Consider the following 44,352-nt stretch of genomic DNA (forward strand, 5'->3'; position numbering starts at 1 on the left):
TCGCCAGCTGATCACCCGCGTGCAGATCACCTCGATCAACGCCTAATCGCGACCGAGCTCACCCCACCCCAGTTCACGAGAGAAAGGAACCGATATGGCTCATAAAAAAGGTCAAGGTAGTGTTAAGAACGGACGCGACAGCCAGAGCAAGCGTCTCGGCATCAAGAAATTTGGTGGTGAAGCCGTCATTGCCGGCAACATCATCTGCCGCCAGCGCGGCACCAAGTGGAAGCCCGGTTTGGGCGTTGGCCTTGGCAAAGACTTCACCATCTTCTCCCTTGTGGACGGTAAGGTGCGCTTTGACCAGGATGGCCGCCGCGTGAACGTGGACGCCGTTGCGGTATCCGCGTAAGCGAAGCGAATCAGCTTCCCTGAAAAGTTTGAACCCTGCGTGTGCTAATGCCACGCAGGGTTTTTTTGTGCCTGCGCGGAGTCCACGCAGGGGAGTGACTCAGGGATGACGCGACTGAGGTTGAGGGAGGCAAGGGTTTGCTGAGGGGGTTGAGGCGCTTTTCCTCCGCTCCCCAGTCGGCTGGGGACAACCGGACTACGCCCTCCGGTCCGCTGCAGGGTTGGAGTTCCGCTTTTAAACGGTCAGGACGCGGTACCCCTACGTTGCATTCCGCAGTGGCGGCTCAGCCATCGCGCGAACTGAAACCGCCTGACCAAAGAGTGACACAGCCGTCCCACCGGCTCAGTTGTCAGTCGGGCGGTGGACTCGCTGTCTGGATTTAATCGACACCCCTTCATTGAACGCCCATCCGTTGCGTGAATCTGATGTGGGCAGCCCTATGATCACACTCCCCCTTTCCGCGACATCGGTCTTGAATTGGTTCCGCCTCCTGACGTTGGCAGCGCTTCTCTGCTTGTCACTCACCGCAGAGCTGGGGGCCGCCGAGACGGCCAAATGGGACTGGAGTGCGCCGATCCCAGTCGAGTACACGACGAAGCCTTCTCCGCGCGCGCATCGGACCGTGGCGGAAGTCGAGGCGTACTTCAAAGCAAACCCTGGGCAGCCCAAGCTCCAGTCTCTCATGGATCACTTCGGTCCGCCGGATGCGGTGAGCCGTCAGTTCATGAACTCCCAAACCAAAGGCTCTGCTGGACTTTCGAAGGATGGATACACCCTCCGCTTTCTGCTCGATGACGGTGGTGAAGTGCACGTCTGGGCACCGGAGAAGTTCTCGCCGAACCTCGTTATCCGGTACGAGAAAGGCGGCAAAGGACACTTGTTGTGGAAGTAGGCGGGCGCTGGCGGGAGGGGTAGGCACATCGAACTGAGGCCGACTTTAGTCGGCTTAGTACGCACTATGCATGGCTCATGGCGTAGCGGTGATTTTTCCATCAGGAGTCGTATGGCCTGACCGCCTAAAGGCGGAACTCCAACCCTGATTGAAATGCTTGGGGGCGTTTGGTTGATTCTTGACCTGAAAAACGTGCGACTGAGATCAGAGCGGTAAAGACGTGACAGGAAGTTGAGCGCCGTCCCCTCCGCTCCCACACCGGCTGGGGACAGCCGGACTACATCCTCCGCGCCGCTGCTGCGTTGGAGTTCCGCTTTTAAGCGGTCAGGACGCAGTACTCAAGACGTGGCATTCCCTTGACAGCACTCCTCCCCTTCTCCCTTACCCCTCTCTCGCCTCACTGCTCCACCTTCTCCAACAGGCTTACATCGTACCCAAGCTCCCTCGCCCGGTTCACGAGCATCTCATAAACCCCTCTGTCCATCTGTGGCGTCCGGCTGAGGATCCAGAGGTATTTCCGGCTGCCCTCGCCCACCATGGCCCAGTGGTAGTTCTTGTCGTCCAGGGCGAGGACCCAATAGTTTCCTGAGGGCAGGAGGGTGAAGAACTTGACCTTCAGCTTCGCGCCGTTGCTTCCTGCAACCGGGGTGGCCACGCCTTCGATGCTGTCGGGTTTGCCGTCCTTCATGGAGCGGTTCACCACCTTGATGGTGCCATCGGGCTGGGAGAGATAGTTCGCGGTCACATGACTGGCCCCCTTCTCAAAGGAGTGTGGGAACCGGGCGATCTCATACCAGGTTCCGGTGTAGCGCTTCAGATCCACGGCAAGCACGGTGGGTGGGGCACCGGCGTTTGATTTGGATTTGGCACCAGAGACGCAGCCAGCCAGGGCCAGCAGGCCCAGACTGCCAAAGATCAACGTGGAGGTTTTCATCGGAGGGAGAAAATGAGGTGTCTTCGTTTGCCCCCGATTCGGCCATCCTCAGCCCCCCGGTTGTGACGCGCTTGAGCGCCACCATCACGACGAACCCCCGCCCACGTGATACCGTGGGCGGGGCGCAGGTACTTGGGCTGCGGATGCGGCCAGACTAGAACCGGATGCCGATTCCAAGCCCCCCCTCCCAGGAGGAAGGGTCGATGCTCACTGAGGCAGCCGAGCCCCCGACGTCGGCGGAGTCCACCCAGCGATAGCTGCCGTGGGCTTCCAGAAACAGCTTTTCCGTCAGATCAAACACCACGTTCACCTGCCCCATGACCCCCACTTTCACGTCTGTGGAGGACTCATGCCTCCGCTCGACTGCCACCGGTGTGCTGCGGCCGTTCGCATACCAGGCGAGCTTCGCGTCGAAGTCGGAATCAATGACATTCAGCGTGGGACCGACGGCCAGTCCGATGTGAAGGCGATCTCCCAGCTTGCGCCGGTACTCGACGGAGAAGACGACCTCATTGAGCGTCACATCCAGTTTGGATGTGGCCACTGGGACAAAAGCAGCCGCCACTTTGGAAGATGCACGTGAGCTTTTGCGAGGCGAACGGGTCCCTGTGGGACTCGGAACAGCCAAAGCGTCATAGAGCGCAGCGTCATAGACCAGCGCGCTGTTGGGGAGGCCCACCGTGTGAGGATAGCTTGCCGGAGCAACGCCCGCGGCCGTGAAAAAATCGTAGTTGTAGGTGTAAGCCGTGTCCTTCCGGAACACATGCTGATAACCCAGCGCGGTGGGGCCGGTGCCATGCTCGGTCCGCACGTAGCTCCACCCCAAATTCAAGGCCACGCTGCTCTCTGATCCCGAAAACACGGCGTAGGAAAGATTGACGTAAGGCCCGACTCCCACGTCGCTGTCAGACGCGTCCAGGCTGTGCAGATGGGTGTCTACGGAATAGCTCGTCGTCGAACTGTGGAAGGCCGCATTGTAGATCGGTTGCCCGGTGGCGAGAGTGCGCCCCGTCCCACTGAGCTGGGAACCGGAATTGATCATACCTTGGGAGAGACCAAAGTTTTCGACCCCGCCGAAATTGATCGACGGTCCGACAATCCCGTCATCGTACCGCACGACGGAATTCCCATTGGAGAAGCCCACATCACCCCGCCCCCTGGATGCCCGACCTATGAGCGGCTGCCAGGACAGGGGGGTCGGCTGGGCAAAATGGAAGTCCGCATCGATGGAGCGCACCGTGGCCCCGGCGCTGAAGGTCCAGGGTGAAACGTCTGCCGCAAACTGAACGGGAGGGTTTTTCGCATCCACCGCTGGCGGCGGCAAAGTCGGCCCTGCATGGAGGCTCGCCGTGCTGATCACGGTCCCGGCGACCAAGATTAAGGAATGGGGGGAGGATGGTTTGGACTTCATGTTGTCGGTGTGTGAGATGACCTTCACTGAAAAAGACGCGGGGGCGCGATGGGCACGGGAAACCGGCAAAGCCAGCAGCCTTGGAGCATGGACCCGTTCGAGGATGGATATTGGGGCCTCGGGTTTTTTGGGGAGTCGGAAGGCTGGGGAGACGTCGCCATTCAAGCAGATTAAAAGCCAGCGCATAGAGAAATCTTTTCTCCGACGACTCAGAGAAACGCGCCATTGGCGGCTCCGCACCGGGTGTCGCCCAGCCCGCCCACCGCCAGGAAACAAGAGCCGCGCTCGCTCCTCTCGCGCATTTTCTCCCACAGAAAAGTTTTCCTATGCAACAAAGAGCCTATATGCACAGTTTAGCATATTAACTTCGACCCAGATCATGTCCACGGACTCGGGCTCCCGCTCGTTTGGCGATCTGTACTCCGTGCGCGGTTTGACGAACACGGTCTTCTTCGGCAGCCCTGCGACCACCCTCTATGTGGACGATGTGCCGTTTGGCGAGACGTTTACCTACGCCCAGCTGCTCTCGGCGGTGAACAGCGTGGAGGCGCTCCGCGGCCCCCGGCCCATGGTGGTGGGTCGCAACACCGTCACGGGCCAGTCGCTGGATGGGAACACGCCCCCGTTCGTGCCGGAGTTCGACGCGACCGTGGCGCTGGACTTGCATCTGGATGCGGGGTTCTTCGCCCGGGTGGAGTACCTCGCGCTGGGGAATACGAAGTACGACGACTTCAACCGGGAGGAGTTCCAGCAGGACAGCTTCGGCCTGCTGAACGCTGCTGTGGGCTGGTGCGCCCGGAACTGGAGCATCTGCCTCTACGGCACCAATCTGGCTGGGGAGGAGTACTACACCACCATGAACACGGACGTCCGCACCGGAGCCCCTGGGGCTCCGCGGGAGTTCGGCGTGAGGGTGGGCGTGCGGTTCTAGCTCCCGACCGGAGGCCCTGGGAGCCGATGGTTCGAGCCCGCTCCCAGGCACCTCCAGTCAATTTTCGGATTCGTTGTAACTGGCCGCTGCGTCTGGTCAGAGTTCCCACTGCGGAGGCGTGGCCCCGGCCTGCCTTCCGCCAGTCTACCAGTGAGTTGAGTCGTCTGTCAGTTGTTCATTCAGTTCTTTGGTTGGTTGGTCAGATAGTTGAATTGCCCGTGGGTTGGGCACTGTGGCCGGTTGCGTCCTGGGTCAGGGACGCAACCGGCCCTTTCTTTTTGTAGGTCTGCCCTGATTTTGTCGTTCCATTCCGGCCAGCCTGTGCCTAGGTGTGCCGCCGTTTTCCTTTCCCAGCTCTCCCTTTTCCATGTCCCGGCTTTCCTCCCTCCTGCTCGCCGCCACCCTGCTCCTTTCCCTGGCCAGTTGCGCGGACCCCATGATCCAGCAGCAGATGGACGCCCGGAAACTGCAGATCAACAACGAGCCACGCGGCGACTACTTCATTGGCCGCCGCTACTACATTGAGCGCACCCAGTTCTGGGGCTACATCCGCCGGCCCGGCCAGAGCTGGGACAGCTCCCGCCTGGTTGTGATCAACGAGAACCAGAAGAGCGCCCCCGACCGCCTGCCAGAGATGCCCGCAGACGGCGGCAATGCCCACGGCTACGATCACAATCGCGAGTACCGCATGTGGGGCCGCTTCACCGGCCAGACCATCTACGACCCGAACAGCGACCTCTTCCTGCCTGAGTTCCAGCTCACGAACTACGAGCTGATCTCCCCCGCCCCCGGCTGGCTCTTCCACCCGAAGGAGAAGTCTGATGGGAAGCGCCTGCTCCGCTTTGAGAAGCAGGAGTACCCGTAAGGCCAGTGCGCCAGTGGGCAGTGCGCCAGTGCGTCAAGGTGTTGGACCGGGGTTCGTTTAAGAACGGACTTGAGCCGATGGTTTTCTCGGGTGACACAGGCGTCCCGCCTGTGCGTGGTACCGGCATCTTGCCGGTGGGTATAGGTGTAGCCAGACGCAGAGCGGCACCAGAAAAATGCCACCGCCAAGGGGTTATCCGGGGCAGTCGGGTGAGGCGCTCGCCCCACAGGTCAATACCATCTGGGAAAAGTGATGGTGCCGCTGTTTGGACTGCCAAGGGGTTCCAGAATTGGATCGTCGTGAGGCTGGCGTCGTTAGTTTCCAGTTGGTGAGATCAGAGATTCAAAAGGACCGAAGGCCCGGCCTCATCAAGCCTGCCCACCACAAACATCCCTGAGTGAACCGGGCCGACAGCCCTGAGCATCTCAAATCCCAGATAACCTTGGGCGCGGCCCAAGGCTGCAATTATTCCGGGCTTTCAGCCCTCAGCTCGCTCACACAGGGCTACCAGTGGCCACTTCTTCTCCCTGATGGCATAGCCCTACGGGTGGGAGACAGGGCGATATGACGCGCTTCATGTTTAAGGCCGATCAACTCTACGAGGAGCATTGACGCCTTGCCGCCGGGACTGGCATACTCCGGTATCACCCCCTGCCCAAGCCTCCCATGAGAACCTTCCTCTTCGTTCTTGGATCCGCACTGCTTTTCGCCTTGTTAGGCTCGCTGCTTATCCCGCTGGTTTCCGCGGGAAATCCGAGCGCGGATTCCCGACAACTAGGACAGATTCTGGGACTGCCGCTGCTGTTTGCCGGTGCGGTGGTGGGGTATGTGGTCGCGCGATCGACGCGAAAGAGGGGGTGAGGGCGGGATGATCACCGTTTCAGTTCTATCCCTTCACATTGTCACCTTGCTCATCAACCCGTCCCAGTGTGCCTGGGTTAGATGAAACATGGCGCGCCTGCCAAGCTTCCTCATGAGGCTCCCCCACGCCACATTCTTGGATAGCGCCACGCCGACCAGGCGGCAGAGGGGCCCAGCTCGAGTTGCGTCCGTTGGGATGGACCTTCTCCTGCTGGCGCTCTTACCCCTTCTATGGGTCCTCACCGCCCTCCCCTCAGCCAAAGCCGGAGCCCCGGACTTTGCCAAGGGCTTTGACCTTCTCTTCGAGCTCGGGCTGCCAGATGCCTCTGGCCCGGACTGGCGCTACACCCCATTGAGCGGGCCCTCGCTGCAAAGGCAGAATTTTATTGATCCCTTTGGTTCGTTCAACGTTCGCATCGGGCTCGGTGACGTGTTCGAACACGGGTGGGTGCAGACCACCCGTTCCAACGTGGTTGCGACGCCCCCAGGCACCGCGGCTTCTACTCCGATTCCGGAACCTCACTTTCCAACAGGCACCAAGGTGTTGATCGATGGCTGGCAGCTCCAAACCGCCGTTCCACCCGGGGCGGAATCAATCCACCTGGAAAAGTTAGGCCTCTCACCCGCCAACATTCACCCTGGAGAGGGAACAGCAGACGAGAAGGCAGACGCCCAACTCCTCGTCCAATACCTGCAGCGCGTGGCCAAGAACAAGGAGGAGGACGACAACTCCCTCTGGCAAGGTGCCCTGGAGGATCGGGATTTCATCGCCACCTGCTTCTTCCGCGCTGCCCAGCATCATCGGCGCGGCTACCGGGAGGAGGCCGCCGCCGCGGTGCAGGCCCTGCTGACGATCGTCCCACGCCAGGATCGCCTCATGGATCTCGCCGTGCAGTGGTTGGCCGAGACCTCCTATGCCAACGCGATGAATCAATTCCGAGGCTCCGGCGATTGGCAGGCGCTGCATGCGAGCCTCACTCATGCCCTGCGCACCTACACCCGCGGCTGGGAGCGACGCCCCCTAGTGGAAAAGCTCCACGCCCAGATCACACAACGCCTCGCCACACCGACTGCGCCTCCCCTTCCCCTGGCTCAAGCCCGCCTGCTCACCCCGGAACAACGGACCTGGTGGGAGCAGGTGGCGGACGATCCTCCCGTGCCCTACAAGGAGAAGATCTCAGCGCCAGCAGACAACCCTACAGACGAAAGGGAAGCCACCATCGTCAACATCTTCGTCAAGGCCAGACTCGACCGGATCGCCGTCACCTGGCTCTACGATTTCAAGATGCAAGTTGATCCATCGAACCTCGCGCTCTGGCGGAAACACAGCGCCACGGGACCGGCCTGGACGCAGGCGATCCTGCATCAAGACTGGGACTGGATGACCATTGCTGCCGCCGCTGTGGACGATGAGACGCTCATTCCGGTCGTCAGTTCATACTGGAATGTGCCGAATCCCAATCCCTTCGACTTTGAAAATAGCCCGCCAGATTTTGAGTCACAGGAGCTGGAACGAAGCTGGCAACACATGTACCGGCCACAGACACGGGGAGAGCTCGCCCGGGAATTCCTCTTGCACACGTTGCCCTTGACCAATGAGCAGCGGGCAGACCTAGCCACCGATCCCGTGGAACTGCGACGACTCGGCCTGGAATGCGGTCGAGTCCTCAAGGGAAGCACTCCATCCCAAGCAGCTCGTTATTTCCTTAAATTCGGCGACCTGGCTCAAAAAGGCAAGGCCCTCATGGCCCTGATCAACACCGGTGCTGCCGAGGACCTCAAACTGGCTGAGGACTTGATCATCCAGCAATCCAGCATCCGCTTTGACGAAGCCTCCCACCTCGTCCGCACTCGCGGAAAGGCCAGTCGCCCCTTCCTTCAGCGGTATCGGAGGGCGCTCTTCGCGGCCTTTGAGATTGAGGCTTCCGGGGATTCCCCATCGGAAGATCACAAACTGCCTTCCCCATGGGCTCTGAACCTCGCGACTCTGGAGCATCTTGCCGCCGGCCGCGGCCCTACAGACATCCTTGCCGCCTACGTCAGGGGAGAGCTCGCGTTTGATACGCTCTATGCACAGACTCAAGCGCTGTTGACCGATGATTCTCATCGTGAGGGTTTCGTGGACCCCATTCTGGATGCCGTCCTCCGCATGCCCAAGGGGCAGGGTGAAATCAAAATGGGCCTGCTTACTCTATGCGCATGGTTCGGGAGGAAACTGACTCCAGCGCGCAAAGACAAGCTGCGGCAGATCCTGAGGGAAGATCCTGATACGTTGGTCGTCACCCATGACTACACCGTCTCGCCGCTCTCGCAGGTCGTGTCCTGGCTGACTCTGCAATTCCCTGACGACAAAGAAGGCGTACCCGAAAAGATCCATCCCCTTTTCCGCGATTTGGATACCTCTGATATCTGGCCTGTTTGGCTCGCTTTTGGGCGGGCCATTCTGGACGGCAGGTCTCTGCCCCCGCTCCCCTCAGCGACCAACGTCACCACCGAACGTCGTCGCGAGATGATGGAGGCGATTCCACAGCGCCTGGAAAAGGGCGAATGGTCTGAGTACGTGCAGGCCCTCTCACTCGATGAGAAACTCGCACTGGGCGAGGATCTCGCCACGGTACCGTTCACGCCGATTGGGATTGAAGCCGCCTTGCGCTTTAGGAGGATCGACTCCTATCCCCCGGATCTTGCCGCACGCGTGGGATTGCACGCATTCGTTGGCCAGAGCGCCAGCGCCTCTACGTTGGCCAAGCTCGGAGAGATCTGCCGCACCCAGTTGCCTGAGCTGAAGGAAGGCGAGGGCGACGGCCTCTGGATCGCTGTGAAGCCCATGCCCCTGCGCCAGGGCCTGCGCATCTTCATCACCACCGGCTCTACCAGCCACAGCACGGACTTCGGCAAGACCACCTTCACCTACGTGGGCCATTGGATGAAACAGCTTCCTCAGACACCTGCCCGTTCACCTGAGCTTCTGGGTTATGGATGGATGGTGTGGAAGATCGCTTCTGATGGGTATCAAAGTGCCGACTGGTATCAGGAAAAAGGCCAGCCCTGGCAACACTGGCCCGACGCTGGGCACCCCACACTCGGCGCCTCTCCCATAGGAGACACCAATGTCTCCGAGACTGATCTTCTTCCCGCACTCGAAGCCCGGAGCAACACCTGGGATAAGCCGTCCGAGACGATCTGGTTTGAGACAGGAGCACGGAGACCCGGAGGTAGTGCGCGAGAGGTCGGAGATTAGAGGGCAAATGGGAGAGGATGAGGAGAGAGGTTGGGTACGGATTACGTGGCCAGTGCAACGGAGGCGGAAGTCTCCACACGCAGCAATCATTTCCCCTTCGGGCTCCAAAAGCGTCTTCGAAGGCAGTGATCTGGCGGATGACTACCAGGCGTGGCGCACGCGTGCACACCCCCTGCTGAAACGCTACGGCTCGAGTTTGTCACCAGGGCCGCCAAAAAGCGGTGTCGAGCCACCAGCACTCCAAGACGCTTCGCGACTTTGGATGCGCCGGAGCTATTGGAGGTCAGGTCCCGATTGGCGGTCGGCTCACGAAACACTGGCGCAGCGCGGTGTGGGTCTGATGCTCTCTGTGATGAAAGACTCCTGGCAGGAAAAGCCGGGCTTCGGCATTTGAATGATGAGCCAGAACTGGCAGATATTTTTGATCGAAGCGCTCAACTGGTTCATCCAGGCGGTGCTGCTCTGTCTCGCGTTCGTCCGCCCTTGGCTCGTCAAGCGGTGGCATCTCAGCGACCTCTTTGGCTACCCGATGATACTGTCAGTCTTCTGGTGCATCTGGCGCATGGTCATCTTTGATCCAGCCACCGACAACGACGTCCCTGGCATGGGGTATCTGGCGGTGGGGTTTGTCCTCGGATTTATCGCCGTCTTCCTGCACCTGTTGCGGTGTGCTTTCACGCGACGCCCCGTCACTGCGCCCCCCGCAAATTCACTTGCTGAAAAGAGCGCGCGCACCGTTTGTGATCCATGATTTGGCAATGCCCGGACTGTGGAAGGACTCACGACGATCTGCCCGTCTGCTTTGGCATTGAAGCACCCTGGCGGGCTCTGGTGCCGGAGGAGGAGTTCGATTCGCGGGTGGAACTGACACCTGACCAGTGTGTGGTGGATGAATCTCAGTTCTTTGTTCGTGGCCACATAGAAGTCCCCATTCACGGTCATGATGAACCGTTGTCTTTCTCGGTCTGGTCCTCTCTTAGCGAGCAAAGCTTCTTGCACATGTGTGATCGCTGGGAGGAGCCGGATCGGGGGCTTGACCCGCCGTACTTTGGCTGGTTGTGCAATTCCATTTACGTGTATCCCAGCACCCTCCATCTCAAGCTCTCTGTGCAGTCACGAGCCCAGGGTCTGACGCCGCTCTTCACGGTTGAGCCCACGGATCATCCGCTTGCGATCGACCAGCATCATGGCATCACGATTGCACGCTGGCATGAACTCGCCCATCAGCTGTTGCATGCGTAGTTGAGAGTGATGCGACGACCCCAATGCAGGAGGAAATCAGGGGCAATGCGCGGCAAGCGGAGCGCTTGCCCTACAGTGGACTTTGGACGCGGGGCGGCTTGACGAGTGCACAAAGGATTCAGCCCGTCATTCGACCGCACACCCCGGGTTGTAGGGCGACCGCACCGGTTGCCGTTCGAGAATGTGAATGAGATTCAAGCGACATGCGATGCCGCTGGGGAGTAAAGGAGGCGGGGGCTCCGGCCCCGCGAGCACGTTGCCGGAGGAGCAACCGGCACGCGCTGGGGATCATCGAACGCTGTTGAAGTGCTTCGGTTCGAGTTCGTCACAAGAGCCGCCAAAGCGGTGTCGAGCCACCAGCACTCCATGACGCTTCGCGACGGTGCACACACTGGGGAGGTTGGCCGACTTGTCCCGGCAGGCTGTCATTCGTCGCCCTGCGCCAAACGAAGCACCAGGCGCCCAGAACCTCCCTCCTTTACATCCTCCCCCTCCCGCCTACTTCTTCCCTTGTACATGAGCACGCAAAGTCCATATCATCGCAAAGGAACGCCGGGCGGTCCCGGATGCCGGGTCAATCTCCTCCCTGTGCAGGGCCCGACGGCCCAGGGAACGACCGCGAACTTCGCCCTGCTGGATGCGGGCAAGGAAGCCTCTGAGGTCGAGCTGCTGCGCACCATCGTGAAAGGCCTGGGTGTGAAATGGGGCAACGATGACTTCGGCTGGTGGGCGGCGGTGCCGGAGAAGCCGATCAGCGCCTTTGCTGCGGCGCTCTACAAGGCCGCCACGGATCCTACCGTAGCGAACAGCCCACACTCTCTCTATCGTGAGGACGACAACGGGGGTCGCTTCCATGTCGGCGATTTCGAGACCCGCCGCGCGGCAGAGGAACGCGCCAAGGAGCTCGCCTCTGGCGGACACAAACAGTACTTCTTTGTGGAACCGATCGTGCAGCCTCCGAGCAAGGCGTGACCGATCACAATAGGATGGCCCGGAGAGGCTTCAGGAATCCTCCGGGCCCATCTCACCTCGCAACCCGCGATCATCGTGTCCCGCTGCGCCTTGATCACCGGCGCACCACAGCCTTGGGCGAAAACGAATGGAGAAGCTGTGCCCCGAACAGACTTCCCACCACGGATACAAGAAGCGCCATGCAAGACATGACGAGAAACCAGACCTCTGGCGCCTCACCGACCACGTGTTTCACGACAACAAGCCTGGCACCATTCACCTCCCAATAGTAGCCTTGAAGTTCCTCGTATTTTTGGGCGAGGTTTTCATAGGTAGGTAATTCGCCGATTCGGCGCAAGTTCCCCTCCTCATTCCTCAGCGCGCGAATATACTGCCAGGACTCTGCCGCTGCCTTCTTCATCTCAGGCGGATCCAAGTAAGCCTCCCGGGGATCAAGGGCGATCATCCCCGCAGCCATCCCAATGATCTGCACGGAGAACAGAAAGATCACAATGAACAACCCACCCCACATGGGCCAGTCAGAAAGTGCAAACCGCGTGTGCTTCATGGGCAGAAGGGTTAGGGCGAAATGGGAACCACAATTTTTGCGATGCTGCCACCCTACAATGTTCGCCGGGCCAAAAGCCAGTAAAAAATAAACACAGGGAAGGAAGGCTTGCGCGAGCGCCCGCAGGGTCGTTGCCTGCCGTTGCGGCTTCGCTCGCCCTTTCGTGTCGCAATCACCTACCGAGGAGAGACCTTGAACACGAAGTTGCCATTCGGAATCAGGCTGCGATCAAGCGGCGGATTCTTGTTCAACACCTCCTCCATGGCAACTGGGTCCGTGCTGGACAGTGCCGTCCGGTGGTTGAGCATCATCAGCTCGAACAGAGGCCGGGCTGACTCTGGCACCAGATAGATGGTCTTGATGGGAGCATCGTCCTCCACGATCCGGAATTCCGATGGGGCGCGGTCTTTCGTCTTGGGCAGGGTTTTCGCCACCAGCAAATAGTCCCAGAAATGAGGGAACTTGATTTGCGCGGTGAAATCCCCGTCCCCCACCTGCTTGGTGATCATAGCGCGCGAGCCATCCGCCGAGTCCAGCGTCAGCGTCCACCCGTTTATCTTCGCGATCAGACGCTCTCCACCACGCTTGTCCATAGAACAAACAGGAAGGCAAGCACGCCGATCATGGTGAGATAGGGCTTATTGATTGAGCATGATGAATCCTCATACCGAGGTTGTTTTGGCAAAGTCTAAAGAGAGGCATACGGATCACGCCCCAGCAGCAGCTTCAGCTCCGCCCGGCTGAACTTACGCTGCTTGATGGCAAATTGACTCGCCAGGTGTTGCATCAGTTTGTCAGCATGACCGTGGTTGGCATACTCGATAGCGCCGGACGGCCCCTCAGCCTTGACATAGAGAGCGACAATGTCCCAGCCCCCACGCGGCATTTCATCGCGGATCGCCTCGAAATCCTCCTCGGTTTTGGCCTTTTCATACTTCTTCAAGTAGGCGGCAAAGGCCTCCGATTTGGTGATTTCTTTTTCGACATCGGCAGCAGACTCCTGCAGGACCTTTGCCAGGGCTTTGTATTCATCGGCAGACAACGCACGAAACACACCTCCGGATTCTTGGATCGACCGACACTTCATGGCGGCACCAGGCTTGTCCCGCACGATCTCCATCGCGGCAGCATAACCCTGTCCGTAGTCGGTCAACAGCACCGAGCCAAGAGTCAGCTTTGTCCAAGGCGCAGTGAGAGGTTCCTGCACAGACTTGGCTTGCGCCGCCACTTTGTCCTCTGCGTTTGCCAATGACAGGAGATTGACTTGAACCGACAAGATCAGCAGGAGGAGCAATGGCCGGTTCATGGTGGCGAACTAAAGGGTGACGCTACTCCAATAGCGCATCGCGCAGCAAGGCGACATCTTCGATGGGAGAGTTTTCCGGGAACGCGATTCCAACGAAGCGTTTCCACTCAGCGTGAAGCTGGTCGAAGTTGGTGCCGCTCCAGAGGAAGTCAGATGAAACATAGTGCTCCGCGATGGAGCCCATTTTGACAAGCTTGGCTGCCAGCGCCGGCACATCGTTTGGGTCAGCGTATCCCATCAACGCCAGCATGAGCTGGCCCAGAAGAAGGAGCGGAGCCTCTTTATCAAACCAACCATCATGCTTCAGCCGGGCATGCAAATCTGCGAAGACGGGATAGAGTAGTCTTAGCAGCTGTGCGTCCTGAAGTGCGTGGGAATCTTCCAAGAGACGGATGACCAGATAGTTAGGCACCATCGTGCCTGGAGGACCGGCAGGTCCGGCACACAGCGCGACTCCCACGGAATTCGTAAACACACGGAACCGGCGGAAGCGAACAGGATCCTTTTCGGTTTCCGCGTCGCCCCACATGGTCAATCCAATCGTCTCCGTGATGTCGAAATCTGCGTCTTGGGGAAGTTTTCGCGATTTGAGTATCGCGGTGAATTCTCGCACGTAGCCCGGAAACCCCGGATCATTCGGACTGAAATCCCACACATCACGCGGTGTTACTTCGTTGACAGCATAAGCAAAGAGCTTGTAACAGGCGGGGGTCATGGGGGCAGGTGTGGAAAGGATGCCCGGAAATCAAAAAAGGCAAGCGGGGCTCGTCAAGGTAGCCTCGTTCATCGATGGTGCATCAGCGTCAGGTTAACTTGCATACCGCCTCCTGCCCTGGAAGCCTCAATGTCTGTCGAGATTTGGCGACATCGGCGAGAAGGCGAAGCTTGCAGACGCTTCAGCTAGTGCCTCCTCACGTCGACAACTACAGGGGCGCTGGGTAGTTGGTGATCAAACACCAGTGGGTGGGCATAGCGACGCGAGCCGTCGGGGTGTGTGCGGATACGAAGGATATTTGAAGATGCCTTCTTCATTGTGGTCACGATTGCCGGTCGTAGTTGACGACGTAAGGAGAACAGACCAATCGCGCGCGTTTGGGGTGGCCGCCAAGGAACCATCTGGAAATACCCGACTCAGACCGAAGTTGATCCCAGTATGGGATCTGTAGCACAGCCCAAGGTTGGACGAGCCCTAAGCGAGTCTACCTTGGGTACCGCCGCAGGAGAAGATCAGGTGGGAAAGCCGACAGCATTCGCTTCCTCCCCTCCGTCTTCAACACCTCCATGTCGGCGCCTCAGGTTCCTTGGCAGGCACTAACTTAACCGTATGCGATGTCTCAATCGTGGCGCGCGACCGCATTCCCAAGGGGTGCTTCATGGCCGCGAGGTGAACCGGTATCAAACTCCCCTATCAACCCGGCTTACACGTTAGCCTCCCGATGAGGGATCAACTTCGGACTGAGTCGGGCTGGGCAGGCGCGGTTTCTTGGTAACCACAACATCGAAGGCGGGAAGTGCGGGAGTGCTGGTTGCGGAAGATGGGAATCGACGAATTGAACGCACGTCCCTGCGGCGACTGAGCCGGACGGCACGTCCGGACTACACCCTAGGCGCTGCTGCGGAGTAGTTCGACGGTCCCCATCGGTTCAGGAGCAGAGGGTTTGGCGGAAGAAGTGGCGGACGCTCTGGCCACTCATCACGTTCTTCAGCAGGTGCGTCCCCTCACGCTCACCCTCATGGATAAACTTTTCGTCAGAAAGAAGCACCAACCCGGAATATTTTCCCTTCCCTTTTGAACGGCATCTGGGTTAAACCAGTCAGCGGAAAAACGAATCTTCATCACCCCCAATGAGTTCGGCCTACCAACAGTCCAACGGACGCACCATGCCCTTGTGGCGAAATCTTGCTTTCACCGCAGCGCTGGTGGGGCCGGCACCTGGGGTGCTGCCTCTGTTTTTCACCCTGGCCCTGCCTGCCCCCCGGGTGCAAGCGGCAGGGGTGGACTATGGGAAGGGCCTGGAGATCCTCTTTGAACTGGGCCTGCCAGATGTCTCAGGACCCGACTGGCAGTACCTCACACTGGAAGGCCGTCAGGGTTCTGAGATGGAGGACCCGTTCGGGGGCAGGTCCCGTAGCGGCAACAGTTCGCCGGAGATCGAGGCGCTTCAAAAGACGCTCGCCCACGGTTGGGTGGAAAAGCCGACCGTCTCCGATCCGACCAAACCCAATCTCACGTATCGACGTGTCCTCGGTGACGGCTGGCGGATCCTGGGCACGACCAACGAGCAAGCCGCGGCGCGTCTCATGCAGCAGGCCGGCCTGCAGTGGAGCCCACTCACGCCTACGAAGGACGCCAAAGCAGCAGATGAGAAGGCGGATGCCAAGGCACTGGCGCTGGGCCTCCAGGGTCTGGCCAACTCGGACGAAAGCATCAAACGCTCGCTCTTCTACTCGCCAGATCTCATTGTGACCTACCTCTTCCGTGCAGCGCAGTATCATCGGCGCGGGCACAAGGAGGAAGCGGCTGCGGCAGCCCAGGCCCTGTTTAGCCTGATTGATCGCAAGGACCGGTTGGTGGATCTGGCCGTGGAAAAACTGGCCGGCACCCGTTACGATGAGGTGATGCGGCGCTTCCGGCAGAACCGCGATTGGAAGGAGTTGGACGCCGGATTGGCCAAGCTCCTCTCCACCTACACCCGGGGCTGGACAGAGCGGGCCGTCGTGGAGCGTCTGGGCCAGCTCGTGCAACAGCGTCTGGCCACACCCGCCGGGCAATCCCCCCCGTTGCTCCATGCTGCCAGCCTCACACCGGAGCAGCAATCGTGGTGGCTGGAGCTGGATGCCCCGCCCAAGGTCAAGGAGACAGCGAAACCAACCGAGGCAGCGCCTGCTCAAAAGGCGGGCGAGGAGGAGACGAACGAGGTCGACTTGAATTCGGACGAAGCAGTGCTCGGGGACGAGGAAAGCACGGCCAACTTCGACTTCTCCAGCTTCTCCCAGATCTGGTTGTTCGGCGTGAAGATGCAGGCCGATCCGGACAATCTGGCGATGTGGAAGGAGCAATCCGCCGCCGCCCCTGCCTGGATGCGGGCCCCCATCGAGAAAGATTGGGACTGGATCACGGTCATGGCCGCGGGGTTGGGCGACGAGACGCTGGTCGCGCTGCCGGGTCGTGAATCGTACCGCTCCTCGCGGAGCTTCGATTTCGAGTCGGATACTCCCGAGATGACGGAGGAGGAACTGACCGAGCTCTGGGACAACCTCAGCCGCCCCCGCACACGCAGTGATCTTGCCCGGGAGTTCCTTCAGGTCGTGCTTCCCATCAATGACGAGGAAGACGACGAACTCCCGACCGATGCGATCGAGCTCCGGCAGTTGGCTCTGGATCTGGCCAAAGCGCTGAACGGCAAGACTTCGCAGGAGATTGCCAGATTCTACCTGAAAGGCGGCAGCAGTGAGCAGAAGAGCCAGGCCATGTCTGCAGTGATTCATGCGGGCAATGAGGCCGATGTGAAGCAGGTGGAGGCTCTCATTCTGGAAAACCCTGGTCAGCACTTCGAACAAGCTGCCACGCTGGTGCGGAAGCAAAAGTCGGCCAGCAAGCCCTTCCTCGACAAGTTCCGCAAGGCGCTGCTGGACGAACAAGTGCGCCAGGGCAGCAGTGATGCAGAAGTGGCCAAGGGAGAGTTGCCCGCCTACTTGAAGGAGCAGATGACCATGCTGGAAGGGCTGGCTTCCGGCAAGGGGGCCACGGAGCTGCTGGATGACTACGTGACCGGCAAGCTCAACCTCGGCCAGCTGAGCCGGCAGCTCAACGCCATGAGCCGCTCCTCAGAGAACAACGACAAAACAGTGGACGCCATCCTGGCGGCCGTACCCCGCCTGCCCAAGGGTGAGGGTGATCGCAAGTGGCGGCTGCTGGTGCAGTGCATGAACTTCGCCCAGGGCATGACGGACTCCCGCAAGGAGGCCCTGCGCAAAATCCTGCAGGAGGATCCCGATGCGCCGGTGAAGTCCAACGAGGGCACGACGGCCCCCCTGTCGCAGTACGTGTACTGGACGGCAGACTTCCTGGCCAATGACGACCTCCAGAACATCAGGCGTCAGGTTCAAGGACTTGACCACAGCGAGCTGTGGCCGCTGTGGATCGCCCGGGGCCGGGCCACGCTTGAGGGCACCCCCATGCCTCCCACTCCCTCTGGAGCGGATGTGCCTGCGGATCGCCGCAAAGCCATGGTGCAGGCACTGGACACCCCTCCAGACAAAGGCTGGGCCGAGTATGTGAACACCCTCTCACTGAATGAGAAGATCGCCCTGAGCGAAGAACTGCGGAAGGCGGAGTTCAAGCCCGCATGGCGGGAGCAGGCGCTGGTGGTGGTCCAGATGGACGGCAATCCCAAATCCCTGCTGGAACTGGACGCGATCAAGGCGCTCACCGGACAGAAGATCACTCCAGAGGCCACGGTCAAACTGGCCGAGGCGTGCCGCAATCACCTGCCCAAGCTGGGCGAAGGCCAGGGCATCCGAGTCTTCATCATGCAGAAGCCTTTCTACCAGGGCTTGCGTGTCCAGGTGGAGGTGACGGACGCCTTGGAAGAGAATGAGGAAGGCGAGTACGACCGCTCCCTGGTCTCCCAAGGTGCCCGCTGGATGAAGGAGCTCCGCTCCGCCAGCCCGGAGGCCGTCCCCGTGAATGGCTATGCCTCACTGCGCTGGATGCAGGGGCCCCGGGAGGCTGCCATCGTCAACTGGCACCTCGACAAGGACGCCAAGTGGCAGAACTGGGCCTCAACTGAACACGAGGAACTGGGCCGGGCCCCCGGCTATGGGACTGCCGTGCCCGAGGCCGACATCGCCAAGGCCCTGGAGGAACGCATCAAAACCTGGAACCCCGCCACCGACCCCTTCTGGATTGAGACCGGGGCGGTGAGGCCGCCTGCGGCGGAGACACCAGACAAGAAGACTCCAGACGCCAGACCTGAATGACTTCGCCGCGGGAGACTGCATGTGAGTTCTCGAACCCTTCAACTATTTGATGAACTGATGCCGCCTAAAGGCGGAACTCCAACCCTCTCCGCTGCCCCGATTGGGACAAATCGCCCGCCGCCATGAATTCTGTCGATCACAGCATCAGCCCCTGGAGGCAGGCCCGTGGGCCTGCCCGCCGGATGATGATGATCGCGTGGTTCTCTGCATCTGCCAGCCTCTGTGTGCCGGGGATTATTCCCTTTATCCCTGGCATGGGTGGCACGGCCTGCGCTGTGACACCGGATTTCGGGAAGGGCTTTGACCTCTTGTTTGAGCTGGGCCTTCAGGAGCTTCCTGCCGACCGCTGGGAGTATCGTGAGATCGAGGGCGTGGGCAGCCGGGAGATTCTCCCCAGTTCAGGCATGGATAACATCCGGGCCGTCGTCACTGAATTGGAGAACACGTACACCCGGGGCTGGGCAGATAAGACGACCGGAGAGCCCGGCAAACCAGAGCTGTTGGTGTGGGATGGCTGGCAGATCCATGACAGCACCCAACTGGTGCACTCATGGGGTGAACCCAGGCGGATCAGTCTGCTGCCGGCAGATGAGAGGGCCGACGCCCAGGCTCTGGCGAAAGGGCTGCAAGCCATCGCGACCTCCAAGCCAGTCAGAGAAAACCTCCTGTACAGCTCGGATACGATTGTTTCCTTCTTGTTCCGGGCCGCCCAATATCACCGACGGGGATACAAGGCCGAGGCCGAAGCGGCCGCACAGGCCTTGTTTGCCATCGTGCCCCGTCAAGACCGACTGCTCGATCTGGCCGTGCAGACTCTCGCGGGTCAGCAATACCAGAAGGCATTGGACAAGTTTTCCGGAACCCGGGACTGGCAGACGCTGGACACCGATCTCAAACGGCTCCTGCAAACCTACAGCCGGGGCTGGCCCAGTCGTCCCTTGGTGGAGAGGTTGCAACAGTCCGTCCAAAAGCGCCTGTCCTCGCCGCAGATACCAGCCCTCGTTCACGCTTCATCTCTCACTCCTGAACAACAGGCGTGGTGGGTCTCCGTGACAGACGGGCCACCTCCAAAGAAGCAAGGCGCCACGGAGCCGGAACCTGAAGAGTACCCTTACGGTATGAACTACCTGGGCGAGCAATGGCTGACTGGAGTGAGAATGGCGGCCAATCCCGAGGGTTTTAATGATCTCGAAAAGCAAAAGGACTCCCTGCCCGCTTGGCAACGCGCCGTCCTGGATAAGGACTGGGACTGGATCACCGTGATTGCAGCCGGCCTGGGGGATGACGTCTTGGTGGGACAACGCCTTCCCTCTTACGATCCCTATGAGCCCGGCTTCGAATTCAAAGCCGATCCTCCGGAGCTGACCGAAGAGGAAATCAATGACCAATGGAACATCTTCTTTCGTCCGCAAACGAGAGGTGAACTGGCACGTGCTTTCATCGAGACCATCGTTCCTTTCCATGAAGAGGAAGGCGAGAGTTTACCAACGGATCTGGCAGAGCTTCGTGAGCTGGCGCTCAATACGGCCAAAGACATCCACGGTAAGACTCCAGTGGAAGTGGCCAAATACTATCTAGAGGTTGGCACCATCGATCAAAAATCTGAGGCATTGTCAGGCATCATCCGGAATGGGAACGATGCGGACCTTGATCTTGCTACCACGATCATTCTCTCGCAGCCGACTCGGTATTTTCAACATTTTTCGGACCTTGTGCACCGCCGAAAGTCCGCTGCGCGGCCAGCAATTGCCCAGTTCCGCAAGGCGCTGACAGCAGAGGAGCTTGATCACGATCCTGATGGCAACGCAAAAACTAGCTCTGGTCGCCATCGCGAACACTTTGAAGCTCTCGAAATTGTGGCTTCGGGACGAACGATTGCCACGGTGATCGAAGATTACGTGATGGGCAAAGTACCTGACGCAAGACTCTCGCAAGAGCTCCGCACCGTGGTCGTCTCAGTAAGAGAGAAGGAGTCGTTGCCGGACCTGGGTCTGGAGGCAGTTACCCGTCTCCCGAAGGGCGATGGCACACGTAAGTGGCATCTGATTCAGAATACCATAGAGTATTCGCGGGAACTCACTGAGGCCCGATGCCGGGACCTTCTCCGAATCATCCAGGAGGATGGCAATGCCCCGGTGATCCATGAGAATGGAGGCTCACGTCCGCTTTCCGATCAAATCTACTGGCTGGCGAATCTCTTTGAAGACTATGGGCGGACAAGTTTTGTCGCGGAGGTCTATCGGTTCGATCCTGACGATCTCTGGCCATTGTGGATTGAGCACGGCAAGGCCTCTCTCGAAGGCAGGCCCCTGCCCCCTCTCCCTTCTGCCGGGGATGTGCCCGCCCCTCGTCTCCAGGAAATTCTCCAGGCCATCCCGAGCCGGATCACGAAGGGGTGGCCTGAGTACCTGCACACGCTCTCGCTGGCGGAGAAACTGGCTCTTCAAAAGGAGCTTCGCCAGTCGGGAGTCCCGCCAGAGTGGTGCCCCTTGGCACTCCGCGTCACCAAGGTGACTGGTTCGTCGCCCGAGTTGGAGAAGTGGGCTCCGATTCAGTCCGCCTTGGGCAAGCCTCTTGACGGAGCTATCATGGCCTCCCTGGCCGAGGCCACTCGTACTCGCATGCTTCAACGAGAGGGACAGGAAATCGGCGTCACCCTTCACCTCAGCCCACTGCCACTGCTACAGGGCTGGCAGATCGAGGTTGAGACCTATTCCCCAACTGATCTGGATAGACCCAACCTGAATCTCCCTCGTACAATGGAGTGGATTCAGAAATTCGAGGGCCAGTTTGGCGCTCCTTCTGGCATCCAAGGTTGCGCCTGGCTCCGCTGGCCTCAGAACCGTCGGGAACAAACCCTCTTCCACTGGCATCTCGATGCCGACCGCCGATGGCAAAACTGGACCTCGGCTGAATATCCCGGGCTGGGTGGCCCAGCGCAGGAGGGCAATGTGATTCCCGAAACTCAAATGAATGCCGCTCTCGACGAACGTCTTCGTACCTGGAACCCCACCGAATTGAATTTTTGGATGGAAGCCAGTGCGCTCAGGCCCGCTGCGCGGGAGACAGAAGACTCGAAGACGAAAGACAAAAGACCTGAGGAACACCCCTGACCATGAACGCCGCGTCCATCTCTCCTGAGCCGCCTAAAGGCGGAACTCCAACCCTCTCCGCTGCCCCTTCATGGTTGGAGCACCGACTTTAGGCGGCTCAGGAAACCATCACCCTTTTCCCTCTTCCCTTAACCCTTTCCCCTCTCCTTACCAATGTCTGAAACAACCGACGCGGCCTTTGCCGCACAATGGGAACGCGCCAAAGACGCCGCTGCACGGGTGCGCCGTGAACTTGCCCGTGTCATCGTGGGGCAGGACGAGATCCAGGAGCAGATGCTGGTCTCCCTGCTCTGCCGTGGGCACTGTCTGATCGTGGGCGTGCCTGGCCTGGCCAAGACGCTGCTGGTCAGCACGCTGGCGCAGGCACTGGGGCTGAAGTTTCATCGAATCCAGTTCACGCCAGATCTCATGCCCACCGACATCGTGGGCAGTGAGGTGCTGCAGAGCGATGCGGGCGGGGTGCGCAAATTCGAGTTCACCCCTGGTCCCGTGTTTGCCAATCTGCTCCTGGCAGATGAGATCAACCGCACCCCTCCCAAGACGCAGGCCGCGCTGCTGGAGGCCATGCAGGAGAAACAGGTCACAGTGGCCGGGGTGACCCGTCGGCTGGAGGAACCGTTCCTGGTGTTCGCCACGCAGAACCCAGTGGAGCATGAGGGCACCTATCCGCTGCCGGAGGCGCAACTCGACCGCTTCTTCTTCAATCTCAAGATCGGCTACCCCACTCTGGAGCAGGAGGCAGATGTGGTGCGCCGCACCACAGGCCGCAACCAGGATGTCGCCGAGAAGGTGCTGGATGCCGCCGGCGTGCTGGACCTGCAAAAGGTGGCGGTGGAAGTGCCTCTGCCCGACTCCGTACTGCAAGCCATCCTGAAACTCACGCACAGCACCCGCCCTGAATCCCCTCTGGCCGATGAATACGTGAAACGCTACGTCGAATGGGGCGCCGGCCCGCGTGCCTCACAGAACCTCGCCCGCGCCGCCCGCGCCCTGGCCCTGCTGCGTGGCCAGGCCACCGCCTCCATCGAGGAAGTTCGCGAGGTTGCCCTGCCCGTGCTGCGGCATCGCATCATCCCGAACTATCAGGCCACGGGAGATGGGGTGAGTACGGAGGACATTGTGAAGAACCTGTTGGCGAAGATTTGAGGGGGGGAGGAAGGATGCAGTGAAAAGTTGAGAGTAAAAAGTGATAAGCGGAACTCCTGCCATTCACGATTCCTCGAACCCAGAAAATCCAAAATCCAAAATCCAAAATCCAAAATCCAAAATCAAGCTTCACCGTCCCGCATGCGGGACGGAACTCCAACCCTCTCCGCTCCGACTTCATGGTTGGAGTTCCGCCTTTAGGCGGCTCAGTCTGCTCATCCTTAAGCGATCCATTCCTTGAAACATTCCTCCTCATCCAAATACCTGAGTGCCGAAGACGCCCGTGCTTTGCGCGCGATGGCCTTTGCGCCGCGCATGCTGGTGGAGGGGCATCATTCCGGGAAGCACCGCTCGCGCTGGCGGGGGGCTTCGATGGAGTTTCATGAGTTTCGCCCCTACACTCCGGGCGATGCGCCGCATCTGGTGGACTGGCGGGTGTTTGCGCGCACGGACCGGTTTTACCTGAAGACCTTTGAGCAGGAGACGCGGCTGGAGTGCCATCTCTTTGTGGACAGCAGCGCGTCCATGGGTTTTCCGGAGGAGCCGGGGGCGATGACGAAGCTGGACTGGGCCTCGCACCTGGCGGCGTGCCTGGCTTATCTAGTCACCCTGCGGCAGGATCGCGTGTCGCTCACGCTGTTTGATGCCACGATCCGTCAGCACCTGCCCCCCGGTGCCACCCGCGGCCACCTGCAACAGATCCTGCATGCGCTGGAGCAGAATGCCCCGGGGCAGAAGACCTCACTCTCTGCCGCACTGGAGCGGGCGCTGCCCCTGCTCAAGCACAAGGCCACGCTGGTGGTGGTGAGTGATTTCCTCGATGACCCGGCGGCTGTCTTCCGCGCCCTGGGGGCGTATTTGCACCGCGGCTTCCGCGTCTTCCTCTTTCAGGTGCTCACGCCGCAGGAACTTCTGCTGCCGGACACCGCCTACCGCCGTTACGTGGACATGGAGACTGCCACCGCCCTTCCCGTGCATCCCTCGGCGGTTCGTGCCGCCTACCAGCGCGAGCTGGAGGAGCACCACCGCCGCCTGTCCCAGCTCAGCGCCCGCCGGGGTGTGGAGTTTGTACAAGCCCGCACTGACCAGCCCTGGCTGGACCACCTGAGGAGGCTCACACGATGAATTTTAGCATCGGCTGGTTGCAACCCGGGCTGCTCTGGCTCGCCGCCTTTGCGGCGGCACCGGTCATCGTCCACCTCGTCTCCCGCATCCGCCCGCCGGAGCGGCGCTTCCCCACGGTGGAGTTCCTCCGCCGGGCCATGAGCCGCACCTTCCGCTGGCGGCGTCCGCAGGACTGGCTGCTGCTGGCGCTGCGCACCCTGGCCGTGGCCGCCCTCGCACTGTGCTTTCCTCTACCCGTGCTTGTGGGAGGTCGGAACCTGGCCCAGAGCAGCGAGGGCAAGCACCTCATGCTGGTGGTGGACCGCTCCGCCTCCATGGCCGCCAGCGGCGACGGGCAGTCCCGCTTTGCCCTGGCCGTGGCCCGCGCGGTGGAGATCCTCCGCTCCGCCGGTCGCGTTGAGTCCTTGAACCTCGTGTGGCTGGATGCACAGCCGGACGCGGTCTTCCCCGATATGGGCCGCAGCCGGGAGCGGCTGGAGGAGGTGCTGCGAGCCGCCAATGTCTCGGGTCAACGCGGCGATGTGCCCGGGGCCCTGCGTCTGGCGCTGGAGCGGCTGGAGAAGCTGCCCGGGGCCAAGGAGATGTATGTGCTCTCTGACCTTCAGGCGACCACCTGGCGGGAGACCCTGCCCACTGCACCGAAGGACGTGCAGGTCTTCAAGGTGAAGCTCGGCACCGATGCGCCCAACCTGGCCCTCAGCGGCCTGGAGACCCAGCCGGTGGAACCGCTGCCGGGCGAGAACGTGCAGGCTCTGGCGCGGGTGAAGAACTTTTCCCCCGAGGCCCGGATTGCCACCGTGGCGTTCTCTCTGGGGGATGCCCGCTCCACCCGTCAGGTGGAGGTGCAGCCCTGGGGTGAGGCCCAGGTGGGCCTGAACCTCCCCATCACGGAGGTGGGCAGTTTTGTCGTCCGCGCCTCCTTGCAGGGTTCGGAGGATCGCTTCTCCATGGATGACCAGCGTGCCATTGTGCGCCGTGCGAGAGAGGGGCTCAAGGTGGGCGTCCTGCCCACAGCCTTGGCCTCGGAGGAACGCGAGGTCTGGCAGCGCGCCTTGGGAGCCCTGCCGTGGGCCAATGTCCAGCAGGGAGCCGTGGCAGACCTGGGCAGCACGTGTGAAATCCTTGTGGCGGGCGACTCGGGAGAGGAAACAACCAAAGCCGTGCAGGAGGTCCTGCGTCGCGGCGGCACCGTGTTGTACCGGCCCCTGGCCGCTCCCTGGCAGCCCGGTCCGGTTGGCAGGGGTCAACCCGCCCTGACAGCCTCTCTTGAGAAGACCCCGACGGACGCCCCGTGGCATCTGCGCATTGCCAATGAGAAGGCGGAGGTCTTCCAGCTCTTCAGCACCGGGGAATTCGGCGATCCCGCCCGCGGTCTCTTTCATCAACGCGCCCGCCTCGCTGGAGGGGCGGATGATCTCAAGGGCTGGGACCTGACCATGGCCTACAGTGACGGCATGCCTGCGCTGGCCCGTAAAAAGGTGGACCAGGGGGCCGTCTGGTGGTGGAATCTTCCCATGGCCCCTGGCGCATCCACCTGGGCGGGCGAGTCCGCTTTCCTCCCCTTTCTGGGGGAGGTGATCCTCCAGAGCCGTCCCGTCACTTCCCTCCCGCCTGGCACAGAGGTGCAACCTGGCCAGTCCGCCGCGTGGTCCCCCGCCCGCCTGCTGGAAGGCGGCACGGTGAAACTAATGGACCAGGCCGATGCTGTAGTACCGGTGCAGGAGGATCTGCAAACGGGCGGCCAGCGCTACTTCACCGTCCGCCCGCTCGAGCCCGGCCTCTACCGCTGGCTCATTGTGCAGGAGAACCAGGGCGGCACCGGCCATGTGGTGGCCCATACGGCCGTGAACGTGCCGGAGGAAGAGATGGACCTGCGTACCCTGGCACCGGAGGCGGTGCCCTTCGGCGAGACTCTCGTCACCGGCAACGCCGCCAGCCTCAGCTTCGCCCAGCTCCGCGATGGCGTGCCTCTCTGGCCCTGGCTTCTGGTCACAGCGACGGTCGCGTTTCTCCTGGAGTCCCTGCTGCTCGCTTGGTGGCAAAAAACTCCAACTGACAAACTTCAAACTTCAACCGCTGCCTGACCCCTGCCCACCCCGCGCAGTCCCACTGAATTACCGAATCACTGAATCACTGATCCACCCCGAAATGACCTTCCTCCCGACACTCCCTCTTCCTGTGCTGCTCGTAGGCGGCTTGCTGCTGCTGGCGGCTGCGGCCTGGCTGGCATGGAGGGGGGCAGGCACTTGCAGTCCGCGGGTGAGACTGGGGCTGACCGTCCTGCGGGTGCTGGGGCTGCTGGTGCTTCTGTTGGTGGCGGCCAATCCGGGCCGATGGCTTACCGAAGGCGAGCAAGAGACGCCGGGGTATGCTCTGCTGCTGGATCGCAGCGCGAGCATGGCGGTGGCGGATGGCCAGCCAGAGCAGAACAACGGCAAGACCCGCTGGGAGGTTGCATCCGGGGCGGCGCAAGAGTGGATCAAGGCCTCCAAACACCCGGAGAGGGTGGAGCTGCACCCCTTTGCGGTCGATCTGGAGCCCGCGGTTGACTCCAAAACCCTGGGCGGCCCCAATGCCATCAAACCCGATGGCGCTGGCAGCGAGATCGCCCGATCCCTGGCCCGCCTGCTGGAACGCGCCGCTTCTGAAAATCAGCGCTGGGAGGGCGTGGTGCTGCTCTCTGACGGACGCGAAACCGCCGCTGTGGACACCGCCTACCAGGACGCCGTGGGCCGGGCCCGGGCCCTGGGCATCAAGGTACACACGCTGGCGGTGGGCGGCCCTGTCTTCCGGAAGGATCTGGCCCTGCAGGTCGTGCGTCGCCAGATCGTGGCCTATCCGGGACAGGCGGCCTCTGTGCAGGTCAATGTCTCGAACCGCGGCTTCGGCGCAGTGAAGCCGGTCGTGCGCGTGCTGGACGCCGCGGGTGCCGAGGTGGCCCGCGCCACCGCCACGCTCAAGGCCAATGCCACGGCCGCCCTCACCCTGGCCCTGCCCGAAGCAGCGACTGAAGGCGAGTACGCAGTGAAGATGGACCTGTGGGAGGGCGATGAGGTTCCCGCCAACAACACCGACCGCTGCCGCCTGCGCCGTCTTACCAGCCGCTCCCGCGTCTTCCTGGTGGAGGGCGCGCCTTATTGGGACACGAAGTTCCTCGCGCAGCTCCTGCGTGGCCAGGGCCTCATGGAGGTCGAGGCCGTGTACCGCCTGCGCCCGGATCGATTCTACCGCGTGGTCAGCTCCGATGACCGGAAGCTGGAGGAGACGAGCAAGATCTTCCCCGCCAACCAGGCCGAGCTGGGGCAGTATGATCTGGTGGTCTTTGGCAAGAGCGCGGAGTGCTTCCTCACCCCGCAGCGGGTGGAGATGCTGCGTGCCTTTGTGCGGGACCAGGGCGGGGCGGTGCTCTTCTCCCGCGGCAAGCCATGGGCGGGCGACTACCAGGAACTCTCCTTCCTCGAACCCGGACGCTGGGGTGAGGAGGCCGGGGCGGAGTATGGCTTCCTGCCCACCCTGGAGGGGGAGGAGGTGGGCCTCTTCGGCGAGCGTCTGCCCCAGCCCAAGGACGAGCTCTGGCAGAAGCTGCCGCCGCTCAATGACGTGCGCTCCCTTAGCGAGCTGAAGCCCTTCACCCGGGTGCTGGCCATGGGCGAGCGCCGCGGGGGTGGGAACGGAGTGCCTCTGCTCCTGGCCCGCCGCTATGGACGCGGCATGGCCGCCACCCTCAATGGCGACGGCCTCTGGCGCTGGTCCTTCCAGCCCGGCAAACCGGATGCGCCGGAGCGGCAGAAGGAGTTCTGGCTCCAGCTCCTGCAGTGGGCCGCCACCTACTCGGAGTTCCTCCCGGGCGAGGATTATTCCCTGAAACTCAGCACCTCCTCCGTTGCCGCTGGTGCCACCGTGCGCGCCCGCATCGGCCAGCGCGGCGCGGCAGGCGGCACCCCGCCTCTGCTGGAATTGGTGGCAGGCAGCGAGGTAAAGCACCGCGTGCAGGCGACCAATCTGGGCGGCGATGAGACTGGCGGTGTCCAGTGGGGCGCGCTCATTGCCATGCGGGATCCAGGAGCTTACACCGTCCGCATCCAGGTGCCTGAGGGAGCCTCCGCGCCCAGCGCCCCCCTCACGGTGCTGGCCCCGCCCCAGGAATCGGACGAACTCAGTGCTGATCCCGCCTACCTTCAGAAGCTCTCGTCGGAGACCGGCGGTCAGGCCCTGCCCCTGACGCAGTGGCGCACGGCCCTGCAATCTCTGGAGCCCGATCACGTGCCGCTGCAGCTCGATGACGCCCGCTGGGATCCGCTCTGGAGCCGCTGGTGGATCCTTGCCATCGCCGTTCTCCTCCTCGGCACCGAGTGGGGCCTGCGCCGCCGGCTCGGCCTTTCGTGATGAGTCTTTTGTATCCTTGAACCCTTTCTCCTTCTCCAATCCATGGACGTCCCACAGGAACTTCGCGAGACACTGGCCCACTTCCGGGACCAGGTGCGCGCCCGGCTGCGACTCCGCGGCACCCTGGCACTGATCGCTGCCTGGGTCGGGCTGGCCATCCTCCTGGGCCTGCTGGATGCCTGGCTCAGCTTTGAAACCCAGGGCCGCACCGTTCTGGCCGCACTGCTGGGAGGCGCGGCTGTGGTGGGACTGCTGACAGTCTTCTGGCGCAGCCGACGGTTCACACTTCAGGATGCCGCTCAAAGGCTCGATGCCGTCACCGGTGATCCGCGTGGTCTCGCCAGCATTGGCTCCGACCTCTCTTCGCTCACGAAAGTCGCGGAAAAACGCGAAAGCTCGTCCCCCACTGCTCCGCCTGCTCTGCCCACTCTGGAGGGCTTTCTCACCCGCCGGGCCCTGGCGGAGGCCCTCTCCCGCCTGCGAGCCCTGCCGGAGGAGACGTTGACCTCCCGCATCCGGCTGCGGCCTGTCTGGGCACTGCTGGGCGCGGCTCTGGCGGTGGTCATCGCGCTGGCCATCTGGCAGCCCCGGGCGACCTCGCTCATCGCCCAGCGCCTGCTTCAGCCCGGTCGTGAGCTGCCGCCCTACAGCCGCTATGTGTTTGACCTCGATCCCTCCCAGCCCCGCGTCATTTATGGGAAGGCCCTCTCGCTGGCCGCGGAGATCACCGGCGCCCCGGTGGAGGGCGTGGAGGTGCAACTGCTCACCCGCAGTGCAAGAAGCTCCCAGGTGGACCGCCTGCCAGTCTACCGCGAGGCAGGGCAACGATTTGCCCAGAAGCTGGAAGGGGTGACCACCCCGCTGGAGGTGGCCTTTGCCATCGGCCGTGCCCGCTCCGCCTGGGTGCCGGTGGAGATCCTCTGGCAGCCGCAGCTGGAGCGCTCTGAGGTGACCATCACCCCGCCGCGCTATGCCGGTCGCAAGACAGTGCCCGGCACCCTCACGGGGGAAATCCAGGGACTGCGGGGCTCAGAGGTGCACCTGCGCCTGAGCAGCAACCGCCCGCTCTCCGGCGGCCTCCTGGAAGCCAGAGTTGAAGGAAACAACGAAGTGGTGGAGAAGGTGGACGGCACCCCGCTGCGGGGAGATCCCCGCACGGTCGAGTTCCGCTGGACCATCAGCCGCGACTGCCGCTGGACGGTGGATCTGCGGGACATCCGCGGCACCCGTATGGCGGAGCCGGTCCGCTTCGTCCAGCGTCTGGTGCCAGATGAGAAGCCCGCCATCGATCTCCTCGCCCCCGGCCCCTTTGCCATGGCCACCCCCTCCAGCGCGGTCAAGCTGCAATGGCAGGTGTCGGATGACATCGGCCTAGACCGCGCCTCCTGGGTGCGTACGGCGGATGGCTTCCGCGATCGCGCCACCGCCCTGCCCGGGGTGGGTGGGGAGCGTTCCGTGGAGGTGCAGCGCGAAATCCAGCTCACGAACCTGGGCGTGAGCCCCGGGCAGACTCTGGAGTTCCTCCTGGAGGCCCGCGACCGCAACCCCAGCCTCATGGGTGTAAGCTCCTCGACCCCGGTGAAGGTGAAGATCATCTCCGAGGAGGAATACGCCGAGCAGATCCGCGTGCGCACCAGCATCGAGGAGTTCGCCGCCCGCTATCAGGTCCTCCGCGATACGCTGGATGCGGCAGCCAAGGCGCTGGATGAACTGGCCGAGGCCGCCCGCTCTGGCGATCGCACCAAGATCGAGGCCGCCCGCCAACGTGCTCTCAACAAGCAGAAGCAGGCTGCGGAGTGGTTTGGCGACTTTGCCGATGACTTCCCGGCCTTCGCCACGGACAAGGAGCTGTCCGAACTCTCCGGTGATCTGCAGGAGGAACTGGAGAAGAATGCCAAGGATCTGGAAGGCCAGTCTGGCTGGGACAACCCCGCCAAGGCCGAGGAACTGGCCAAACAGATGCGGGAGCGCCTCCAGGCCGGCTCTGACAAGCTCGATGAGCAAAAGGAAATGGCAGACGAGTTTGCCAAGATCGCCTCCGTCGCGGAGATGGCTGCCGAGCTCCAGGCCATCCACCAGGAGCAGCGGGAGGTTTCAGAAACCCTGGCTCGCATCGCGGAGGAGATCGCCGTCGGCATGACTAACAACCGCCACAAGGTGGGTGAGCTGCGCCAGCGGCAGCTGCGCAATGAGGAACGGCTCCGCGAGGTCGAGGAAAAACTGCCCGAGCGCCTCGCCCAGCTCCCGGAATCCGCCGCCAAGCTCAAGGAAGGCGCGGAGAAAGTGCTGGAGGGGCTCAAGAACTTCGACGTGGCCAAGCAGATGGGCGACGCCGTGACCAAGATCGGCAAAGGGGACCTGCTCGGTGCCAGCAACGACTCCCTGCTCGCCCGCGGCAATCTGGACCAGATCCTGAGCCAGCCGGACAATCCTTTCTGTGACATGTGCCAGGGCAACATGCCCGGCGGCATGGGCAGCGGCGGTGCCGGTCAGCAGGAAGCGCTGGCTCAGATGATGGGGGCTCTGAAACGCCGTGCGCAGGGCGAAGGCCAGGGCCAGGGGCCCAACTCCAAAGGCGGCATCGGCGAAGGCGGCCAGGGTTTCGGTGCCAAGGGCGGCAGCGGCTCCAGCATGGCTGGCACCCAGCTTCCCGTGCCCTTGATCGGTCCGCCCAGGCTCCAGCTCAACGGTCCCAAATCACTCGGCAGCACCGGGGACAAATCTGGCGACGGGCGAGCCAGCGGCAGTGCCACGAGCCAGCCAGAAACCGCGTCCAACACCCTCCCGGGCGCCACCGTGCCCAACGCCAAAGGCTCCGGCCCCAGCCTGGACGAAGTGCCCATGAAGTACCGGGAGGCGGTGAAGAATTACTTTTCGCGAGAAGGTGGTAGCGAGGCGGGTGGAAGTCAGGGGGAAGGCGGGAGCGGAAAGAAGTAAAAAGTTACGAGTCAAAAGTGAAAAGTGGAATGCAGCCATGACTCCTCGAACCTTCCATCTCAGACCTCAGTGTTGGAGTTCCGATCCCGCATGCGGGACGGCTCCGTCCGCCCCACCCAGCACATCTCATCTCCCAGGACCAACCAAAAACTAAGAACGACGAACCAAGAACTCAATCCCCTGCCTGGTCCCATGAAAACTCTCCTATCCATCTTAACCCTCACGCTGACACTGGCCGTCTCCAGTTCCGCCAAAGAAGGCATCGTGCAGTGCGGCAATCTTATCTATGGCGGAGGGAAGACCTCCACCTGCTTCAGCGATGAATTCCTGAGCTCCGTGCAGAAGGAGACGAGCATCGCCACGGACCGGCGTTTCCGCCCGGTGAAACTGGCGGGCGACGAGCTCTTTGAGTTCCCCTTTGTGGTCATGACGGGTGAGGGTGACTTCAGCCTGACGCCAAAGGAGCGGGAGAACCTGAAACGCTTCCTCACCAATGGCGGCTTTCTGCTGGCCTCAGCCGGCTGCTCGAATGCGGAGTGGAACGCCTCCTTCCGCCGGGAGATGAAGACGATTTTCGGCAAAGAGGTCTTCAACAAGCTGGAGATGAAGCACCCGGTCTTCAACACGGTGTTTCCTGTGAACGATCTGGGGCTGAAGAAGAGCGACGGCCACTCCGCACTGGAGGGCTTTGAGCACGAAGGCCGTCTCGTGGTGGTGTACTCGCCCGATGGTCTGAACAACACGGCCAATGCCCCCGGCTGTTGCTGCTGTGGCGGCAACGAGATCGCGAACAGCCTTCAGCTTAATGTGAACATCCTTGCCTATGCCCTGCTGCACTGACAGCATCCGCCCCGCGTGGCCTCCTCTCCTGCTTGCCGCCGCTTTGATGCTGTGGCCGGGCACCGGCGTGACTGCGCCCGTGAAGCCGCCCCCTGCAGGATCCGGCGGCACGGCCGCCACTGCCACTCCCCAGCCCACGGAGGATCTGGACTGGGCCGCCATGGCCCGCGGTCTGGGCAAGATGGAGACCCGCACGGCCACGCTGGATGAGCTGCGCACCGTACAGCCCTTTCCCGCTGCTGCCTGGGTCGCCCTCCTGGACCACGCTGACCTCGCCGTAAGGCTGGGTGCCCTGGAGGTTTTGGAAGATCTGGCCGGCAATGACCAGGGCTATGATGCCTGGCAGACCGACCCCGCTGAGCGGGCCGAGTCGCTCCAGCGTTGGCGCACCTGGGCCTCCACCGGCGCAGGCAAGGGCACGAATGTGGCTGCCGCGGCCAACCTCCAACCGGAGCAGCTTCAAGACTATCTCCAGGACATCCTGGGTGGCGATGCCAGCAAGGTGGAGCGCGCCATGAGCCGCCTGCACCCCTATGCCCCACAGGCCATCGGAGCCATTGAAAATTTCCTCGCCTCCCAGAAGTCCCTCCAGGAGGGAGCCAAAGGCCGCTTGAAGGAGGCGCAATACCGCCTGCTGCTGGAAAGCAGCGCCGTGCCCGATGCGCCGCGCCTGGCCCGCATGCTGATCTTTGGCAATCGGGACGAACGGGTGGAAGGCATGGAGGGCATCTCCGGTGCTGGCAAGCGCGTGCTGCCGATCGTACGGGAGATGCTGGGCGACCGCGAAGCCCTGGTGCGGGAGCGCGCCGTGGACCTGCTTTTCCAGACGAATCACAAGCCCGCCCTGGCCATCATCGAGACGCATCTGAAGACCGAGAAGGATGCAAACGTGATCCATGCCGCCATCCGCGGCTTTGGCAAGGTGGAGTCCGCCATCTCCACACGACTGCTCGTGGGTTTCCTGAACCACGAGAACGAAGACCTCGTCTCGGCAGCATTGCTGTCCCTCAGCCTCCAGAGCGGGGCTGCCCGCAATGCCAAGCCTCAAATCGTGGCCTGCCTCAAGCACCCCAGCTGGCGGGTGCGGGCTGCAGCGTTGCAATGCGCGACGAAGGCCAGCCTCGGCAATCTGGGGGACGATGCCCTGAACTTGCTCAAGGACAGCGACAGCTTCGTGCGTCAGGCCGCCGTCATCGCCATCGCTGCGAGTGCCCGCGAGAGCGCCAGTGATTCCTTTGGCTCCTCCGGCTTGCTGGGCATGGTGCGCAAGGCCACGGGCGGGGAAAAGAGAGATGCAACCACCGCTCTGAGCGAGGCTTTTGCCGCAGATGACGAGCTCAAGGGCGTGGTGCTGAAGGCCTTTGCGACCATGCAGAGGCCGGTGCCGGACAAGATCCTGGAACAGTTCCCCAAGCTCTCTCCGGAACTCCTCGCCTTCGGCCTGACGAGTGTGAACCCTCGTGGGGACAAGGAGATCGAACTCCTGTTGCGCTACGGCCGGGATCCCAACCCGGACATCGCCTGCGCCGCCCTGCGTGTACTGGCGAAACACTGCAATGACACTCCCAGCGCTCAGCCGATCCTCATTGAAGTGCTGAGCGGCACCGACCGCGCCCGTCAAGAGGCGGTGCTGGACCAGCTCAACACCCCATACAAGGCGCTCACCGCGCCACGCCAGGTGCTGGAAAAGAGGCTTCAGGAAATCACGGCAGACGTCACCCTGCCAGTCGCACCCGCGCCGGCCCCGACTCCGGGGAACTCCCAGTCCTCTTCGGTCCCCGCGGCCGACCCGATGAGCCGGTTGTACGCCGCCTTTGCGAGCAGTGACACCTCGAACTCGTCCCCCGGCACTCCGGCTACCCCCTCGGGTCCCGCTCCTGCTACAGGTGCAGAGGCAAATGCAGCCGCAAGCCCGGACAAGCTGGTGGATCGTCTGCACGCTGCATTCCTTGGTTCCGGCCCTGACACGACGGCACCTGCTGCGACACAGCCTCCGCCTCCGACGCCTGGTGCAGAGCCCCCTGCCACCACCGGGAAGCCGGCCACCGGGCCCGTCACGCCTGCTGCCGCCACCGGGCCGCCCAAGAGCACCATCGAGGCGATGGACCGCCTGGCCGCATCCGCGGACAAGCCGTCTGGAGAAACGCCCGACCTGCCGCTGATGGCAGCGTACAAGCTGGTGGAAGGCGGCAGCTCAAAAGGGGCCGCCCACTTCCTCCGCTGGTGGCCGCACCTCAACGTCCAGCACCGGGCCGGTCTGGCAGACTTGCTCAGTCGCAATCCCCAGCCGGGTTCGCTCGATATCTGGCAGCGTCTCCTGCGGGATCCCTCCCGGGAGATCCGGCGCAAGGCCGTTGAGAGCGCCTTTTACGAGGAGAAGGTCCCCTCCCCCATCAAGCTCGTTTTCCTCGAACTCATGCGGCGCGATGCCGTGCTGGAGGCCGCGGATGTCTACCAGTCCCGCCTGGAGAGCATGGTCTCAGACCGCGAGTCCCGCGGCATGGTCTCCGAGCAGGCCCGGGTGTTGATCAATGACTCCCGCGTGGACCGCCAGGTTCTGGCCGCCATCATGCTGCGCGAGCGCACCAAGGCCGCGGACACGGAGCTCCTGGAGCGCACCTCCGCCTCCCCCCACTTCTGGGTGCGCCGCGCCGCTGTGCGAAGCCTCGGCCAAGGGGGCAAACGCACGCTGGAGGCCCACCTTCCCGTCTTGACCAAGGACCCCTCCGCATGGGTGCGGGAGGCCACCGCCTCCGCCCTTGGTGACGGCACCTGGCCCTGGGAGCACCACTTTGATGACAACACCGCAGTGGAAGATGAGGGGAACAGTTATTTCACCGACTCCTCTTCCAGCCGTCGTCTCTCAGAGCCCGCCCAGGCGGCCCTGCGGGAGCTGGCCAAGGACAGGGAGGAGCGTGTGCGGCTCGCAGCGCTCTCGGGCCTGCTGGTGAGCCGTGAGGAGATTCATCTGCCCACCTACCTGGACCTCTTTGACCATGCGGCCAACCGCAAGGAGCTCGCGAAGATGCTCACCTCCTTCGTGGAGAGGAACTACACCAAGCTGGGCAAGGGTCTCGCCCCGTTGCTGGAGCGCATGGACTGGAAGCATGTGAACGAGACGCAGGTGGAAGCCATCCAGAAGCACTTCGGCACCCTGGGCAAGGACACGCTTACCGAGTTCACCGCGTACGTAGCCGAAGCTGGAAAGGCGGGCACACTCCTGGCGAATGCCGGCCAACCCCAGTTCACCCCGGAAAGCAGTGACGCCACGGACGAATCCCCCTCCGTGGATTTTGAGAAGGCCCCGGTGACCGTGCTGTTCTTCCACAACCCCGGTTGTCACGAGTGCGAGAAGGTGCGCAAGGAGCTCGCCTCCCTGGGCAGGCAGTACACCGGCCTGAAGGTTCAAGAACACAACATCCGCGAGACGGAGGCGGTGATCCTCTATGAGGTGCTCTCCCAGCGCTTCAACGTGCCCCCGGCCGACCGCCTGAAGACGCCCGCTGTTTTCCTCCAGAACGGGGTGTTCATCACCGAGCAGATCAACCGCCCCACCCTGGCCAGTGCGATTCGCGATGTGGCGGAGACGGGTGAGACCGACGTGTGGCACCAGACCCAAACTCAGGATCTAGCCCTGGCCAAAGAAGAGGTGCAGCAGCGCGTGCACACCCTGCAGCCGGCCGTGATCTTCTTTGCCGGGCTGCTGGATGGGGTGAACCCCTGTGCCTTTGCCACCATTATCTTCCTGCTCTCCTATCTTCAGGTGGCCAAGCGCACCTCTCGGGAGATCCTCCTGGTGGGCATGGCCTTCATCTGCGGAGTGTTCATCACCTACTTCGTGCTCGGCCTCGGCCTGGTGGAGGTGGTGAGCCGCCTCACCGCTCTGCAGACCATTGGTACTATTGTGAACTGGATCCTCGCGCTGGGCTGTCTCGTGGTGGCTGTGCTGAGCTGGCGGGATGCCCGCCTCGCGAGCCAGGGGCGTCTGCAAGACATGTCGCTCCAGCTCCCTGGGTTTTTGAAAGAACGCATCCGCGGTGTCATCCGCACCGGCACCCGCGTGAACCGATTTGTCATCGCCGCCTTCGGTGCTGGAGCGGTCATCAGCGTCCTGGAACTGGCCTGCACCGGCCAGGTCTATCTGCCCACGATTGTCTATGCCATGAAGTCCGGAGCGTCCAACGCGACCGGATTCCTGCTCCTGTACAACCTCGCGTTCATTGTCCCGCTTGCCACCGTCTTCGGCCTGGCCTGGGGAGGTCTGCGCAGCGATGCGCTGATCCGCTTCCAACATCGCCATACGGCCAAGGTGAAGTATGCCCTGGCGCTGTTGTTCGGCGTGTTGTTTGTGGTGCTGGCGACGAGTGGGAGACTGTAGGTTCGGTGGATCGGTGATTCAGAAGCGCGATGAGGGAGAGGTTGGAGGCTGCTGGCTGTTGAGGTGCAACACCTGGCCCCGCTTGCGGGGCCAAGTGTTGAAGATCAGGGGTGGGAAGCCTGCATAGTCGGCCTGAGATGTCTGGGGGACGTGCGACTGACGTTCCCGGCAAGATGCCGGAAACAGCACGCAAGATGCGTGCGCTCCCCAATCTGCCTAGCCACTACCTTGCAGGTCCCCACTCATAAAACAGCCGGCAGCTCTCCACCACCTCCTCCTGACCATCTCCAGGGATTCGCGTTACCACCTCGAACTGCCAGCCGGTGAACTGAAAAACGGGCTCCCATGCCAGTTTCAGAACATACCTCATCTGACCTTCTCCCCACGATGAGATTCCCCAGCCGTTCTTTCCGCTTTCGATGCGGAACGCCTCCCGGATCGGCGCGAAGCGCTCGCCCTTGAGCAGAATCCCGGCATTCATCAGCTTGATCAAATGGGTCACCTGGCTGGTCTCCAGCGATTCAAAGAGCTCAGCGATCTGCCCGGCAAAGAACGTCATCGCTTTCTTGTCCTCGAAATGGGACAGTTCCCCCAGCAGATCAAGATACTGCTGCCGATCCTGTTGCACCGTTCGCGCATAGCTCCGGAGCAGCCATCGCCGGCATTCATCGGAGGATTTCTCGGGCAGCGGTTCTTTGGCTTCTGCCAGTCTCATCGCGGCTGCACCTCCCGTTTCCCAAAACCGAATCACCACCTGCTCTGGGAAAGGAGGCTCAGAGACAAGCTGCACTACCCAGTCACCCATCAGACTGTCCTTTGCGGGGACCAGATACCACGTGCGTTCCACGCCTTCGCGCAGGGGTTCTTCGAATCCCATCAGGTGGGTGATCGCGCGTTCGCCGGGAGAAGCAAGGTCGCGGCGAATCAGCATCGCCAGCTTGGAAGCCAGTTCACAGCCTACGGTCTGTGAACGCTTCCACGCGGTGTACTCAACCTGTTTCGAGCGGTAAGAAGCCTCCTTTAGCGCCTCCAGTTGGAGCCGACGATGCTCGCGGAACAACCGGACATCTGGATAGATCATGACGCCACCGTCGCTACCATGGATGATTTCAGGGTCTGGAAGCGAAGGCTTTTGGGCGAATGAACCCGTGACGCACTGGAGCGCGAAGATGACGGCGAGCAGAATCGGCCAACGGGTTGCGCCATGGGGTTTCATCCTGCTGATGTAAATCGAAAAGCAGGTGGGAAGTCAATCCTGCTAGCGCACGGTACATGGGAGATGGGACGCCGACAGATGGCCAGGTGTTGGGGGTTAGGAGTGGGGGGCACGTCGTATTGGCCTGAGACGCCGGAGGAACGCCCGACGGAAGTTCCCGGCAGGATGCTGGAAGCGTGCGCTCCCCGAGCTTCCCCAAGCTCCCGCAAGCCTCAATGCGTTCCCACTTCCCATCCAGCCGCAACACCTTGACTACTGACGCACTGCCCACTGACGCACTGGTTCCCGCCCACTGACGCACTGGCTAAGACCTGAGCTTCTTCAGCTTCCCGGCTGCCAGGCCATACAACACCACGGGAGCGAGTGCGCTTAACGCCACGGCCAAACCTGGACGATCATGCCCCAAGTCACCGATGGCGGCGAAGGTGAATCCCAGGGGCACGGTGCCGCACAGTAGGCTCACCCAGAATCTGCGCCAGGACATGCCGGTGAGACCGGCCAGGCAGGCCACTGCTTCTGGCAACACGGGCATCCAGCGGGACAAGGCGACAATCCAGCCCCCCTTATTTCCTTGAAACACCTTCTCGCCTTTCTTCAGCCCGTCGTCGCCCGCCAGCCAGAGGGCGGCGCGATGGCCGAAGAGGCGGCAGAGCCAGTAGGCCACGATCCCGGAAAGCGCGGACCCGGCAATGCTGGCGACACCGCCCCAGAACCAGCCGTACACCAGGCCCAGGGCAGACATCACCACGGTGCCGGGCACGGGCAAAACAAGATCCCCCACCAGCAGGACGACGCCACCCACCCAGGCCCAGGGGCCCAGAGATTCCATCCAACGGCGGGCACCTTCCAGGGAAAACGTTTCCTCAAACCACTGACCCCAGATGCAGAAGGGCAGGATGATCAACACCAGCAACACCACGGCCAGCAGCCAGAAGCGCGAACGATGCGGGGCACGGGCGGGCGGATCTCCAGCCATGGCGGTGTGATGTCGTCAGGCGCCCACCGTCGGTTTCACCTGCACCAGACGCTCGAGGTGCTTTGCCAGCATGTCGAACTCCAGGTTCACCCGATGGCCTTCCTGTTTATCAGGCAGGTGGGTGACGGCATGGGTGTGCGGTGTGATCCAGAAAGTCATGCGATCAGGCTGCAGATCCGCAATGGTGAGGCTGATGCCGTCCACACAGATGGAGCCCTTGTGCACCACGAGGTGGGCCCACTCCAGGGCGAGGCCCACGGTGAACTGATGATCCATGCCCACTTTTTTCAACGTGAGGATGGGCGCGGTGGTATCCACATGCCCCTGCACAAAGTGGCCGCTGAGCCGGTCACCCAGGCGCAGCGCCCGTTCCAGATTCACGAGGCTGCCTTCCTTGAGCTCACCCAGGCTGGTGACCTTCAAGGTCTCGATCAGCAGGTCAAACGCCGCCGTCTGGGCCGCCCCGTCGAACTCCGTCACAGTCAGGCAGCAGCCGTTCACCGCCACACTTTCCCCGAGGGTGAGCTCGGCCGCCATCGGCCCCACCTGCAACACCAGACGCGCCCCGCCTTCACGGAAGACGATGCTCTGAACAGTACCAACGATTTCAACAATGCCTGTAAACATAAACAAACGGAACTACGACAACAACGGGGATGAGGAAGACGAACTTTCCTGAACCCTCCACCTAACCCATGAGCGGGCTGCGCAGGATCAGCAGGATGAGGATGCATACGACCGTGGGCAGCAGGGCGGCCAGGGCAAGTTTCCCCGGCTGGACATTTCCCGCAAAGTGATGGCCCAAAAGACTCTGCCCGGCCGGGTTGGGCGCGTTGGCAATCACCGTCATGCCCCCGGCGGCCACCGCTCCGGCCACCACGGCGTATTTGGCGAAGTCCCCCAATCCAGGAGCCTGCGCGGCCAGGTAGGTGATGGCGGCATTGTCGTTAAACATCGTGAGCACGGCCGCGCCCAGCAGCAGGCCCCACTCCGGCAGATTGGCGCTGGTGAGGAGCGGCTCAATCCACCAGGACTGGCACCGCCCATGCACGATGAGCGCCCCCAGGAAGAAGCCCACCAGCAGCGGGGACCGCAGGGAGACGGGGCTCTGGTGGTGACGTGTGGCTTCCACGAACCCGAGGAAGAACAGGAATCCGCCGATGAAGAGGGCCGGGTAGTGATTGGTAAAAACCGTCCAGGCCAGGAAGAACAGGTGCACGGCCGTCACCTCCCGCGGCACGGGTTCCTCCACCCTGTCATCCACCCTGGCCCGGGCACTGGCTGAGGCGAGCGACCGCAGTTCCTTGCGGAACACGAGGAAATACGCGGCGTTGTTGATGAGGATGGCCACGACCATCTTCCAGCCAATGTTGCCGAAGACGATGGCGGTGTCCCACTTCCACGGGGCCGCCACCATGAGGATGGGCGGCGCGGCAAAGTGCGTGAGAGTGCCCCCCACGCTGATGTTTACGAAGAGCAGTCCGAGGGTGCCGTAGGCGAGCTTGCGGCTTGGTGCCAGGGAATACAGACGCTGGGAGAGCAGCAGGGCGGCCAGAGTCATCGCGGCGGGCTCGGTGATGAGGGAGCCCATGAGGGGTGCCACCGTCAGGATGGCCAGCCACCACGCTGCAGGCGTGCTCTGCCTCAGGGCCGCGACCCGGCCGATACAGGCCTCGGCGAACTTCACCACCGGACGGGAGGCGGCAATGGCCATGATCACGATCACGAAGAGCGGCTCCGTGAAATTCACATCGTGGCCGAGGTAGTTCCGTAGATCCGCCCACCCGTGGAAGTACAGGGCCGTCCCGGCGAGGGCCACGATCCAGAGGCCGAAGACGGCCTCCACCTCGCCAAAGAAATGCAGCGTGACCGCCCAGAAAGAGACTCTCTCCGTGTCCTCGCCGTGTTTGGCCAGATGCCGCTTTTCCAGATCATGCGCCCACTCCCGGAAAATCCCGGCCACAAAGGTGTGCATGACCGCCAGGACGAAGATGATGGTGGCGGCCACGTTGAACGGCTCCTGGGCCGCCCGCTCCTTGATCATCTGCCATGCGCCTGCACCCTCTGCATGCTCGTACAGGGACAGCGGCTTGGGGAAGTGGGAGAACTGCGGGTGCCCTTCATAGACCGGGGCCCCCTCCTCCTCCGCCCATCCGGTGCCCAGAAATGCGAAAAGGAACAGGACGATGGTGGTCCACTTCCCGAACGGACGCATCAGAGAGAGGGATGGGTTTCTCATGGAATAACAGGAGCGCCCTGCCCTCCCACCGTCAACCAAAGTCGGCCCGGAAGGGTGCGAAACCCGTTGCACCCCTTCACCCCTGCGCTAGGTAGAATCGTATCCTATTGCCCACCATGGAAAACGTCATCATCATCGGCACCGGCTGCGCTGGCTATACCGCAGCCATCTACACCGCACGCGCCAATCTGACCCCGCTGCTCCTCTCTGGCAGCCAGCCCGGAGGCCAGCTCACGACCACGACCGACGTCGAGAACTTCCCCGGCTTCCCCGAGGGCATTATGGGTCCGGATCTGATGATGAAAATGCAGGCCCAGGCCGAGAAATTCGGCGCCCGCATTGAGTACTCCCAGGTGGAGAAGGTGGAAAAGACCCCTGAAGGGCACTTCGATCTCACCATGGGCGACGGCAAAGTCATCCAGTCCAAGACGGTGATCGTGGCCACTGGTGCCTCCCCCCGCCACCTGGGCCTGCCCAATGAGAAATCCCTCATCGGCCGCGGCCTCACGAGCTGCGCCACCTGCGACGGTGCCTTCTACCGCAACGTCCCGGTCGCCGTCATCGGCGGCGGCGATTCTGCCGCGGAGGAAGCCAACTTCCTGACCCGCTTCGCCAGCACGGTGTACCTCATCCACCGCCGCGAGGAACTCCGCGCCTCCAAGATCATGGCCGACCGCGTGCTGGCCAACCCGAAGGTGAAACCCATCTGGAACAGCACCGTCAGCGAGTACCTCACCGATGAAAAAGGTGAAATGCGCGCCGTGACGCTCAAAAACCTCGTCACCGGCGAGGAGAACGAGCTGGAACTGAAGTGCGTGTTCGTCGCCATCGGCCACGTGCCCAATACCCAGTTCCTTAATGGTTCCGTGACCACGGATGAAAATGGCTACATCGTCCAGAGCGAAGGCACCCGGACGAACATCCCCGGCCTCTTCGCCGCCGGCGACGTGGCCGACCACGTGTACCGTCAGGCCATCACCGCTGCCGGCCAGGGTTGCGCCGCTGCGCTCGAGGCTGAGCGCTATCTGGCCCACTGATCCTGCTACGCAGAAGACAGAAGACCAACGACTTGATGAAGCGCGGGGCGTGATGTCCCCGCGCTTTTTTTATGGCCTGATTGTTTGGAAAAGTACGCGTGATACAATCCATCTGACCACTGGGAGCGCAAATACACATCTTCATACCGCCAATCTTCGCGAAGCGGGCGAATCACGCGCGACGCTTTCACGAGTTCACCCGGTTTCACATCAAGACATCAAACCTCATTTCGCTCTCCAAGTTCCGTCTCATGCTTACATCAGTGCGCAAGTCAAAGTGGGATGCTTGGTGGGTGGATGTCCTGATGGCGATTCTCATCTTCGCCAGCGCCCAGGCCATCGTGCTGGGAGCCGGGCACGGCGTTGGCCTCATGGGCAGCCTGCTGCTTGAGGCCCCCCTCCAGATACTGCTCCCGTTTTGGGGAGGGCATCTCTACACCTCAGCGCTCCTGATTGCAGGCAGCCCCAGCCCCCGCCGGGTGAAGCGGTTTGTCCGGCTGCTCTGCGTGGCGGCGGGATTTGGGTACACCCTGTTCTTTATCAGTCTTTCTGACATCCCGGAAATAACCGCCGTGAGCTCCGCACCAGTGATGCTGGCGCTGCTGATCCTCACCGGGATATCGTGCGGATCTGAATTCGCTCATCAACAGCGGAGGCGGAGATCGCGGCAGGGTCCGGGGGAGATGTAGAGGGGACGGCAGGGTGGAGGCGAAACGTTTATTTCATAAACCTCGTTGCGATGAAGGTGTGGCGGGAGTGGTTTGTAGTTCAAATTTTAGTCTGCCTCAGAAGGTCTGTCGCAAACTGAGCTGACCGAAGTCGGTACTCCAACAATGCGGCCGCAAGGGGGGCGGACGATGGGTAGCTTGGGGCGTGAACCGGCGGGACGCCGGTCGCACGCACCGGCTGGAAGCTGGTGTCACCGAAACGCCGCTTCGGAGACACTGTATGGAATACAGACTTTAGTCTGCCTCAGTTCAGAAAGGCCCGCATGCGGGACGGGACTCCGTACAGCTTCGAGCTTCCAGTCCCAAATACCCCTGCCTCCAGTCTTCTGTCTTTCGTCTTGAAGTCTTTTGTCTCCCCGCATCGCGGGGCTAAGGGACCACCACAGGACGCTCCAGGATCTTCTCCTCGTTCTCGCCTTCAAACACCACGCGCACGCTGCTGATTTTCTCGCGGTGCTCAGGGTGGGACTCCACGATCCACTTCTGCACGAACTGCTCGATGTCTTTGCGAGCGGTTTCCTTGACCACGGGAACATGCTGCTTGGCGCGGCGCTCCAGTTCAGGGGTCAGATTCTTCTCGAGTTCCGCCAGGAGCTGGGCTCCATCGAAGCGGAACCAACCGTCCTCAGATCGCTTCTCCACGCCAGCGGTGTCGAACGCGACGGGCAGGCTGGGATAGATGGCTGGCACTTTCACCACGAGCACCTTGTCTTTGATCTGTGCACCCTTCAGTTCGGAGAGCTTCACATGAAAGCGGTAGGAGGCGGGCACCTTGATCTCGCTGGTGGAAGTGCCGAGGTACACCTTGCCCCAGGCGGCGAAGCGGGCATCGCTCTTGCTGAAGAGCTCCATCGTCTTCAGCGGGGAGGCTACTTCCAGCACATCGCCATGAGTGCGGCCAATATCCACCAGCACACTGCTGGCCTTGACGGTGGTCACGCGGCTCACAAAGCCGCCGGACCACTTGTCCACCATATCCCGGGCTGCACCGCCGACGACGAAGACCAGAATCCCCCCCATCACCACGAGCGTGATGAAAATGATCAAAAACGCCTTGAGGCAGCCCGACATGGACTGCGATTTGGGCGAGGAGCGCCGGGAATGGCTGGTGGCGTAGTTGCTCATGACCGATGGAACTCTACACGGTCAGGGCGGCCGTCTTTTCAGTCAAGCAGAAGGAAGGAAGACGTGTGGAGCAACAGGTGCAGTGCCACGCAGACACAAAAACTCCTGCCGGAGGAGTGGTCTTTGCCAGCAGCCTCGGGCAGGAGTTCATCAGGAAATAATCCAGGGTATCAGCGCAGCTGGCGGCCGCTGCCGTTGCCGCGGAACCAGTCATCCCGCTGACGACGGAGCTCCTCCAGCCGAGAGGCCACGAGGTCTTTGTCGCGTCCAGCCTGCTGGACAAAGTGGTTGTTGCTGCCATAGGCGCGCCAAGGCCCGTTGGGGACCTCGTCCACCTCGACAAAACGCCAGTCGATCTTTGTATTGGTCTTGAAGCCGAGGTAATCCCGGACCGCCGGGGAGACGTCGATGCCCGCCCCGTTGTTCTTGGGGTTGGTGGGCCGGCCATCGCCGAAGACGTAGTCCACGTCGTCGGTCAGGAAGGGGCCGCAGTCGCTCCACTGGGCGTAGCACACGCGGTCACCCGCGCGGATGGCGATCCAGCGGTCCCGGCAGACGGACTTGCCGGA

General features: G+C 62.0%; 30 protein-coding genes and 1 pseudogene. 19 read left to right on the plus strand and 12 right to left on the minus strand.

The window, feature by feature from the left end:
• The first annotated feature begins 94 nt into the window (after window positions 1–94).
• Both rpmA and BV034_RS27255 read left to right on the plus strand, forming a co-directional pair.
• The gene (gene rpmA / locus BV034_RS27250; protein WP_050030115.1) at window positions 95–352 is read left to right on the plus strand and encodes a 50S ribosomal protein L27; all 258 of its coding nucleotides are present in this window, start codon (window positions 95–97) and stop codon (window positions 350–352) included.
• A gap of 439 nt (window positions 353–791) precedes the next feature.
• Window positions 792–1,244 (plus strand): hypothetical protein, encoded by a 453-nt coding sequence (locus BV034_RS27255; protein ID WP_050030116.1) that lies wholly within the window; start codon window positions 792–794, stop codon window positions 1,242–1,244.
• A 397-nt stretch (window positions 1,245–1,641) separates the two neighbouring features.
• Here the strand turns inward: BV034_RS27255 and BV034_RS27260 are convergent, their stop codons facing one another.
• The gene (locus BV034_RS27260; protein WP_050030117.1) at window positions 1,642–2,178 is read right to left on the minus strand and encodes a lipocalin family protein; all 537 of its coding nucleotides are present in this window, start codon (window positions 2,176–2,178) and stop codon (window positions 1,642–1,644) included.
• 154 nt (window positions 2,179–2,332) lie between these two features.
• The gene (locus tag BV034_RS27265) at window positions 2,333–3,589 is read right to left on the minus strand and encodes a hypothetical protein (protein ID WP_265593538.1); all 1,257 of its coding nucleotides are present in this window, start codon (window positions 3,587–3,589) and stop codon (window positions 2,333–2,335) included.
• A gap of 379 nt (window positions 3,590–3,968) precedes the next feature.
• Here BV034_RS27265 and BV034_RS36515 point away from each other — a divergent pair, with 379 nt between their 5' ends.
• From BV034_RS36515 to BV034_RS27295, 6 genes are all read left to right on the plus strand, one after another.
• Window positions 3,969–4,520: a TonB-dependent receptor gene (locus BV034_RS36515; protein ID WP_050030119.1), complete on the plus strand. Its 552-nt coding sequence runs from the start codon at window positions 3,969–3,971 to the stop codon at window positions 4,518–4,520.
• A 367-nt stretch (window positions 4,521–4,887) separates the two neighbouring features.
• Window positions 4,888–5,385: a hypothetical protein gene (locus tag BV034_RS27275; protein ID WP_050030120.1), complete on the plus strand. Its 498-nt coding sequence runs from the start codon at window positions 4,888–4,890 to the stop codon at window positions 5,383–5,385.
• Between the two features lie 1,057 nt (window positions 5,386–6,442).
• Window positions 6,443–9,487, plus strand: coding sequence for a hypothetical protein (locus BV034_RS27280; protein WP_050030121.1), 3,045 nt, complete (start codon window positions 6,443–6,445; stop codon window positions 9,485–9,487).
• 394 nt (window positions 9,488–9,881) lie between these two features.
• On the plus strand, window positions 9,882–10,238 hold the full coding sequence (locus BV034_RS27285; RefSeq protein WP_265593539.1) for a hypothetical protein: 357 nt from the start codon (window positions 9,882–9,884) through the stop codon (window positions 10,236–10,238).
• Entirely contained in the window at window positions 10,235–10,729 is a 495-nt protein-coding gene (locus tag BV034_RS27290; RefSeq protein WP_050030123.1) for a DUF2199 domain-containing protein, read from the plus strand. The genes BV034_RS27285 and BV034_RS27290 overlap by 4 nt, the downstream gene beginning before the upstream one ends.
• 516 nt (window positions 10,730–11,245) lie before the next feature.
• Complete coding sequence (locus tag BV034_RS27295; RefSeq protein ID WP_050030124.1) at window positions 11,246–11,701, plus strand: hypothetical protein; 456 nt, start codon at window positions 11,246–11,248, stop codon at window positions 11,699–11,701.
• A gap of 94 nt (window positions 11,702–11,795) precedes the next feature.
• On the opposite strand, the gene BV034_RS27300 is transcribed toward BV034_RS27295, so the two are convergent.
• From BV034_RS27300 to BV034_RS27315, 4 genes are all read right to left on the minus strand, one after another.
• Window positions 11,796–12,248 carry a hypothetical protein gene (locus tag BV034_RS27300; RefSeq protein ID WP_050030125.1) on the minus strand — a complete coding sequence of 151 codons (453 nt, stop codon included), beginning with the start codon at window positions 12,246–12,248 and terminating at the stop codon, window positions 11,796–11,798.
• A gap of 176 nt (window positions 12,249–12,424) precedes the next feature.
• A complete protein-coding gene (locus BV034_RS27305; protein ID WP_050030126.1) occupies window positions 12,425–12,841 on the minus strand; it encodes a hypothetical protein in 417 nt (138 codons plus the stop codon).
• A 95-nt stretch (window positions 12,842–12,936) separates the two neighbouring features.
• Window positions 12,937–13,554, minus strand: coding sequence for a hypothetical protein (locus BV034_RS27310; protein ID WP_050030127.1), 618 nt, complete (start codon window positions 13,552–13,554; stop codon window positions 12,937–12,939).
• 22 nt (window positions 13,555–13,576) lie between these two features.
• Window positions 13,577–14,269: a hypothetical protein gene (locus BV034_RS27315; protein WP_050030128.1), complete on the minus strand. Its 693-nt coding sequence runs from the start codon at window positions 14,267–14,269 to the stop codon at window positions 13,577–13,579.
• A 1,130-nt stretch (window positions 14,270–15,399) separates the two neighbouring features.
• Here BV034_RS27315 and BV034_RS27320 point away from each other — a divergent pair.
• The 9 genes from BV034_RS27320 (at window position 15,400) to BV034_RS27360 (ending at window position 36,462) form a co-directional block, all read left to right on the plus strand.
• Complete coding sequence (locus tag BV034_RS27320; protein WP_050030129.1) at window positions 15,400–18,537, plus strand: hypothetical protein; 3,138 nt, start codon at window positions 15,400–15,402, stop codon at window positions 18,535–18,537.
• Between the two features lie 122 nt (window positions 18,538–18,659).
• The gene (locus BV034_RS27325) at window positions 18,660–21,650 is read left to right on the plus strand and encodes a hypothetical protein (protein ID WP_265593540.1); all 2,991 of its coding nucleotides are present in this window, start codon (window positions 18,660–18,662) and stop codon (window positions 21,648–21,650) included.
• Window positions 21,651–21,803: 153 nt separating this feature from the next.
• Window positions 21,804–22,796, plus strand: coding sequence for a MoxR family ATPase (locus BV034_RS27330; RefSeq protein WP_050030131.1), 993 nt, complete (start codon window positions 21,804–21,806; stop codon window positions 22,794–22,796).
• Window positions 22,797–23,033: 237 nt separating this feature from the next.
• Window positions 23,034–23,921, plus strand: a complete 888-nt coding sequence (locus tag BV034_RS27335) for a DUF58 domain-containing protein (RefSeq protein ID WP_265593541.1) — start codon at window positions 23,034–23,036, stop codon at window positions 23,919–23,921.
• The gene (locus BV034_RS27340) at window positions 23,918–26,005 is read left to right on the plus strand and encodes a BatA domain-containing protein (RefSeq protein WP_050030133.1); all 2,088 of its coding nucleotides are present in this window, start codon (window positions 23,918–23,920) and stop codon (window positions 26,003–26,005) included. Before BV034_RS27335 ends, BV034_RS27340 begins: the two co-directional genes overlap by 4 nt.
• Window positions 26,006–26,069: 64 nt before the next feature.
• Window positions 26,070–28,307, plus strand: coding sequence for a hypothetical protein (locus BV034_RS27345; protein WP_050030134.1), 2,238 nt, complete (start codon window positions 26,070–26,072; stop codon window positions 28,305–28,307).
• A 42-nt stretch (window positions 28,308–28,349) separates the two neighbouring features.
• Window positions 28,350–31,244 carry a hypothetical protein gene (locus BV034_RS27350; RefSeq protein WP_050030135.1) on the plus strand — a complete coding sequence of 965 codons (2,895 nt, stop codon included), beginning with the start codon at window positions 28,350–28,352 and terminating at the stop codon, window positions 31,242–31,244.
• Window positions 31,245–31,436: 192 nt separating this feature from the next.
• Complete coding sequence (locus BV034_RS27355) at window positions 31,437–32,084, plus strand: DUF4159 domain-containing protein (protein ID WP_063768919.1); 648 nt, start codon at window positions 31,437–31,439, stop codon at window positions 32,082–32,084.
• Complete coding sequence (locus BV034_RS27360) at window positions 32,068–36,462, plus strand: cytochrome C biogenesis protein CcdA (protein ID WP_050030137.1); 4,395 nt, start codon at window positions 32,068–32,070, stop codon at window positions 36,460–36,462. The genes BV034_RS27355 and BV034_RS27360 overlap by 17 nt, the downstream gene beginning before the upstream one ends.
• A 223-nt stretch (window positions 36,463–36,685) precedes the next feature.
• Here BV034_RS27360 and BV034_RS27365 read toward each other — a convergent pair whose 3' ends face one another.
• From BV034_RS27365 to BV034_RS27380, 4 genes are all read right to left on the minus strand, one after another.
• The gene (locus BV034_RS27365) at window positions 36,686–37,678 is read right to left on the minus strand and encodes a hypothetical protein (RefSeq protein WP_050030138.1); all 993 of its coding nucleotides are present in this window, start codon (window positions 37,676–37,678) and stop codon (window positions 36,686–36,688) included.
• A gap of 304 nt (window positions 37,679–37,982) precedes the next feature.
• Window positions 37,983–38,654, minus strand: coding sequence for a VTT domain-containing protein (locus BV034_RS27370; protein WP_050030139.1), 672 nt, complete (start codon window positions 38,652–38,654; stop codon window positions 37,983–37,985).
• A 15-nt stretch (window positions 38,655–38,669) separates the two neighbouring features.
• Window positions 38,670–39,281 (minus strand): riboflavin synthase, encoded by a 612-nt coding sequence (locus BV034_RS27375; protein WP_050030140.1) that lies wholly within the window; start codon window positions 39,279–39,281, stop codon window positions 38,670–38,672.
• Window positions 39,282–39,342: 61 nt separating this feature from the next.
• Window positions 39,343–40,893 (minus strand): putative Na+/H+ antiporter, encoded by a 1,551-nt coding sequence (locus BV034_RS27380; RefSeq protein WP_050030141.1) that lies wholly within the window; start codon window positions 40,891–40,893, stop codon window positions 39,343–39,345.
• Between the two features lie 116 nt (window positions 40,894–41,009).
• Here BV034_RS27380 and trxB point away from each other — a divergent pair, with 116 nt between their 5' ends.
• Both trxB and BV034_RS27390 read left to right on the plus strand, forming a co-directional pair.
• Window positions 41,010–41,930 carry a thioredoxin-disulfide reductase gene (gene trxB / locus BV034_RS27385; RefSeq protein WP_265593542.1) on the plus strand — a complete coding sequence of 307 codons (921 nt, stop codon included), beginning with the start codon at window positions 41,010–41,012 and terminating at the stop codon, window positions 41,928–41,930.
• Between the two features lie 251 nt (window positions 41,931–42,181).
• Complete coding sequence (locus BV034_RS27390; RefSeq protein WP_050030143.1) at window positions 42,182–42,619, plus strand: hypothetical protein; 438 nt, start codon at window positions 42,182–42,184, stop codon at window positions 42,617–42,619.
• A gap of 408 nt (window positions 42,620–43,027) precedes the next feature.
• On the opposite strand, the gene BV034_RS27395 is transcribed toward BV034_RS27390, so the two are convergent.
• Together BV034_RS27395 and BV034_RS27400 are read right to left on the minus strand one after the other, a co-directional pair.
• Window positions 43,028–43,783, minus strand: a complete 756-nt coding sequence (locus tag BV034_RS27395; protein ID WP_050030144.1) for a hypothetical protein — start codon at window positions 43,781–43,783, stop codon at window positions 43,028–43,030.
• A gap of 170 nt (window positions 43,784–43,953) precedes the next feature.
• Window positions 43,954–44,352: pseudogene (locus tag BV034_RS27400) on the minus strand (hypothetical protein); the annotation flags it as partial.

The sequence above is a fragment of the Verrucomicrobium sp. BvORR034 genome (genome assembly GCF_000739635.1).
Lineage (GTDB): Bacteria > Verrucomicrobiota > Verrucomicrobiia > Verrucomicrobiales > Verrucomicrobiaceae > Verrucomicrobium.

What these genes read in the sequence shown, in the direction of transcription:
- rpmA (WP_050030115.1), top strand. Translation starts at nt 95, where the DNA reads ATGGCTCATAAAAAAGGTCAAGGTAGTGTTAAGAACGGACGCGACAGC.
- BV034_RS27255 (WP_050030116.1), top strand. Translation starts at nt 792, where the DNA reads ATGATCACACTCCCCCTTTCCGCGACATCGGTCTTGAATTGGTTCCGC.
- BV034_RS27260 (WP_050030117.1), bottom strand. Translation starts at nt 2,178, where the DNA reads ATGAAAACCTCCACGTTGATCTTTGGCAGTCTGGGCCTGCTGGCCCTG.
- BV034_RS27265 (WP_265593538.1), bottom strand. Translation starts at nt 3,589, where the DNA reads ATGAAGTCCAAACCATCCTCCCCCCATTCCTTAATCTTGGTCGCCGGG.
- BV034_RS36515 (WP_050030119.1), top strand. Translation starts at nt 3,969, where the DNA reads ATGTCCACGGACTCGGGCTCCCGCTCGTTTGGCGATCTGTACTCCGTG.
- BV034_RS27275 (WP_050030120.1), top strand. Translation starts at nt 4,888, where the DNA reads ATGTCCCGGCTTTCCTCCCTCCTGCTCGCCGCCACCCTGCTCCTTTCC.
- BV034_RS27280 (WP_050030121.1), top strand. Translation starts at nt 6,443, where the DNA reads ATGGACCTTCTCCTGCTGGCGCTCTTACCCCTTCTATGGGTCCTCACC.
- BV034_RS27285 (WP_265593539.1), top strand. Translation starts at nt 9,882, where the DNA reads ATGATGAGCCAGAACTGGCAGATATTTTTGATCGAAGCGCTCAACTGG.
- BV034_RS27290 (WP_050030123.1), top strand. Translation starts at nt 10,235, where the DNA reads ATGATTTGGCAATGCCCGGACTGTGGAAGGACTCACGACGATCTGCCC.
- BV034_RS27295 (WP_050030124.1), top strand. Translation starts at nt 11,246, where the DNA reads ATGAGCACGCAAAGTCCATATCATCGCAAAGGAACGCCGGGCGGTCCC.
- BV034_RS27300 (WP_050030125.1), bottom strand. Translation starts at nt 12,248, where the DNA reads ATGAAGCACACGCGGTTTGCACTTTCTGACTGGCCCATGTGGGGTGGG.
- BV034_RS27305 (WP_050030126.1), bottom strand. Translation starts at nt 12,841, where the DNA reads ATGGACAAGCGTGGTGGAGAGCGTCTGATCGCGAAGATAAACGGGTGG.
- BV034_RS27310 (WP_050030127.1), bottom strand. Translation starts at nt 13,554, where the DNA reads ATGAACCGGCCATTGCTCCTCCTGCTGATCTTGTCGGTTCAAGTCAAT.
- BV034_RS27315 (WP_050030128.1), bottom strand. Translation starts at nt 14,269, where the DNA reads ATGACCCCCGCCTGTTACAAGCTCTTTGCTTATGCTGTCAACGAAGTA.
- BV034_RS27320 (WP_050030129.1), top strand. Translation starts at nt 15,400, where the DNA reads ATGAGTTCGGCCTACCAACAGTCCAACGGACGCACCATGCCCTTGTGG.
- BV034_RS27325 (WP_265593540.1), top strand. Translation starts at nt 18,660, where the DNA reads ATGAATTCTGTCGATCACAGCATCAGCCCCTGGAGGCAGGCCCGTGGG.
- BV034_RS27330 (WP_050030131.1), top strand. Translation starts at nt 21,804, where the DNA reads ATGTCTGAAACAACCGACGCGGCCTTTGCCGCACAATGGGAACGCGCC.
- BV034_RS27340 (WP_050030133.1), top strand. Translation starts at nt 23,918, where the DNA reads ATGAATTTTAGCATCGGCTGGTTGCAACCCGGGCTGCTCTGGCTCGCC.
- BV034_RS27345 (WP_050030134.1), top strand. Translation starts at nt 26,070, where the DNA reads ATGACCTTCCTCCCGACACTCCCTCTTCCTGTGCTGCTCGTAGGCGGC.
- BV034_RS27350 (WP_050030135.1), top strand. Translation starts at nt 28,350, where the DNA reads ATGGACGTCCCACAGGAACTTCGCGAGACACTGGCCCACTTCCGGGAC.
- BV034_RS27355 (WP_063768919.1), top strand. Translation starts at nt 31,437, where the DNA reads ATGAAAACTCTCCTATCCATCTTAACCCTCACGCTGACACTGGCCGTC.
- BV034_RS27360 (WP_050030137.1), top strand. Translation starts at nt 32,068, where the DNA reads ATGCCCTGCTGCACTGACAGCATCCGCCCCGCGTGGCCTCCTCTCCTG.
- BV034_RS27365 (WP_050030138.1), bottom strand. Translation starts at nt 37,678, where the DNA reads ATGAAACCCCATGGCGCAACCCGTTGGCCGATTCTGCTCGCCGTCATC.
- BV034_RS27370 (WP_050030139.1), bottom strand. Translation starts at nt 38,654, where the DNA reads ATGGCTGGAGATCCGCCCGCCCGTGCCCCGCATCGTTCGCGCTTCTGG.
- BV034_RS27375 (WP_050030140.1), bottom strand. Translation starts at nt 39,281, where the DNA reads ATGTTTACAGGCATTGTTGAAATCGTTGGTACTGTTCAGAGCATCGTC.
- BV034_RS27380 (WP_050030141.1), bottom strand. Translation starts at nt 40,893, where the DNA reads ATGAGAAACCCATCCCTCTCTCTGATGCGTCCGTTCGGGAAGTGGACC.
- trxB (WP_265593542.1), top strand. Translation starts at nt 41,010, where the DNA reads ATGGAAAACGTCATCATCATCGGCACCGGCTGCGCTGGCTATACCGCA.
- BV034_RS27390 (WP_050030143.1), top strand. Translation starts at nt 42,182, where the DNA reads ATGCTTACATCAGTGCGCAAGTCAAAGTGGGATGCTTGGTGGGTGGAT.
- BV034_RS27395 (WP_050030144.1), bottom strand. Translation starts at nt 43,783, where the DNA reads ATGAGCAACTACGCCACCAGCCATTCCCGGCGCTCCTCGCCCAAATCG.